The organism is Oceanihabitans sp. IOP_32, assembly GCF_009498295.1.
In the GTDB taxonomy this organism is placed as follows: domain Bacteria; phylum Bacteroidota; class Bacteroidia; order Flavobacteriales; family Flavobacteriaceae; genus Wocania; species Wocania indica.
Window position 1 is genome coordinate 2,510,181 of sequence record NZ_CP040813.1, and the last position, 57,671, is coordinate 2,567,851.

The window sequence follows — 57,671 nt, forward strand, 5'->3', positions numbered from 1 at the left end:
GGCAAGCTCTAGAATTTAAAACTTTTGATAAGGATATTTTCGCTGTTGAAGTATTGGAAGTTGAAGAAGAGCTTGAAGAAGAAATCCCACTTTTAAGCATTACGCCACCACCACCGCCTGCTCCGCCACCAACAGTAGTACAAGAAACAATTACTATTGTTGAAGATATTGAAGAGATAGAAGAAACTATAATTGAAAGTACAGAAGCCAACCAAAGTGAAGCGCTAGAAGAGCGCATTGTTGAGGTTAGCGATGTCGCTGTAGAAGAAGTCGAAGAAGAGGTCGAGGTACCGTTTGCTGCTATTGAAGATGTGCCCATTTATCCTGGGTGTGAGGGTTTGAGCAGAGCTGAAATGAAAGACTGTTTTCAGAAAAAAGTACAAGCTCATGTGGTTAAAAATTTTAAATACCCAGAAGTGGCAGTAGATTTAGGAATTCAAGGTCGTGTCTCTGTGTTATTTGTTATCGACGCAGATGGCTATACAACTCGAATAAGATCAAGAGGACCAGATAAAAGCCTTGAAAAAGAAGCCGAACGTATTATTAGTTTGCTGCCTCAAATGACACCGGGAAAACAACGCGGCAAAGCCGTAAAAGTAAGTTACGCCATCCCTATATTTTTCAAGCTTGAGTAAGCTTTTAAACTAATATTATTTTCTTTAATTCTTAGTATATGGCTAGTGTCTAATTAACTAGTTTCGGTCTGAATTGTCAGATTTCGCACCTCGTAAAACAGTAGTCTAGATTCTGTATTCTAATTAAAAAAGATATGCGATTTGTAACATGTAAGTTCAAGTAAAATACATTTTTAACTTGTGGCCTCTAAAAAAAACAAATTAAATAGTAGATTTTAATGTCATATTAATACGTTCTGCACGATATTTGTTTTCTAATAAAAAAATAGTAATCATGAAAAGACTAACTCTCATACTAAGTTTGTTTTTTATTCATATAACCGATACTTTTTCGCAAGCTGAAAGCCCAGAAAACGAAATTATTGTAAATATTTCAAACTTTAAAAGTAATAAAGGTCAGGCTCTTATTGGGCTGTATAATAAAAAAGAGAACTTTTTAAAAACCCGTTTTAAATCGTTTCAGGTTAAAATTGAAAATAATAGTTGTACAGTTGTTTTTAGTGATATTCCAAATGGTACGTATGCGGTTTCTATGTTTCATGACGAGAATGAGAACGGTAAAATAGATACTAATTTTCTTGGAGTTCCTAAAGAAGATTACGGCTGCTCGAACAATGCCAAGGGTGTTATGGGACCCCCGAAATGGGAGGATGCTAAATTTGAAATTAATAACGAAACCATCACACAAAACATTAGCCTATAAAACCAATAAATATTAAAGCTGTAGTAAATGTAATTTTTAGGAGATCACAATACATCGATTTTTTGATAATTTGTATCATAATTTATGCCTTAGATTATTACAGTGTTTTTAATTCGTGATACTTCAAAATAAGGAGAGCAGTCTTTTTCCTAAAAACACAAATTATTGGTTCTTAATAAAACGCCTAACTGCAACCCATTGCTTCAACATATCTCTGGCGTCTTGTGCAGGGTAACCCAAAACGGTTTGTCCTGCTTTTACATTGTTCATAACCCCAGATCCAGCTCCAACTGTTGCACCAGATTCTATGGTGGTATGGTCTTTAATAGAGGCGCTCCCGCCAATAATCACACCATCGCCTAAAGTTACAGAACCAGCGAGCCCGCTATGTCCTGCCATAACACAAAAACGCCCCATAACGCTATTATGTGCTATTTGTACCAGATTATCAATTTTACAACCATCTCCAATTATGGTAGAGCCATACTTTGCTCTATCTACACACGAGTTTGCACCAATTTCTACGTAATGACCAATAACAACATTGCCTATTTGTGGTATTTTAACCAGACCTTGGCCATCGTCACTTGGTCGGTATCCAAAGCCGTCGGCTCCAATACTTACATTGGTATGAAAAACACAATGACTGCCAATAATAGAGCGTTCTCGAATTACAGTGCCAGACCATAAGGTGGTCTTATCACCAATAATAGTCTCATCAAATACACAAACATTGGGGTATAAAACAACACCGTTTCCTAAAATAACATCTTTACCAACATAGCAATTCGCGCCAATCTTAGAGCCGTTACCAATTTTAGCGGTGTGATGAATAACTGAAGTAGGATGAATCTCGGCTTCAAAATCTGGAGTTGGTGGATTAAATAATTCTAATACTTTGGCCATGGCTAAATCTGCGTTTTTCACTTTTATTAGTGCTCGATTTTCACCGGGTTCAACCGTTAAATTATTATCTATAATAGCTGCACAAGCTTTTGAGGCTGCCCAATATTTTACATATTTATTGCTGCCAATAAATGTAATATGATTGCTGGATGCATTTTGTAATTGCTCGGGGCCTTCGATTGGTTTATTTGTATGGCCAATTAATTCGCCTTTTAAAATGTTGTTAATGTCGCTAATCGTGTAAGTTACCATTTGTTTATTTTTGTTAATCATACCAATTAGTGAATATAAAGCCGTAAAAAAATTAAATTATTTTAGAAAAAATAAAAATTATTAGTAAGACTCCTGTGACCGTAAAATGGCAGTTAAAGACTAAATAATAAAACGATTTAAATGCGATATTATATATAATTAAGTATTAGGTTGTTGTAAATCTAATTGAAATAAAATGAAAACAGCACAAATTAGTCTTCTATTCTATTGTCATCAAAAGCAGAGGGTAATAATTTAGGCATAAACTTTACGACTAACGGTAGTAAAATAGCGCCACCTGGAAGTAAAAATATAGCTAGACTTGGTATGGATTTAAAAATATCGATTAATTGTTCTTGTACTTTTTTTTGTTCTGCTTTACTCAAATCTCTAATCGTAGATTGAGATAATAAGACGACGAGTTCTTTGCTATCTTTTAATTCGTGGTATAAACGTTTACTATTTCTAGTAATAAGTTTAGATACCATTATACTTGAGTTATTATAAAAACTTTTTACAATATTTTTAGAACTTAGTAGAGCGATATTATCTCTATGCAGGGTATAAAACGAATTTACAGAACTAATAGATTGCTTAACTCTATGGGCATCTAGTTTTAAGTCTTTACCCAGTTTAGCAAGAAACAATTGTTCTTCTTTATCGATAGTGCGGTCGCTCCAAGTAGCCATACATGCCAAATCTAAAAGGTACTGTTTTTCTTGGGGTGTATTTAGATAACTTATGGCGTCGGTATAACTAATTTGCGCATAGCTTTGATGTCTTAACGACGACTCAAAAAGTTTTATTAAACTTTCATCATATTGATTTATTTTGGCCTTAGATTTTAAAGTGTCTAACGAAATATATTCTATGGCTGCCTCCAAATTTTTTACATACGTCTTTGAGATGTCATTGTGTTTTAAAAAGTGCTGATAGGCTAAAATATCTACAAATAGTAAGGCGTTTACAATAAAATAATTAAAATTTTTTGTAAAGATATTATCATCTATTTGAATGCGTTTGTGAATAATCTTTTCAAGTTGTTCGCTTGACGAGCTTCCGCTTAAAAACTCTTGAAAAAAAGAGGTTTTGAGGTGATTTATTTTTCCGTAAAAACTTACAACACTATCTATAAAATCTAGTTTTGAGTTTGAGTTGTTGTGGGTGTATAAAAGTGCAAGGCATAAATTGGTTTTACACAACTCTTGTTCGGTTAGGTCTTGATTTATTATGACCCTCTTTACTACGCTTAAATTACTGCCGTAAATAAAGCCGCAAGCGCGTAAATCACTATAAAACAAGACTTCTTTTTCTTTTAAAAAAAAATCGTTTTTAGCAACTTCTTGAAGTAGTTTTTTTATCCAACCTTGTGCTGAGGGATTCATGAATTTTTAGTAGTTTATTTTAACAAAAGTTCATAACTAAAACAACTTAACTTCTTTTGCTTTTTAGTATTCAATAATACCAGCGCAGCTAACTCGAGCACCGGCAGCTCCTGTTGGTTGCGATGTAAAATCATCTTCTCCAGCGTGCACAATTACCGATTTGCCAATTATATTTTTGTTGTCGTCTTCGCATCCAATGCACCATTGGTTGGTTGCAAAAGTAATGCTGCCATTTCCGTTTTCATCAGCTATAAAATTACCAATATCACCTTTGTGGTATCCTGCTTTGTCGCCCCATTTGCCATGTGGTTCTGCTGTTGGATTCCAGTGACCACCTGCCGAGGTGCCATCATCTGATGAGCAATCGGCTTTTTCATGAAGATGTATGGCGTGAGTGCCACCTGGATTTAAACCACTAACAACGGCAGTTAAGGTTACTATACCATCTTCCTCTGAAAACACGGCATTACCAGAAACCTCGGTATTGCTTTTTGCATTTAACGTGATTTTGAGTGTTTTGGGTATCTCTGATGGAGCATTTGTTGAGATTTCAGCGCTTTTTTTATCGTTTTTACACGCTAGTGCGCTTAATGTTAAAGCTAAAATTAGAAAGTTTAAGGTTTTCATCTTCTACAAGATTTTGATTTCTTTCGAAAGTTAAGTTAATAATCAGCTAATTACAAATTTTATAATTCGCACGAATCATATTTTTAATTTACGTAATTTAGCAATATAAAAGTTAGGCATGTCAAGAAAATTAATTAACAAATATAATATTGCGGGTCCCAGATATACAAGTTATCCTACGGTGCCATACTGGGATAGCGCGACCTTTTCGTTAGAGAGATGGAAGTCTTCTCTCGCAGCATCCTTTAAAGAAAGTAATGTAAACGAAGGTTTAAGCCTCTACATTCATTTACCTTTTTGCGAAAGTCTCTGTACGTTTTGCGGATGCAATAAGCGTATCACCAAACAACATAGTGTGGAATCGCCATACATAAAAGCTGTTTTAAAAGAATGGCAATTGTATTTAGAGTTGTTTGATGAAAAACCTGTCATAAAAGAAATGCATCTTGGTGGGGGTACACCAACTTTTTTTAGTCCAGAACATCTAAAACTCTTAATTAATGGAATTTTAAAAGATTCTGAAATAGCCAAAAATCATGAGTTTAGTTTCGAGGGACATCCAAACAACACAACCAGAGCACATTTACAAGCGCTTTACGATGTTGGTTTTAGACGTGTAAGTTACGGGGTACAAGATTATAATGAAACGGTACAAAAGGCTATAAACCGAATTCAACCTTTTGAAAACGTTAAGCAAGCTACAGATTTAGCAAGAGAAATTGGATATACATCGGTTGGGCATGATATTATTTTTGGTCTTCCACATCAAACGGTAGCACACGTAAAAGAAACCATATTAAAAACTAAGGCTTTGCTTCCAGACCGTTTAGCGTTTTACAGTTATGCGCATGTGCCATGGATTAAAGGAAGTGGGCAACGTGGTTATAACGAATCTGATTTACCATCGCCAGAATTAAAGCGCGAGCAATACGAACTTGGTAAAGCGCTACTTGCAGAAGTGGGTTACCATGAAATTGGTATGGATCACTTTGCTTTGGCCACAGATAGCCTTTATAAATCGATGGTAAGTGGTAATTTGCACAGAAATTTTATGGGTTATACAGCCTCTAAAACGCAAGCCATGGTTGGTTTAGGGGTGTCGTCTATTAGTGATAGTTGGTACGGTTTTGCTCAAAATGTAAAGCACCTTGAAACCTATTACGATTTATTAGATGAAAATAAAATACCTGTTTATAGGGGCCATATTTTAAATGAAGAAGATTTGATTATTAGAAAACATATTCTTAATTTAATGTGCCAGTTTAAAACCGAGTGGTCTCAAAACCATTTGTATTTTGAAGAATTGCCTAAAGCGCTTTCGCAATTGAGTGAAATGGAAGAAGACGGCTTACTTGTTATAAAACCCAATAGTATCGAGATTACAGAAAAGGGACAACCATTTGTAAGGAATGTTTGTATGGCGTTCGATTTACTTTTACAGCGGAAAAAACCCGATGTGCAGTTGTTTTCGATGACGGTTTAACCGAAATAATACATACTTATGAAACATCTGTAAATAACACATGATACCCGAGGAAATGATGAGATGGATGTCGCATGTTATCGATGAAAAAACAATAAATATAAACACATGAAAAAAATTGTTGTACCCATTGATTTTTCTGAACACTCCGAGTTCGCTTTACTTGCTGCAGCCCAATTGGCAAAGAAATTTAATGCAGAGTTGTTGGTGCTGCATATGTTAGAATTATCTGATAATTTGTTAAGTGAAAGCGATGAATTGAAAGGCGAAAAAGCAGTATTCTTTTTTAAATTAGCAGAGCAAAAGTTCTTGAGTTTTCTTGACAAAGATTATTTACAAGGAATAAAGATCACCCCAATAGTTAAGCGTTTTAAAGTGTTTAGTGAGGTAAACGATGTGGCAACAAACCATGACGCAGACCTTATTGTTATGGGCTCTCATGGTGCAAGTGGTTTAAAGGAAATGTTTGTAGGCTCAAACACAGAACGTGTGGTTAGGTATGCAGAAATACCTGTATTGGTGATTAAAAATAAGTTGGAAAACGTAGATTTTAAAAATGTGGTATTTGCATGCGATTTTTCCGAAGAATCCATAATAGCATACCTAAAGGCGTCTCGATTATTTGAAAAAATGGGTGCTAAAATGAATTTGGTTTATGTGAACTTACCTTATGATGCATTCAAAAGCTCTTTAGAAATAGAACGTATTGTAATAAACTTTTTTACTAAAGCAGACGGGAATCTCGAGCGTATGAAAGATGTGAATTACGTATCGGACTACAGTGTTGAAGAAGGTATTTTTAATTTTGCTACAAAACAAAATGCAGATTTAATAGCAATGCCAACACATGGAAAAAAAGGACTCACACATTTTTTTCAAGGTAGTGTTGGAGAAGACGTGGCGAACCATTCTACCTTGCCAGTTATTACGTTTAAGATTTAGTTCTTCTTTATTTAAAAACACTTAGTTTTTATTGGATTAGAACACTTTACATTTAAACAACCTCAAGTACTACTCTAAAGTGTGGTGTGTTAACTCTATTAAACATCAACATAAAGTTTTAAGTTAATGACACTCTATTGCACTCGATACCGTCTCGGTAATTGGAGCAGGCGAGAGGTATGGAATGCCCAATCCTAAGCCTCTAAGAATAAACAACAAACCAATTATAATTACAAAAACGGGAATGGCTTTTTGTATGCGTTGTTTAATGTTGGTATTTAAAAATTTTCCGAGGTAGATGGCTGAGGTCATTAGCGGAATAGTACCGACACCAAAAAGCATCATATACAAACTAGCTTGAAAAGCATTTGCAGTTGTTATGGAAGCAAAAACGGCCATGTAAACCAATCCGCATGGTAAAAAACCATTTAAAAAACCTATGGTTAAAAAGGTGTCGGCTGTTTTCTTTTTAAACGCCTGACCTAAAGCAGATTTTACTCTGGAGATTATTTTATAAATAGGTTTAGAGAAATTATACTTATTAAACGTCTGTACCGGAATTAATACCACTACAATCATTAAAGCCCCAACTACAATCGATAATTGCTGCTGTAAGCCAAAAATGTAAAGGCTTTTACCTACCAATCCAAAAACCAAGCCCATTAAACTATAAGCTAGTAATCTCCCCAAGTGGTACAGGGTAATTTGCACGACTTTTTTGGTAGAATTACTTCTATCTACAGGCAACATAAACGCAATAGGCCCACACATGCCAATGCAGTGAAAACTTCCTAAAAGACCCAATATAAGTGCAGACCAAAGCATGGTTACAGAAATTTAATAAGTAATTTCTTTTTTGTAGAGATAGGGCTTACCATGGTGAAGCCAATCTACTATAATATTCCATCGACCAGCTAGCAAACGTGTATGGGGTATAAGTAATTTATGGTTTGTTAATAAAATAGGGTTTTCGAAGTCGAATTTTCTGTTAGAGGGTCTATAGAGACGTACTTTACCAGTTATACTCTTAGGGTCATGCGTTTCTGGAAAAGTTATTATGATACCTTCAGTAGTTTTTGTCCAACTAATTTTTTTGGACAAGGCATTAGCATTTTTTTGTTTTTCAATATCGTTTTGAACCTGTAGTTCTTGACTGTAATAATTGTCTTCAACTAAATCATGGCTGTATCTTTCATCAACATGCATGGTAATAACCATATATAAAATGAAGCTTATAAACCCAATAAAGGCAATCACTATTCCGGTTCCCCAATTAATTTTCATAATATGTTATGCCTACTAAAATAGGACTTTTTTAATTCAATATACATTATTTCTAGCCATAAAGCTTTTAATTATAACTTCTTGGTGCTAAAAAATTTACAGTGGTGGTCTCAATTAATTGATCTCCGCTGTAAACATCGACGGTTAATTTGTTTTTATCGCCTTTTAATTCAGTCTTATTAATTTCTATAAACAAGGTGCCTTCTGCCAATCCTTGCTCAGGAACCTCTAGTTTTTCAGATGCAGAAACCAGTTTAATTTCACCAGTATGCTTTCTCAGTTTAAAGTTTATATCCTGAATGTTTTTCGTGGTTTTGTTTACCAATTTATAAGTAAAAACATTACTTATAATAGCTCCTTCTTTATGCTCGTATAGTTGCCCTGGTAAACGCAAAATTCTAGCTTCAACATCATTTCGTAATAATAGCAGACCTATCAAAATACCTATTAAGATGGTTAAAACGGCTATGTAGCCTTTCATTCTAGGAGTGAGTTTAAATTTTTCTTTGCGCTCTATTTCATCTTCGCTCGCATATCGAATTAAACCTTTGGGTAGATTGATGCTTTCCATAATATGGTCGCACTCGTCAATACAGGCGGTACAGTTTATACATTCTAGCTGGGTGCCGTTTCGTATATCAATATTGGTCGGGCAAACATGTACACATTGAAAACAATCTATACAGTCGCCATGTCCTAGAGCTTGACGATCTTCATTTTTCCTGAATTTTTTTCTTCCATTTTCACCCTCGCCACGTTTATGATCATAAGCTACAATAATGGATTTGTTATCAAGTAGTACACCTTGTAATCGTCCATAAGGACAAGCGATAATACAAACTTGTTCTCTAAACCAGGCAAACACAAAGTAAAATACAGCTGTAAAAATAATAAGCGGTAAAAAGGTGCCAATATGCTCTAAAGGGCCTTCACTTATGTATTTTAATAGATTGTCGCTTCCAATTAAATAGGCTAAAAAAACGTTAGCAATAAAGAAGGAAATGATTAAAAATATAAACCATTTAAACAGACGTTTTTTTATTTTTTCGGCATCCCATTTTTGTTTGTCTAATTTTCGCTGTTTATTTCGGTCGCCATCAATCCAATATTCAATTCGACGAAACACCATTTCCATAAATATGGTTTGGGGACATATCCAGCCACAAAACACACGACCAAAGGCAACCGTAAATAAAGCTATAAAAACAACACCTATAATCATGGAGATTACAAATAAGTAAAAATCTTGAGGCCAAAACGGAAAACCAAATATATTGTAGCGACGTTCTAAAATATTAAACATTAAAAATTGGTTACCATTTATTTTAATAAAAGGTGCCGCAAATAAAAAAGCGAGTAAAATATAACTAACTATTTTACGTTTTTCGTAATATCTTCCACTTGGTTTTTTTGGATATACCCACGCCCGTTTACCCTCTTCGTTAAGTGTACCAATACTATCTCTAAATGATTCGTTTTGTGGAGTTTCCAATTTTTATACGTATTTTGAAATTTCTTGAAATTTTACAATTAAAGGTTACTCGGTTTCAGCAACCCAAATATCGCCTTCTGGAGCTTTCGGTTCTGCTGGTGTTGTCCCTTGAAATTGTAAAACATAACTAGATACTTGAGCCATTTCTATTGGTTTTAAACTTTGTTTCCAAGAAATCATGCCTTTTCCAGCACGACCTCCCTCAGAGACTACTTTAAAAACGTTTTTAATTCCACCACCTAAAATCCAGTGGGAATCGGTTAGGTTTGGACCAATACCACCACCGCCATCAGCTTTATGACAAGCTATACAATTAACTTCGTAGATGGTTTTACCGGCTGCCAAATCTGCGGGATCTGTGAGTAATTCGACCGTATTGATGTCCACTAAATTTTTTGCTGTTTTTTTATAATTTTCAATGGCGATTTTAGCTTCGGCATATTCGATTTCTAACTCGTCGTACTGATTTTTACCATCAAAAATGTGGTATCTGGCCAAATATACAGCTGCAAATAGTATTGAAATATAAAAACTGTAAAGCCACCAAGGTGGTAGGTTATTGTCCAATTCTTTTATCCCATCGTAATTATGGTCTAAAATTATTTCATGTTCTTCTTGTATAGGTCTTGAGCCTAGCAGCTTTTTATAGGTGTTTTTTAACCAATTAAATTGTGGTACTTGATTTCTTTTTGCATCATACCGTGCTTTAGATTCTTCGTCTAAACTTTGGTATAAAATGTTTTTAACAGACGCCACAATAGATTCAATAGCGATTAGTATGAAGAGTACCAAAAACAAAAACAATAGAACTAAAGGCTCTTCTACAAACGCGGGTTTGTCTCCAAAATCGCTATAATATTCTACAATTCCGAAGATTATAAAAAATACAATGGGTACTCTTACCCATGATGGTATAAAATTTCTCATAGTTCAGTTTGGTTTTTATTATCTAAAGGAATATTGCTTACTGTATCTATATACTCTTTTTTTGATGTAAAAACCCACCAAAATAAGACTACAAAAAAGATAAAGAATATCAGTAAGGAAATGATGGGATATATTTCTATACCCGCTACGTTCTCTATATGATTTTTTATATATTTTAACATGATTATTAGTTTAGAGCAGTTTCTATATTTTCTACTTTAATATCGGTGCCTAGGCGTTGTAAATAGGCTATAAGAGCTACAATTTCACGATTTCTCATTTCGATAAATTCTGGACCGCTAGCAGCTTTGTCGGCTTCATAATTTTGGGCAAAATCTGGGTCGCTATACAGGTTGTTTTCTATTTGTGTACCTTGTTCTAACATCGATTGTTGCGCATTTGCTATGTCCTCTTCAGTATAAGGCACACCTAAAGTCGCCATCGCTCTCATTTTAGTTTCTGTTAACGATTTGTCTAACGCATCTCTAACCAACCATTGGTATGCCGGCATAATAGAACCCGAAGAAGTGCTTTGTGGGTCGTACATATGGTTTAGGTGCCAATTATCTGAGTATTTACCACCAATACGTTGTAAATCTGGTCCGGTACGCTTACTTCCCCAAAGGAAAGGGTGATCGTAAACGTATTCACCAGCTTTAGAAAATTCTCCGTAACGTTCTACTTCACTTCTAAATGGTCGAATCATTTGCGAGTGGCAGCCCACACAGCCTTCACGAATATATATATCGCGTCCTTCTAATTCTAATGGTGTATATGGTTTTACGCTGCTAATGGTTGGCACGTTCGATTCTACCATTAAAGTAGGAATAATTTGTACAATACCGCCAATTAAAATAGCTATAGTGGCTAGTATGGTTAACTGAATCGGTCGGCGTTCTAGCCAAGAGTGCCAGCCCTCGTTAGCCGTGCGACGCTTCGAAACATTTTGTAAGGCTGGAGCTTCTGCCAATTCGTCTTCTACTTTAGAACCGTATTTAACAGTTACTACGACGTTGTATATAAGTACTAACATACCTACTAAGTACAAGGTTCCGCCAATAGCCCGCATCCAATACATAGGCATAATTTCTGTAACTGTTTCTAGAAAATTACCATAGGTTAAGGTGCCGTCGGGGTTAAACTGTTTCCACATACTGGCTTGTGTAAAGCCTGCAACATATAGTGGTAAAGCGTACATGATAATGCCTAACGTGCCAATCCAGAAGTGTAAATTTGCTAAGCCAACAGAATATAATTTTGTTTTAAATAGCCTTGGAACTAGGTAATAAACCATTCCAAAAGTTAAAAAGCCATTCCATGCTAAAGCGCCAACGTGCACGTGGGCAATAATCCAATCGGTATAATGCCCAATAGCATTTACAGTTTTTAGGGATAAAAGTGGTCCTTCGAAAGTAGACATACCATAACCTGTAATAGCTACTACCATAAATTTTAAAACGGGGTCGGTTCGCACTTTGTCCCAAGCACCACGTAATGTTAACAATCCGTTTATCATCCCACCCCAAGAAGGCATTAATAACATCACTGAAAATGCTACTCCTAAGTTTTGAGCCCATTCTGGTAAAGCGGTATACAAAAGGTGATGCGGTCCGGCCCAGATGTATATAAAAATTAAAGACCAAAAGTGAATAATAGACAATCGATATGAATACACAGGTCTGTTCGCTGCCTTAGGAACAAAATAATACATCAATCCTAAAAACGGTGTGGTTAAGAAAAAAGCAACCGCATTATGCCCGTACCACCACTGTACCAAAGCATCTTGAGCTCCCGCATAAACCGAGTAACTTTTAAACGCACTCACAGGGACTTCTAGACTATTAAAGATATGAAGTACAGCAACCGTTACAAACGTAGCGATGTAAAACCAGAGTGCTACATATAAATGGCGTTGTCTTCTTTTAAGAATGGTTCCAATAAGGTTCCAGCCAAAAACCACCCAAACTATGGCGATGGCGATATCGAATGGCCACTCTAATTCGGCATATTCTTTCGATGAGGTATAGCCTAAGGGCAATGTAATAGCTGCGCCTAAAATAATGAGTTGCCAGCCCCAAAAATTAATTTTACTTAAGACATCACTAAACATTCTGGCCTTAAGTAAACGCTGTGAGGAATAATACACACCTGCAAAAATGGCATTACCCACAAAGGCAAAAATTACGGCATTAGTATGTAAAGGTCTTAAGCGACCAAAACTTAACCATGAAATGCCATCGGTTAGGTTAGGAAATAAAAATAAGAATGCCAGTAGCAATCCTACTAACATACCTACCACACCCCAGAGAATGGTAGCGTAAAGGAAATTTTTAACGATTTTGTTATCGTATTTAAACTGTTGTACTTCCATAATATTTAATTAGTATTTTTAGTTTTGGTTGTGTTTTTTGGTTTTTCTTTAACAAGTTCGTCTTCAAAGAGCATTCTTACAGAAGGGGTGTAGCTGTCATCAAATTGTCCTTTTCTAACTGCATAAATAAAAGCCACAAAAAAAACAATAGCCACTGCAATACTAATACTAAGTAGTATATAAATTACACTCATATTTCGATTAAGTTAAAATTCTATATTTTAATAATAATTCGGTATCTAAATACGATTTGAAAGATACGAATTTTGGCGTTCCCCTACCCAAAAAAAATGGGTGGGTCAGGCTTTTCAATTCAATCTTTTTCTCCTGCCTCAAAAAAGGATTTCCTTTACAATCCTTAACGCGCTTCTCGGTTAAATTCATAATTTCTTTTAAATATTATTAATGCTTATAATTTTAAAAATTATTTTAATTTTCGTCCCAAAAAATTGGTGCAAATGGTGGTAAAAGCCACAATGCTTATAGAACTTAAAGGCATTAAAATAGCTGCTACCACAGGCTCTAATTGTCCGGTAACCGCAAAATAAAGACCAATAATGTTATAAAAAAACGATAGTGCAAAACTCCATTTAATAATTTTAATACCCGATTTACATAATTTTATGTAATTAAATAATTGACTAAATTTTGAGGCGTCTAAAATCGCATCACATGCTGGCGAAAATACATTTACGTTTTCAGAAATCGCAATACCTACATCACTTTGTGCTAAAGCGCCAGCATCATTTAACCCGTCGCCAATCATTAAAACCTTGGCTCCCTCACTCTGGTGATGTTTTATGTACTCTAATTTGTCTTCAGGTTTCTGGTTAAATAGCATTTTGGTTTTTGTAGGCAATAGTTTGGTTAAATTTTCTTTTTCACCGGCATTGTCACCAGAAAGTATAACTAAATCGTAATCTTTTTTCAAGTCATTAAACAATTGAGATAAGCCTTTCCTATAAGCGTTGTGGAAAGTAAATTTTCCTTTATAAGTATTATTGGTGCTAATATGTACTGTTGTATTTAATGTTGTGGTATCGCCTTTATAGCCCACAAAAGGAGCAGAGCCCACTTTTATGTGTTCCTCATTAAATTGAGCTTCAATACCTTGGCCCAAATGCTCTTCAAAAGTATCAAGGGTTACAATGTTATTTTCACTTAGAATATGGTATAGTGATCTGCTTAAGGGGTGGTTAGAGCCTCTTAATGTACTTTTTAGAAGCGATTCCTCTAGCTCAGACAGCGTGGCGCCATCATAATTTATAGAGGTTTCTTTATTGGCTGTAATGGTTCCAGTTTTATCAAAAATTATGGTGTTTATTTTTGCTAGTTGCTCGATAACCGATGCATTTTTTAAATAGAATTTCTTATGACCTAAAATACGCAAAACATTTCCTAAAGTAAATGGTGCAGAAAGTGCGATGGCACAAGGGCAGGCGATTATTAAGACCGATGTAAAAACGTTTAGGGCTAGGGTAGAATCAACAACTAGCCAATACGCAGTAGCAACAATGGCGATAGATAAAAGGACCATAGTAAAACGTTTGCTTATGCGGTTTGTAATGTTTGTAAAGCCCAGTGTTTTATCGGTTTTAAAAACATCATTACTCCAAAGTTGTGTGAGGTAACTTTGCTCAACAGATTTTAAAACATCAACTTCAATAACGCCATGGAGTTGTTTGCCTCCCGCAAAAAGTTTGTCGCCAGATTGTTTAGAAACCATTTTAGATTCGCCTGTAACAAAACTGTAGTCAATTCGTGCACTGCCCTTTATTAAAATACAATCTACAGGAATGAGTTCTTCATTTCTAATAAGTAATCGGTCGCCTTTTTTAATGTCGTAAACCTGTATAGATTCCTCGTTACCTTCGGGGGTTATTTTTGTTATTCCAATGGGAAAATACGATTTATAGTCCCGTTCGAAAGATAAGAATGAATAGGTTTTTTGTTGAAAAAACTTACCCAGTAGTAAAAAGAAAATAAGTCCGGTTAAGCTGTCGAAAAAGCCAGATCCAATATCGAATACAATTTCTATGGTACTTCTTAAAAATAAAACAACCACACCCAGAGCAATAGGAACATCGATATTTAAAATTCCAGAGCGAAGACCTTTGTAAGCAGAAATAAAATAATCTTGCGACGAATAGAAAACAACAGGTAAGGAAAACGCAAACATAATCCATCTAAAAAAATGTTTGTATTTTTCTATCCAGAACTCCCCAACTTCAAAGTATTCTGGGAAGGATAAAAACATCACATTCCCGAAGGCAAAACCTGCAATACCTAGTTTGTAAATTAAAGATCTGTCAATTTTTTTTTCACCAACACTATAATCCTCCAAACTAATGTAGGGTTCGTAGCCAATACTACTTAATAGGGTAACCAGTTTTTTTACGCTAAGATTTTCAGAATTAAAGGTGATTCTAACGGTTTTTTTACCAAAATTCACAATAGATGAACTAACCGCGGGATGGAGTTTGTTTAGGTTTTCCAAAATCCATATACAAGAACTGCAATGAATATTGGGGATGTAAAGACTGATAATTTGTGTGTTATCCACATTAAATTCCAGTAGCTGCTCTACAATTTTGGCATTCTCTAAGAAATTGTATTTACCCTCAATTTCTTTAGGTGTTGTGCCCGGCGATTGCTGTAAATCGTAGTAACAAGTTAAATCGTTCGTAGAAAATATCTCGTACACTGTTTTACAACCGTGGCAACAAAATGATTTATCATCAAAAATGATTTTCGAAGAAGTTGCATCCAATCCACAATGAAAACATGTGTCTTTATTCATTAAAATTTAGCTTGTTAATAGCGATTGTAAAGTTGTGAAGTTTGCACGACTATTAATATGATATTTGTCATGTTTTTGTTATTTTTACCCTGTTAAAAATTTAATATGTCTAGTTGCGAACATTGTATTATAAAACAGTTTAATTCTCTTAAAGCTCTGTCTAAGCAGGAGTTATCTCGTGTTTCTAGTTGTAAAACCTCGCGTGTGGTTAAAAAAGGCGGAGTGATATTTGAAGAGGGAGATGTTATAAATGGTGTGTATTGTATAAAAGATGGTGTTTGTAAATTGTCTAAATTAAGTCCTAATGGAAAGGATCAAATTGTTAAATTGGTGGTTAAAGGGCAGTTGTTGGGGCAGCGTTCTTTAGTTTCTAATGAAAGTTCAAATTTAAAGGCTGTAGCTTTAAATGATATGGATGTTTGTTTTATACCGAAAAGTGAAATAATTAGAGATTTAAAAAATAACTCTAAATTTTCTTTTGAGGTCTTAAAAGAAATGGCACACGATTTAAAAGAGTCTGATGATATCATTGTAAATATGGCGCAGAAATCTGTTCGCGAACGACTCGCGGGAACTTTAATTTATATTTATGAGAGTTTTGGAATCAATTCAGATGGCACGCTAAGCATTGTGCTTTCTAGAGAAGATTTTGCTAATATAGTAGGAACCGCTACCGAGTCTGCTATTCGGGTTATTTCTCAGTTTAAAAAAGAGGGATTAATTGCTGCGATAGGAAAAAGAATAAAAATTGAGGATATTGAAGGGCTTAAGCGGGTAAATTAACAATGTATTGTTGTGGTGTTTAAAATTGACTTCATTAAAAAGTGGCGTAAAGTTTAGCGTTGTAGTGCCCAAAAGGATTTTAGGCAAAAAACAGAACAAATATTCAGGTATTCTAGCCACGCTAGACAACTTGTTTTTCAATGGCTAAAAAATGGGTGACCGTATCGTTGTACATGGGGATAATTGTGACTTCGCACTTGTATGGCGTGTTGTCTTTTCGGTAATTTGTGATAACTTCTGTAAATGGCTTCAAGTGGTTTAGTTTTTTCTTAATCTTTCTCTTTGTTTTTATAGAAGTGTCAATACCTTGAAGGAATTTCGGATTTTTGTCAATCGCGAATTTTTTGGAGTAGCCTGTCATTTTAGTGAAACCACTATTCACCCAAATTATATTTTGCTCGGCATCGGTTATTATTAAGGCTTCAAAATCCCGGTTATTAAAAATGGTGTCAATTTCGTTTTTCCACTGTACTTTTCTAGCGAATGTTCGCACCGTTTCAATATCATTTTCTATTTCTAGGTTTGCTAGCGTTTTACAATAATTTTGACTAAACATATCCCAACTTAACAGTGGTGTAGTTTTAGTTCCAGATAGTTTTACGTCGTGTATTATTTTGTGGTCTGGTTTAGGGGGTAGATAAGACAAGAAAATGTCTAAACACATCATGCGCGAGAGATTGTATTTCATAGGTTTTTTTATGGTGTTGTTCTTATTAAAAAAAACAAGTCTGAACTGTTCTTATTCAAGCAGACTAGTAATACTGTAATTTTTTATTCTGTAAAGTAATAAAAAACTATTTTGAACATATAATTTTTAACAAATAAAAAAAGTAGCGTATAAAACAGCTTTCATATTAAAACAAAATCCTATTAATTTTAAAATATTCCTTTTCTTTGCAAATCAATATAATATCTATGAGTCAAGAAATTTCAAAACGTTATGCACAGCGTGGCGTGTCGGCATCAAAAGAAGATGTACACAGTGCAATAAAAAACATTGATAAGGGATTGTTTCCTAAGGCGTTCTGTAAAATAGTACCTGATTATTTAACTAACGATGAAGATTATTGTTTAATCATGCACGCCGATGGTGCAGGAACAAAATCGTCTTTAGCCTATATGTATTGGAAGGAAACTGGAGATCTTTCGGTTTGGAAAGGCATCGCGCAAGATGCTTTAATCATGAATATAGACGACTTGTTATGTGTTGGTGCGACCGATAATATTCTATTGTCATCAACTATTGGAAGAAATAAAAATGTAATCCCTGGCGAGGTGCTTTCTGCAATAATTAACGGTACTGAAGAGTTGCTTGAAGATTTAAAAACATTTGGTGTAACAATACACTCAACTGGTGGAGAAACCGCAGATGTTGGAGATTTGGTGCGCACAATTATTGTAGATTCTACGGTAACTGTACGTATGAAACGTAGTGATGTTATCGATAATGCGAATATTAAAGTGGGCGATGTTATTGTTGGTTTAGAGAGTTTTGGGCAGGCCACTTACGAGAAATCTTATAATGGTGGTATGGGAAGTAATGGTTTAACATCGGCACGGCACGATGTGTTTAGTAACTATTTGGCCGAAAAATACCCAGAAAGTTTTGATCCTTCGGTTCCAAAAGATTTGGTCTATTCAGGACAAGTAAAATTAACCGATAAGATTGAAAACACACCCTTAGATGCTGGTAAATTGGTGTTATCGCCAACTCGTACTTATGCCCCTATTATAAAAGCTATTTTGGCTAAATACAATGCCGATACTTTGCATGGTATGGTGCATTGTTCTGGAGGAGCACAGACTAAAATCTTACATTTTGTAGATGAATTTCATATCGTTAAAGACAATATGTTTCCTATTTCTCCATTGTTTAAATTAATTCAAGAACAATCAAAAACCGATTGGAAAGAAATGTATCAGGTTTTTAATTGCGGGCATCGTATGGAACTTTATGTCGATCCTAAAATTGCTGACGATATTATAGCAATATCGAAAACATTTAATGTCGATGCTAAAATAATAGGTCGAGTAGAGCCCTCGAAAACTAAAAAACTTACAATACAATCGGAGTTTGGTGAGTTTATCTACTAAATACTTAGCTTTTCTAATGAACTGGAATGGTTTTTGATGAAATGCTCGAATAATTTATTCAATATAGTAATGAAAAAAACGCTTATTGCCTTAATTTTTTTGTGTGTCCAATTTGCTTTTGCTCAACCCGACTCATTGTTTATTAAGTTTATAACACCTAAAAAAAAGGTGGACTATATTGGGCCGGAGTGGGTTCAAAAAAATAAAGCAACATTCGATTTAAGTGAAGTTGCTTTTGTAAACTGGAGCGCGGGTGGTAGTAACTCCATCTCGGGTTTAGTAGGATTTACCTCTGAAGCAAATTATAAAGACAAATACATTTTTTGGAATAATAATGTAACTGCGCGTATTGGAATAAATAAGCAAGAAGATAGAGAATTGCGAAAAACAGACGATCTTTTCGAAATGAACTCTAATATAGGTTACAAGCCACATAGTGCTTCTAATTGGTTTTACTCGGCTCGTCTTAACTTTAAAACGCAAATGGCGAATGGTTATAGATATCCAGATACCGACAAACCCATTTCGAGGTTTATGGCGCCAGGATACTTGTTTTTTGGTGGTGGTATGGAATATGGTAAAAATATAGAATCCTTATCTTTTTATTTCTCACCAATAACGTTAAAAGCGACTTTTGTTTTAGATGAAGATCTGGCCAACGCTGGATCTTTTGGGGTAACACCTGCTGTTTTAGATGATGCCGGTAATGTTATAGTTAAGGGAGAGCGGGTAAGAAATGAGGTTGGTATTCTTCTTACCAATTATTACAAAATGAAGGTGGCTGAAAATATTGAAATGATTCATAACTTGAGTTTGTATTCCGATTATATAAATAGTTTTGGAAATATAGATATAGATTGGAAAATAGATTTCGATTTTAAAGTAAATAGTTTTATTCGAGCTACCTTAGGGTCACACTTAAAGTACGACGACGATATAAAAACCACTGTACCATCGGCTATTGAAGGCGAGGTTGAAGAAGCTGGGGCAAAAGTACAGTGGAAACAGTTTTTAGGCGTTGGTTTTGCCATAGATTTTTAGCACATCGCAACATAGATTATTTTAAAAACTTGTTAACTTTTTAATGTTAATAAATTAATAAGTAATTGATTATGAATATTTTAACGTGTTAATCGTGTAAACTTCATGATTTATGTCATGTTTCAAGTTGAATATATTTTGTTTCTTTACGGTTTATTTGAAAAATCCGTAGTAGAACTAAAAAACATATCAACTCATGAAAGCAAACCTCACAGAAAAGGCGCCTCAAACCTACTCGCAAGACGAAGTTTTTGAAGCATCACTTAAGTACTTTAATAACGACGATTTGGCTGCACGAGTGTGGCTTAATAAGTACGCTCTAAAAGACTCAGACGGGAACATATACGAGCTTACCCCTAATGATATGCACCGTAGAATCGCCAAAGAAATTGCTAGGGTTGAAGCGAAGTATAAAAACCCTTTAAGCGAAGATGAGATTTTTAACTTAATTAAAGATTTTAAGTATATCGTACCACAAGGTAGCCCTATGGCAGGCATTGGTAATCCCTATCAAATTGCTTCCCTTTCAAACTGTTTTGTAATTGGAAATTCTGGCGATTCAGATTCTTACGGGGGTATCATGAAAATTGATCAAGAACAAGTGCAACTCATGAAGCGTCGTGGTGGTGTTGGTCACGATTTATCGCACATTCGGCCAAAAGGTTCTGCAGTTAAAAACTCGGCCTTAACCTCTACTGGTATTGTACCGTTTATGGAACGTTACTCAAATTCTACTCGAGAAGTGGCACAAGATGGTAGGAGAGGTGCGCTTATGTTATCAGTATCCATTAATCATCCAGATGCCGAAAATTTTATCGATGCTAAGCTGGAGCAAGGCAAGGTTACAGGCGCTAACGTGTCGGTTAGAATCGACGACGATTTCATGAAAGCCGTTAAAAACGAAACCGATTATATTCAAAAATATCCTATATTTTCAGAAAACCCTAAAGTTACAAAAACGGTTGAAGCGACTACCCTTTGGAAAAAAATAGTGCATAACGCTTGGAAATCTGCCGAGCCAGGTATTCTATTTTGGGATACTATTATTAACGAATCTGTTCCAGATTGTTATGCCGATTTGGGTTATAAAACCGTATCTACCAATCCTTGTGGCGAAATTCCCTTATGTCCTTACGATTCTTGTCGCTTATTAGCTATTAACCTATTTTCTTATGTAGATCATCCATTTACAAATAAAGCTTCTTTTAATTTCGAGTTGTTTAAAAAGCATGTGGCTTGTGCGCAGCGTATTATGGACGATATTATCGATTTAGAGCTTGAAAAAATAGATAATATTTTACGAAAAATTGATGCCGATCCAGAATTAGAGGATGTTAAAGCTATCGAGCGTAACCTTTGGGTTAATATAAGAAATAAAGCGGAAGAAGGTCGAAGAACCGGCGTGGGCATCACTGCAGAAGGTGATATGTTGGCCGCTTTAGGCATCCAGTACGGAAGTGATAAAGGAAACACATTTTCTTTAGAGGTGCATAAAACCATTGCTATCGAGGCTTACCGTGCATCGGTACATTTAGCAAAAGACCGTGGCGCATTTGCCATTTTCGATGCTCAACGTGAAAAAAATAACCCGTTTATTCAGCGTTTAAAAGAAGCAGACAGTGAGTTGTACTATGAAATGTTAGAATATGGCAGACGAAATATCGCTTTGTTAACCATAGCGCCAACAGGAACAACTAGTTTAATGACGCAAACAACCTCTGGGATAGAGCCTGTTTTTATGCCGGTTTATAAACGCAGAAGAAAAGTGAATCCAAACGATAAAGAGGTGCGTGTAGATTTTGTTGATGAGGTAGGCGATTCTTGGGAAGAATACGTGGTATTTCATCACCGATTTAAACAATGGATGGAAGTAAATGGCTTCGATATTTCTAAAAACTACGCTCAAAGTGAACTAGACGAGTTGATAAAAAAATCTCCGTATTATAAAGCGACGTCAAACGATGTAGATTGGTTAAGTAAAGTGCGTATGCAAGGGGCTATTCAAAAATGGGTCGATCACTCTATTAGTGTAACTATTAATTTACCAAATGATGTGAGTGAAGAATTGGTTGGCGAACTGTACTTAAAAGCCTGGGAAGAGGGTTGTAAAGGTGTTACGGTTTATCGTGACGGATCGCGCGCTGGGGTTTTAATTTCTAATGAAGAAAAGAAGGAGGAAGCCGACGATAAGTTAACAGCATTCCCAATTAAACGACCACAAATATTAGAGGCCGATGTTGTACGCTTTCAAAATAATAAGGAAAAATGGATTGCCTTTATTGGATTAATTGATGGTAAACCTTACGAAGTGTTTACGGGTCTTATTGATGATGAAGATGGTATATTGATACCTCGCTGGGTTAACGAAGGTCTGATAATAAAAAATAGAAATGAAGATGGTAGTTCGCGTTACGATTTTCAGTACAAAAATAAAAGAGGTTATAAAACCACTATTGAAGGTTTATCGCATAAATTTAATCCAGAATTCTGGAACTATGCTAAACTAATTTCTAGCACATTGCGTCATGGCATGCCAATTGATAAAATTGTAGATTTAATAAATAGCTTACAATTGGATACCGAGTCTATAAACACCTGGAAAAACGGGGTGGTACGTGCGTTAAAGCGTTATGTAGAAGATGGTACACAGGCTAAAGGACAGCGCTGTGATAATTGTAAATCTGAGCATTTAATTTACCAAGAAGGTTGTTTAACTTGTAAGGATTGTGGTTCTTCAAAATGTGGCTAAACCATAAATTATAGAGGTTAAAAAGGGAGGTCGTTAGATCTCCTTTTTTTATGCATTTTAAAGAAATCATACAAACCCCGTAGGTTTATTAAACAAAGGTTTAAATGTGTATGTTGGGTTTACTACTTCAATGAAGCTTTTTTTTACAACTAGAAAAATAGTAATCATGAACACCAATTTAATTTTGAAATGTCGTATGGTTAATTTGAATTTTTTTCTATTCAGATGAGAAAGAACATCAAAGCATAGCCAAAGTTATGGTTTTATTTTGTACCACAATATGGGTTAAAAGGAACTGCGAAGCACATCATGAACACCTATTTATAAAATAGAAAAATGGGAGTAAACGAATTATATGCGACATGACAGAGTCCATTTGGTATGATATGTGGTAGATTTAAAATTTCAATTTAAAATGCATGCCAATGATGTGTCAATAACTATTAAAAACACAAGTATTTACCTTTTAAAGCATTTAACAAGGCATCTGGAGTAAAATTATTTATATAATTATTAGATAAGCGTATGGTGGTGTGCCAAAAATTCATAAATTATTGTATTTTTGGCTATCAATAAAAAGTTAAATGTTAGACAAATTACAAATCATAAAACAACGTTTTGACGAGGTTAGCGACTTAATTATTCAACCGGATATAATTACCGACCAAAAGCGTTATGTACAATTAAATAAAGAGTATAAAGATCTTAAAATTTTAAGCGATAAGCGCGACGAATATATTGAGCTTACCAATAATATAGATGAAGCTGAAGCTATTATTTCAGATGGAAGCGATGCCGAAATGGTTGAGATGGCTAAAATGCAATACGATGAAGCCAAAGAAAGAATCCCTGAATTAGAAGAGGAAATTAAATTTCTATTAATACCAAAAGACCCGGAAGATTCTAAAAATGCCGTAGTCGAATTACGGGCAGGAGCTGGTGGTGACGAAGCTAGTATTTTTGCAGGTGATTTATTTAGAATGTACAGCAAGTATTGTGAAGGCAAAGGTTGGAAAGTCGATGTTGTAGATTTTAGTGAAGGTACAAACGGTGGTTTTAAAGAAATTCAATTTGAAGTTACTGGTGAAGATGTTTACGGCACCTTAAAGTTTGAGGCAGGAGTGCATCGTGTACAACGTGTACCACAAACCGAAACCCAAGGTCGTGTGCACACTAGTGCTGCCACTTGTATGGTTTTTCCAGAGGCCGAAGAGTTTGATGTAGAAATAGACCCAAAAGATGTTAGAATAGATTTTTTCTGTTCGTCGGGTCCAGGAGGCCAGTCGGTAAACACCACTTATTCTGCAGTGCGATTAACGCACGAGCCCACTGGATTGGTCGCACAGTGTCAAGACCAAAAATCGCAGCATAAGAATAAAGAAAAAGCGTTTAAAGTACTGCGTTCGCGTTTGTATGAAATGGAGTTGGCCAAAAAGAATGCTGAAGATGCCGAAAAGCGGGGAAGCATGGTAACCTCTGGTGATAGAAGTGCAAAAATTAGAACCTATAACTACTCGCAAGGTCGTGTTACAGATCATAGAATTGGTTTAACCCTCTACGATTTAAGTAATATCATGAATGGTGATATTCAAAAAATAATAGACGAATTAATGTTAGCCGAAAACACTGAGAAGTTAAAGGCAAACGATGATTTAATTTAAATCTCATCGTGGTTTTTTGCGAATAGGCCATAAGCAGTTTCGTTTTAAAGAGTTATAAAATTAGTGATTAATAGTGTTTTGTTTTGTAATTAAAAACGAGAGCAATCACACAATAGTTTCCTCGCTGTGAGGATATAGAAGAACATGACAACAACCCAACTTGTTCAGCAAATAAGACAAAAGAAATCCTTTTTATGCATCGGATTAGATGTCGATGTAAATAAAATTCCAGAATTTCTCTTAAAGGAGGAAGATCCCATATTTTCTTTCAATAAAGCGATAATTGATGCCACACATCATTTATGTGTGGCCTACAAGCCCAATACGGCATTTTATGAAGCCTACGGATTAAAGGGTTGGAAATCTTTAGAAAAAACCATTAATTATTTAAACGAAAAGCATCCAGAAATTTTCACCATAGCTGATGCTAAACGTGGTGATATTGGGAATACAAGTAGTATGTATGCCAAAGCGTTTTTTGAAGATTTGGCTTTCGATTCGGTAACCGTTGCTCCCTATATGGGAAAAGATTCGGTAGAACCGTTTTTAGCTTTTAAAGACAAGCATACCATTCTTTTAGCTTTAACGTCTAATCAAGGGGCTTTCGATTTTCAAACCAAAACTGTTAATGGTAAAGAATTATACAAGCAGGTTTTAGAAACTTCAAAAACTTGGGCGCATGCCGAAAACTTAATGTATGTTGTTGGTGCTACAAAAGCTGAGTTTTTAGCCGATATCAGAAAAATTATACCAGACAGTTTTTTGTTAGTCCCTGGTGTTGGCGCGCAAGGCGGCAATTTACAAGACGTTTGTAAATACGGTATGAATGCAAAAGTAGGCTTGCTTATAAATTCGTCTCGAGGTATTATTTACGCTTCAAACGACGAGCGTTTTGCCGAGTCTGCAGCTATAAAAGCCGCGGCGCTTCAAAAGGAAATGGAAGTGCTTTTAAAGGTTTAAATATTGTTAATTAGTTGTCATGGCCCAGAAGCATGACGTATTCTTTGCAATGACATTACGTGATCAAATAGGTAGACCGCTGCATTTAAAATCCGTTCCCCAACGAATCATCTCTTTAGTGCCCAGTCAAACCGAGTTGTTAGTCGATTTAGGTTTAGAATCCTACTTAGTTGGTGTGACCAAGTTTTGTATTCATCCCAGTCATTTAAGAAAAGAGAAAGTGGTGGTTGGTGGTACAAAGCAGATTAATATTGAGAAAATAAAAACTTTGCGCCCCGATATTATTCTTTGTAATAAAGAAGAAAACACCAAAGATATTGTAACGGCTTGTGCAGAAATTTGCAATATTCATGTGTCCGATATTTTTAATATTCAACATAATTTAGAAATGATACATCAATACGGTATCATTTTCAATAAAGCAAAAGAGGCTTCAGAAATTACAGATCTTATTAAAAAAGAATGGGCTTGTTTTGATGTGTTCATACAAAACAAACCCCTTTTAAATGCCGTTTATTTTATTTGGAAAAATCCTTGGATGATTGCTGCCAATAACACTTACATTAACTATATGTTGGCTTTAAATCGATTTAAAAATAGTTATGAAGATAAAAATCGTTATCCAGAGATCACACTTCGCCAAACAAAACGCAATAATGCGATCGATGTGGTCATGCTATCTAGTGAGCCTTTTCCTTTTAAAGAATCCCATATAAGCGAAGTGAAAGACTTTTACCCAAACGCTCAAATTATTATTGCCGATGGCGAAATGTTTTCTTGGTATGGCTCTAGACTTAAAGAAGCTTTTAAGTATTTTAAAAACTTGCGTTTAAATCTCGAGGGGCATCTAAATTTGTAGCATCTTCTGCAAAATTTACAATTTTAGTTTCTATGTCTTTAAAGTCCAGTAGCTCGCTCAAGCTCGACCTTATTTTTCCTACTCTGCAAAAATGTTTGTTCATAACCTTATGTGTTTAAATGATAACTAGCTGTTGTTTACTATAAATTACGTGTAAACCAGTTTTTTAGATGTGTGTTATAAGTTAAATAATTATTAAAACAATAGGAGTCTAGTTTGGTTTTTCGAAGCTTTTTTGGTAGGGAAAAGTGTATGAAATTATGTGTTATTAATTTGTTTTTTAATGGAGAGATTGCGTCGTCATGCTTACTTGTCGTCAGAGCAGCTTGTCCTTCAGAGTATTCGGAATATATTCGGAGTGGAAGACTCTCATGATTGTACTTGTCGTTTTAATGTAAAGATTGCTTTGTCATGCTTCCTCGCCATGACGGATTTTTACGGTGGGATGTTATTCATAGTAGCCTGTCATTCAGAGCGCAGCGAAGAATCTTATGATTTTATCTGCGGTTTTAAATGAAAGATTGCTTCGTCATGCTTCCTCGCAATGACGATTTATTGTTGGAATTGAGTTTTATCCGTAATGCCATTCAAAACTGCCATCCAGAACCATCGTTAGAACTGTCGTTCAGAGCTTTTTCAATAGAAAAAAAGCGTAGGAATCTGTTTGTTGTTTACTCGTAGTTTTAATTAAAAGATTGCTTCGTCATGCTTCCTCGCCATGACGGATTTTTACGGTGTGATGTTATTCATAGTAGCCTGTCATTCAGAGCATTCCGAATATATTCGGAGTCGAAGAATCTTATGTTTTATAAACTTATTTAAAACTGTTGAAAAAGATTCTTCAGTCGTGCCTCCTTCTGAATGACAGTCGCATTGTTCATTCAGAGGTGCGCAGTCTGTCATTCAAGCTTAGGGAAGAATCTCATGATTGTACTTGTCTTTTCAATCAAAAGATTGCTTCGTCATGCTTCCTCGCAATGACTTATTGTTACGGTGTAGTGTTGTTCATAGCAGCCTTTTATTTAGAGCGAAGTCTGTCATTCAGAGCACAGCGAAGAATCTCATGATTTCACTTGTCGTTTTAACGGAAAGATTGCTTCGTCATGCTTCCTCGCCATGACGGATTTTTACGGTGTGATGTTGTTTATAGCAGCCTGTCATTCAGAGCATTCCGAATATATTTCGGAGTCGAAGAATCTTATGTTTTATAAACTTATTTAAAATTGTTGAAAAAGATTCTTCAGTCGTGCCTCCTTCTGAATGACAGTCGCATTGTTCATTCAGAGGTGCGCAGCCTGTCAATCAAGCTTAGGGAAGACTCTCATGATTTTACCTGTCGTTTTAATGGAAAGATTGCTTCGTCATACTTCCTCGCCATGACGTATTGTTACGGTGTAGTGTTGTTCATAGCAGCCTTTTATTTAGAGCGAAGTCTGTCATTCAGAGCACAGCGAAGAATCTCATGATTTCACTTGTCGTTTTAACGGAAAGATTGCTTCGTCATGCTTCCTCGCCATGACGGATTTTTACGGTTGGATGTTATTCATAGCAACCTGTCATTCAGAGCATTCCGAATATATTCGGAGTCGAAGAATCTTATGTTTTATAAACTTATTTAAAACTGTTGAAAAAGATTCTTCAGTCGTGCCTCCTTTTGAATGACAGTCGCATTGTTCATTCAGAGGTGCGCAGCCTGTCAATCAAGCTTAGGGAAGACTCTCATGATTTTACCTGTCGTTTTAATGGAAAGATTGCTTCGTCATACTTCCTCACCATGACGGTTTTTACGGTGTAGTGTTGTTCATAGCAGCCTTTTATTTAGAGCGAAGTCTGTCATTCAGAGCACAGCGAAGAATCTTATGTTTTTACTTGTCGTTTTAATTGAAAAGATTGCTTCGTCATGCTTCCTCGCCATGACGGATTTTTACGGTGTGATGTTGTTTATAACAGCTTGTCATTCAGAGCACAGCGAAGAATCTTATGTTTTTACTTTTCGTTCTAAAGGAAAGATTGCTTCGTCATGCTTCCTCGCCATGACGGATTTTTACGGTGTGATGTTATTCATAGCAACCTGTCATTCAGAGCATTCCGAATATATTCGGAGTCGAAGAATCTCATGATTTATAAACTTATTTAAAACTGTTAAAAAAGATTCTTCAGTCGTGCCTCCTTCTGAATGACAGTCGCATTGTTCATTCAGAGGTGCGCAGCCTGTCAATCAAGCTTAGGGAAGACTCTCATGATTTTACCTGTCGTTTTAATGGAAAGATTGCTTCGTCATACTTCCTCGCCATGACGGATTTTTACGGTGTGATGTTGTTTATAACAGCTTGTCATTCAGAGCACAGCGAAGAATCTTATGTTTTTACTTTTCGTTCTAAAGGAAAGATTGCTTCGTCATGCTTCCTCGCCATGACGGATTTTTACGGTGTGATGTTATTCATAGCAACCTGTCATTCAGAGCATTCCGAATATATTCGGAGTCGAAGAATCTTATGTTTTATAAACTTATTTAAAATTGTTGAAAAAGATTCTTCAGTCGTGCCTCCTTCTGAATGACAGTCGCATTGTTCATTCAGAGGTGCGCAGCCTGTCATTCAGAGTATTCCGAATATATTCGGAGTCGAAGAATCTTATGTTTTATAAACTTATTTAAAACTGTTGAAAAAGATTCTTCAGTCGTGCCTCCTTCTGAATGACAGTCGCATTGTTCATTCAGAGGTGCGCAGCCTGTCAATCAAGCTTAGGGAAGACTCTCATGATTTTACCTGTCGTTTTAATGGAAAGATTGCTTCGTCATACTTCCTCGCCATGACGGATTTTTACGGTGTGATGTTGTTTATAGCAGACTGTCATTCAGAGTATTCCGAATATATTTCGGAGTCGAAGAATCTTATGTTTTATAAACTTATTTAAAACTGTTGAAAAAGATTCTTCAGTCGTGCCTCCTTTTGAATGACAGTCGCATTGTTCATTCAGAGGTGCGCAGCCTGTCATTCAGAGCACAGCGAAGAATCTCATGATTTTACTTGTCGTTTTAATGGAAAGATTGCTTCGTCATGCTTCCTCGCCATGACGGATTTTTACGGTGTGATGTTGTTTATAGCAGCCTGTCATTCAGAGCGCAGCGAAGAATCTTATGATTTTATCTGCGGTTTTAAATGAAAGATTGCTTCGTCATGCTTCCTCGCCATGACGACCTAATTCCTCTTAATTAACGTAAATTAAAAACCAATACTTTTATGAGTCCTGTAAAGCAAAAACAGACCTCAATAAGCTAGTTGTTCTTGCGGAAAGGTTGTTGCGAATGTCTTTCTCTTCAACAGCAATCATAGTATACACCCCCTGCAAAGCTTCCTGAGTAACATAATCGGTTAAATCTGGGTTTACAGTATTTGTAAAGGGTAGGTTGTTATATCTATTTATTAAATTACTCCAAATTTTATCGGCTCCAACTTTCGCAAACGAGTTTTTAATAATGGGATTAAATTTATGATATAAAGCCGTTTGCGTTTTGCTAGTTAAATATGTTGTTGCAGCATCATCGTTTCCTAGTAAAATAGCTTTAGCATCGGTAAATGTAATATCTTTTACCGCACTTACAAAAATGGGTGTGGCTTCTTTAACAGCGTCTTCCGCAGCTCTATTAATGGCTTTTAGGCCTTCATCTGCCAGACTGCTTAAGCCTATGCCTCTAAGCGCGCCATCAACTTTTTGCAATTCTTGTGGCAATAAAATCTTTACCAATTCATTTTTATAAAAACCATCGGTTTGCGTGAGTTTTGTAACTTGTTTTTCAATTCCAAAATTTAAAGCTTGCTGTAATCCTGCAGCTATTTGTGAGTTCCCCATATTGCTGTTTTGGGGCAATTGGTTGGCTATTTCTTGCAATTCTGCGCAGGCTGTAAAATTGAATATCAAGAAGACTGCAAAAATCTTACGAATCATAATTTAGGTTTTAAAATCTGAAACAAAGATAATTTTTTATAGATAGAATGGTCTTAAATGACTTGTTTTTATATGTTTATTACACTTTAAAACAGACTATCATACACTATAAATTGAGTGCACACAAAAAATATTTTTGTGCCGTGCAACAAATTTAATGGCAATAATAGCTCTAGATTCTCTTTTGCTTTTAGATAATTCAAAATAAATACTGCAATTTTTTGAATATTCCGTAAATTTGAGAGTAAAAATTTAAGAACTCTTTTAGAATGAAACAAGTAACACCTTATAAACCAAAGCATAACGTACGAATTGTAACCGCAGCTTCCCTTTTTGATGGTCATGATGCTTCCATTAATATTATGCGGCGTATTATTCAAGCTACAGGAGTCGAGGTGATTCATCTGGGACATGACAGAAGTGTAGAAGAAGTTGTAAATACGGCCATTCAAGAAGATGTGAATGCCATTTGTTTAACCTCTTATCAAGGCGGGCATAACGAATATTTTAAGTACATGTACGACTTGTTGGAAGAACGTGGTGCCGGACACATCAAGATTTTTGGTGGTGGTGGAGGCGTTATTCTTCCTACAGAAATTAAAGATTTGATGGATTATGGTATTGCACGTATTTATGCGCCAGATGATGGACGAGAAATGGGTTTACAGGGCATGATTAACGATTTGGTCGCACAATCTGATAAGCCAAACCCTCCTTTAATTCTGCCTAAAGGAAAAGAGGTCTTGCAAAGCTTAAAAGATAAAGATGTTAATACTATTGCGCGACTTATTTCTTTTGCTGAAAATCAACACGACAAATTTGAAGCTTTATTTCTGCAATCGAGTGAGCGTTCCTTGCCTGCAGGGAGCTTGGGTGGGGCTCCTGTTCTTGGTATTACCGGAACAGGTGGTTCAGGAAAATCGTCTTTAGTCGACGAATTGGTGCGTCGATTTTTAATGGATTTTCCAGAAAAAACTATAGGTTTAATTTCTGTCGATCCCTCGAAGCGTAAAACAGGGGGTGCCCTTTTAGGCGACAGAATACGAATGAATGCCATAAACTCCCCACGTGTTTATATGCGTAGTTTAGCGACACGACAATCTAATTTAGCTTTGTCAAAACACATAAACGAAGCGGTTGAGGTTTTGAAAGCGGCCGAATTTGATTTGATTATTTTAGAAACCTCTGGTATTGGACAATCAGACACCGAAATTATAGAACACTCTGATGTGTCGCTATATGTGATGACACCAGAATTTGGTGCAGCTACCCAGTTAGAAAAAATCGACATGCTCGATTTTGCCGATTTAGTGGCTGTTAATAAATTCGATAAACGCGGTGCGTTGGATGCCTTACGCGATGTTAAAAAACAATATATGCGCAATAATAATCTTTGGGATACTCCTCAAGACGATTTGCCTGTTTTTGGTACCATTGCCTCACAGTTTAACGACCCTGGAATGAATTCGCTTTATCGAGCGGTTATGGATACATTGGTTGAAAAAGCCGATGCCGATTTAAAATCGACCTTCGAGATTTCGAAAGAAATGAGTGAGAAGATTTTTGTGATTCCCCCATCCAGAACTCGTTATTTGTCTGAAATCGCAGAGAGTAATCGTAGCTATGACAACACGGCCAATACACAAGTTGAAGTGGCACAGAAGCTCTATGGCATATACAAAACGATTGCATCTGTATCTAATCTAAAGGATAATGGCACTAAGAAACCCCTTTTGGATAAGTATGGTTTACTAAGTGATGAAATTCTTCAACATGTGCAGAACGACCACAGCAATGCTCTTCCTTCATCTGAAGATACAAACAGTGCGGTGTCTCAAACACAATTAATAAACCTTCTAATTAAGGAATTCGACCGTGTAAAACTAAATCTCGATCCCTATAATTGGGGAATTATTTTGGGATGGCATGAGAAAGTAGCGCGGTATAAGAATCCGGTATATGCCTTTAAGGTTCGAGATAAAGAAATTAAAATAGAAACTCATACCGAGTCGCTGTCTCATTTACAAATACCAAAGGTTGCTCTGCCAAAATACCAAGCATGGGGCGATATTTTAAAATGGTGTTTACAAGAAAATGTACCTGGGGAGTTTCCATTTACCTCAGGCTTATACCCATTTAAAAGAACAGGTGAAGATCCCGCGCGAATGTTTGCTGGCGAAGGTGGGCCCGAGCGCACCAATAGGCGTTTTCATTACGTAAGTGCTGGCTTGCCGGCAAAACGTTTGTCGACCGCTTTTGATAGTGTCACGCTTTACGGAAACGATCCGGATTTAAGACCAGATATTTACGGTAAAATAGGAAATGCTGGCGTTTCTATATGCTGTTTAGACGATGCTAAAAAACTCTATTCTGGTTTCGATTTAGCTCATGTTATGACTTCGGTAAGTATGACCATTAATGGTCCCGCACCTATGTTACTTGGTTTTTTTATGAATGCCGCCATCGATCAGCAGTGTGAGATTTATATCAAAGAAAAGGGTTTAGAAAAAGAAGTCGAAAATAAAATTGCAGCCATTTATAAAGGTAAAGAACGGCCAAAATACAATGGTGAGTTACCAGAAGGAAATAATGGTTTAGGTTTAATGTTGTTGGGCGTTACAGGAGATAAGGTCTTGCCAGCAAACGTTTATGCAGAAATAAAAAAGAAAACCATCGCGCAAGTTCGCGGTACGGTACAAGCCGATATTTTAAAAGAAGATCAGGCGCAAAACACCTGTATATTTTCAACAGAATTTGCACTGCGTTTAATGGGCGATGTTCAAGAGTATTTTATTGAAAATAGGGTGCGTAATTTCTATTCGGTTTCCATATCGGGCTACCATATTGCCGAGGCTGGAGCCAATCCAATTACCCAATTAGCCCTTACCTTATCGAATGGTTTCACTTACGTGGAATATTATTTAAGCCGTGGTATGGACATTAATAAGTTTGGTCCTAATTTATCGTTTTTCTTTTCAAACGGAATCGATCCCGAGTACGCTGTAATTGGTCGTGTAGCGCGTAAAATCTGGGCTAAGGCCATGAAGCATAAATACGGTGCCAATGCGAGAGCACAAATGTTAAAGTATCATATTCAAACCTCGGGGCGCAGTTTGCACGCTCAGGAAATCGATTTTAATGATATTCGCACCACACTTCAAGCCTTGTACGCCATTTACGATAATTGCAACTCCTTACACACCAATGCCTACGATGAAGCGATTACCACACCAACCGAAGAGTCTGTGCGACGCGCCATGGCCATTCAGCTAATAATTAACAAAGAATTGGGTTTAAATAAAAATGAAAACCCCATTCAAGGCTCGTTCATTATTGAAGAACTTACCGATTTAGTTGAAGAAGCGGTCTTATTAGAATTTGATAGAATTACAGAAAGAGGTGGGGTGCTTGGAGCTATGGAAACCATGTACCAACGCAGCAAGATACAAGAAGAAAGCTTGTATTATGAAACCTTGAAGCATAACGGAGAATTTCCAATTATAGGGGTGAATACTTTTTTAAGTTCAAAAGGATCGCCAACAGTTATTCCTAAAGAGGTAATTCGAGCCACAGAAGAGGAGAAGCAATTTCAAATAAAAACATTAAAAAACCTCCATGAGGCTCAGGATACAAAAGCATTATTAAAAGATTTACAACAGAAAGCCATTAATAACGAAAATATTTTTGAAGCCTTAATGGAGGTTTGCAAAGTATGTTCGTTGGGGCAAATCACTTCGGCTTTATTTGAGGTCGGCGGACAGTATCGCCGCAACATGTAAGCAGAGAACCACATTTTATTTTTCGTAAAATGTGTGTGAATCGCTTATGCTGAGCGCAGCCGAAGTATCTCAGAGCACCACATTTTACTTTTGGTAAAATGTGTGTGAATCGCTTATGCTGAGCGCAGCCGAAGTATCTCAGAGCACCACATTTTACTTTTCGTAAAATGTGTGTGAATCGCTTATGCTGAGCGCAGCCAAAGTATCTCAGAGAACCACATTTTATTTTTCGTAAAATGTGTGTGAATCGCTTATGCTGAGCGCAGCCGAAGTATCTCAGAGAACCACATTTTATTTTTCGTAAAATGTGTGTGAATCGCTTATGCTGAGCGCAGTCGAAGTATCTCAGAGAACCACATTTTACTTTTGGTAAAATGTGTGTGAATCGCTTATGCTGAGCGCAGTCGAAGTATCTCAGAGAACCACATTTTACTTTTGGTAAAATGAGTGTGAATCGCTTATGCTGAGCGCAGCCGAAGTATCTCAGAGCACCACATTTTATTTTTGGTAAAATGAGTGTGAATCGCTTATGCTGAGCGTAGCCGAAGTATCTCAGAGAATCAAGGTCGTTTAATTATTTTAAACAACCTTGACTACTGGTTAAATCCTATTTTCTATATAAAACCACCACCAGATTTTTCATTGGCATCACGTTGTTTTCTTGATTTAGCACGGTATTTCCCGCCACCAAAGCGGTAAGACAAACTTAGCTGCACGGTATGGCTTTCCCAGTTAAACTCACCAACTTGAACAAAAGGTTTAGTGCTATCAAAAGCAAATTTCATGGTATTTAAAACATCATTAAAATTTAAACTAAACGTACCTTTTCCTTCTGCAAAGCTCAATCGAGACCCTAGATTTACAAAATACATAGGTTCTATATCAAATTGTAAGGTTTTGTTTTTTCCTCTGTAAAATCCAAAGGCTGTAAAGCTTAAGGTTTTATTCACTTTAAAATTATTGAATATTCTAAAATTCCAAGCTACATTGTCAACTTCTTCAATGTTAGTCACAATATCGTTAATAGTGGCTGTTTCTATGGGTGCTGTTAACTGTTCTGCAATCCCTTTTTGTGTTTGCGAATACAAATCGAAGCTTCCATTAATACTCCACCATGACGTTGGTCTGTAATTGGTAGATAATTCTATACCGTAAGCGGCGGTATCGTCAAAATTATCGTGTGTTAAAATGATACGACCCGAATTTACGTCGGTTCGGTCTATAAATAGAGCTCTATTAATTTCATCAGAAATCAGTCTGTAAAACACACCGCCAGTAACTGTTCCCTTTCTGTTGTTTAAAGTTCTTGTATAATTGGCTTCAATAGAATTTGTAAACTGTGGGCGTAGATTAATGTTTCCGAAAGAGGAAATTAAAGGCGTGCTCCATTCCTTAATAGGATTTACTTGTCCGATTCCTGGGCGATCCACTCTTCGACTATAACTAAATTGGTAGGCATTTTTTTCAGAAGGGGTATAAGTTATAAAGGCAGAAGGGTACAACTCGAAATAATTGTTTTTAAAGGCTTCTGTACTTGCTGCCTCAGAAGATAGCGCTAAGGCATCTTCTTCTACCTGTTCGGCACGAACACCAATTTGGTAGGTCCATTTTTCAAGTTTTTTACTAAATGTGGCATAGGCAGAAAAGATATCTCTGCTATAATCAAAATCGTTATCGGGCGTTGGTCTTAATACCCCTTGGTTGTTAAAGGTTTCGCCTGTTGAGGCGTAAGCAATATCCGAATTAAACAATCGGGCTTCTAGCCCAGATTCTAGTTTTGTGGTTTCGCTTAAAGGGTTAACATAATCTAAATTTACAGTGGTGCTTTGCCTGTCGGTAGTATTAAAATCTTGATAGTTTTTGTTTGAACCTAATAAGAATTTAAAATCTGCTGGAGTATCATCTTCGAAGGTATTGTAATCTACTTCCAAATCGATATGATGGCCTTCTTCAGAAAAATCGTGAACATAATTAAAGTTGTATTGCGACGACTTATTATCGCTTTCTGAAATAAAAATTTGGCTCTGATTAAAAGACGGATCATTGTAAAAGAGTACTTCGGCAGAGCCTTCATTACTACTTTCAGAGGTGTTTTGGGAGGTGAAAATCGATATGGTGTTCTTATCGTCTAAATAAAAATCTAAACCCACTTTATACAAATGCGATTGCCGTTTATCTAGAAATTGAAAGAATTGGTCCGAGTTGTTATTCGGTCTATTAATATTGCCCAGATTTATGTTTTTAGAAATATTATTGCTGTAATTCCCGTATAAATTGAGCTTGCCATTTCGATAGTTCATATTTAATGCACTGTTAAATTTAGCTTCCTTTTCATGAGATAATCCTAAGCTTACATTCCCATTAAATCCTATCATGGTGTTTTTGTGCAGTACAATATTTATAATGCCACTCATGCCTTCAGGGTTATATTTTGCCGATGGGTTTGTAATGAGTTCTACAGATTTTATGGCCGTAGAAGGAATTTGTTTAAGGAGTTGTGCTGTGGGAATGTTTGATAATTTACCATCAACCATAACCCTAACGTTTTGGTTGCCTCGCAAACTAATATCTCCAGTTTGTGCGTCGACACTCACCGATGGAATCCCCACCATAAGATCTGATGCGCTGCCTGTTGCCGCCAAATCTTTACCAATAGTAATGACTTTTCGATCTACTTTTTGTTGTATGGTAGAGTTTTCGGCAATAATGGTGACCTCGTCTAGGCCTTCGGCTTCTTCTTCCAGAAAAATATTGCCAAGATTCACTTTGTTATTAGCCTTGTTCAGAGTTACATTTTTAGTGATGGTTTTGTAGCCTATATATTGAATGCTAATTTTAACTTCGCCTTCTTCTATATTTTCAATTTTAAATGAGCCGTCTTCTAAAGTCATTCCTCCAGTTAAAATGTCATCATTATTATTTTTAATAACTATATTTACGTAAGGTAAGGGTTGTTTTAATTTATCGTCTAATACTTTTCCTGAAATTTCTCCTGTTTTAGTAATAGGCGCGTCAGGATGTGATGGGTTTGCTTGTGCGCTTATCGAAACTAAAAATAAGAGCACTAAAAATAAATTTTTCATAAGATTGCGTTTTTGTGATTGATTGAAAGTATGCCTTGTTTGGTAATTGCAAGGCATATAAACAAGACGTAGGTATTTTAATTGTGTTACCAGATTTAAACTATATTAACATATATTTAACAGATGAATAAGAAAACGTTGGTGCTTGGAGCCTCCTTAAAACCAGATAGATACTCAAATCTTGCTATTAAAAAATTGGTAGCAAACCACCATGAGGTTGTAGCTTTTGGTATAAAAAGCGGTGTAGTGGCAGGAACTAATATCGATACGCAACTAAAACCCTATAAAAATATAAACACAGTAACTTTATATCTAAACCCAGAGCGGCAGGTCGAATATTACGATTATATCCTGTCTTTAAAGCCAGAACGCGTTATTTTTAATCCCGGTACTGAGAATCCGGAATTTTATAAAATTCTAAAAACCAATAATATTTATTTTGAAGTCGCTTGCACTTTAGTTTTGCTTTCTACTAATCAATATTAAACCTAGGTAGGTAATTATTCCATTTAAGGGTAAAATTTCCCAATGAAACTTATAAGCGCCTAAAATGCTTTCTGGTAAAGAGGTTATAAGTAGGCTAATTATAATAGATAATAGTGCGACGATCCAGGCGTATTTGTCTTTAATTTCACGTTTGCTTAAAATGCCAAAAGCAAATAAACCCAATAGCGGTCCGTATGTGTATGTGGCAAATTTAAAAAGGTTGCTAACGACATTACCTTCCAGATTATTAAAGACTATAACGACGATTATGAGTAACAGAGAAACACCAATATGTACTTTTTTACGCAAGGGTTTTTGTGCTGCTTCTGGTCTCTTTTCTATGTTTAAAAAATCTACAGAAAAAGAGGTGGTTAGCGAAGTTAAAGCACTGTCTGCACTGCTGTAGGCTGCCGCGATTAAGCCAATAAGAAAGGTGATGGATAGGGCAGCACCTAAACCTTGATTCATAGCAATTTCAGGAAACAATAAATCGGTTCTTGTAATATCGTTTACAACGGGTATTTGTAAATTAAAGGTATCGGCATAAATAAATAATAAAGCTCCTAGAGATAAAAAGGCAAAATTTACCACAATAATTAAAGTAGCCATGGTAAACATATTTTTTTGAGCGTCTTTTTTGTTCTTACAGGTTAGGTTTTTTTGCATCATATCTTGGTCTAAACCAGTCATAGCAATGGCAATAAAAATACCGCCAATAAAGTATTTCCAGAAATAGGTTGTAGCATTGGGGTCATCAAAAAAGAACATTTGGCTTTTTGCAGAAAACGACTCCGATTTAAGCATGCTAATTACTGTGAAATCTAACTTTTCATTAATTAAATAAATACCAACACCAACCGAGACCAACATGGCTAAAGTTTGTAAAGTATCGGTCCAAATAATGGTTTTTATGCCCCCTCTGTTTGTGTATAGCCAAATTAATAGAATTGAAATTACAACGGTAATCCAAAATGGCACTCCCAGTTTTTCAAACACAATATATTGCATCGCTAAGGCGACTAAATATAAACGAAAAGAGGCTCCAGTAACCCTAGAAAGTAAGAAAAAGAAAGCCCCAGTTTTATAACTTACTACCCCAAAACGCTGTTCTAGATATTGGTAAATTGAAGTGACGTTAAGTTTATAATACAAGGGTAGCAGTATGAATATGATGAATAAATACCCCACAAAAAAACCTAAAACACCTTGCATATAGGCAAATTGTTCACCGCCAACCATGCCGGGTACCGATATGAAGGTAACTCCCGATAGCGAAGCACCAATCATTCCAAAGGCAACCAAATACCAAGGCGATTGTTTTTTGGCTTTAAAAAAAACCTCATTACTATCTTCTTTTCCTGTTAAATAAGATATTAATATAAGAAGGCCAAAATAGGAGCCAATTAAAAGTAGTGTTTGTGTTGCAGACATAAAACTGGTTTTTTCGATGTACAAATTACGTAAAAGTCGAGAAGAATTTTACACAAGTTGAGAATAAATAGTAAATTCGCGATTATGGAATTTTCTTCGAAACTATTAGAACGAGCGGTTAACGAAATGTCTCAATTACCAGGAATAGGTAAGCGTACGGCATTGCGTTTGGTGTTGCACTTATTAAGGCAACCTAAAGAACAGACCACAGGACTATCTGAGGCCTTATTAAATATGCGTAATGAGGTGAAATTTTGTAAATCTTGTCATAATATTAGCGATGTTAGCCTTTGTGAAATTTGTGCAAGTGCGAGTCGAAATAAAAGTATAATCTGCGTTGTAGAAGATGTTAGAGACGTTATGGCTATTGAAAACACAAGCTCTTTTAAAGGCTTGTACCATGTTTTAGGCGGAAAAATATCGCCAATGGATGGTGTTGGGCCCCACGATTTAAATATAGAGACTCTAGTAGCCAAAGTAAAACAAGGCGATGTAAAAGAGCTTATTTTTGCATTAAGCTCTACCATGGAGGGCGATACCACTAATTTTTATATTTATAAACAAATTCAAGATTATAAGGTGGTTACCTCTACGATTGCAAGAGGGATTTCGGTGGGAGACGAATTGGAATATGCCGATGAAATTACACTAGGAAGAAGCATTGTAAATAGAATACCATTTGAGTCGGCTTTAAAACTATAAGAAATAACCTTAAAACGGCTTTAAATTTTATGGTATGTTTTTAAAATATAAGTCGCGAGACTGGATTTCTAGAATAATTAAATTCGGGAAAAAGAAAAAAACAGATAGCAACAGTATTACATGATGTTGAGTGTAATTAAAATTAAGTGCTCATCAATACCTTATGTTTACGCCGTATTTTTAAGAGCCGATAAGTTAAATATCTGGAGAGGTTTATAGTAATAATCATTTTTATAATAGTTTTATTGCTAATAATTTAATAGAATTAATGTTTTTGGTTAATTTTGTGAACACAATATAAAAACAAATATTAGATTTAATATATGGCGAAATTTGAGCTTAAATTACCGAAAATGGGAGAAAGTGTTGCCGAGGCAACCATTACCGCTTGGTTAAAAGAAGTTGGAGACACAATAGAATTAGATGAAGCAGTCTTAGAAATTGCTACCGATAAAGTAGATAGCGAAGTGCCAAGTGAAGTGGATGGAGTTTTAGTTGAAAAGCGTTTTAATGTAGATGATGTTGTTCAGGTAGGAGACGTGATTGCTGTTATAGAGACCGAAGCAGACAATAATGCGGCGATTGAAACTGCTATCGATAAATCTGAAAAACCAGTATCTAACGAGGTAAATCAAATAACAGAGACCATTGCTGTAGCCAAAGAAACAGTAGCGCCAATAAGCTCAAATAAAGATCGTTTTTACTCACCGTTAGTCAAAAATATAGCTAAGCAAGAAGGCATTTCTCAAAATGAACTGGATGCTATTCAAGGATCTGGAAAGGATGGACGCGTTACCAAAAGCGATATATTAGAGTATATTGAAAACAGAGGTACCCCTAAAACAGAGGCTCAAGAAGTTGTAGCGCCAAAGCCGAGCGCAAAAGTTGAGGTGCCTGCAAAACCGTCGCCAACACCTGTTATAGCTAGTGGTGAAGACGAGATAATCGAAATGACAAGAATGGGCAAGCTCATTGCCCATCATATGGTAGAATCTGTACAAACATCGGCACATGTGCAAAGTTTTATAGAGGCCGATGTAACCAAGATTTGGAACTGGAGAAAGAAAGCAAAAGATGGTTTTATGAAGCGCGAAGGTGTGAATTTAACCTTCACTCCAATTTTTATGGAGGCTATTGCTAAAGCACTGCGTGATTTCCCGATGATGAATATCTCTGTTCAAGGCAACAGCATCATAAAAAAGAAAAATATTAATTTGGGTATGGCTGCGGCTTTACCCGATGGTAATTTAATTGTACCTGTAATAAAAAATGCCGATCAGCTTAACTTGGTAGGTATGGCAAAACAGGTTAACGATTTGGCTAATCGAGCGCGTTTAAATCAATTAAAGCCAGACGATATTCAAGGCGGAACTTACACCGTTACTAATGTGGGTACTTTTGGTAGCATTATGGGTACCCCAATTATAAACCAGCCTCAAGTCGGTATTTTAGCCCTCGGTGCCATACGTAAAGTGCCTGCGGTTATCGAAACTCCAGAAGGCGATTTTATTGGTATTCGTTACAAAATGTTCTTGTCTCATTCTTACGATCATCGTGTTGTTAATGGAGCTCTCGGCGGACAATTTGTGAAAGCCGTAAAGGATTATTTAGAAGCTTGGGACAGCAATCGTGAGATTTAGCGTATATAATATGCGAACCGAAGTATCTTTTTAAACGGATTAAGCGTTTTTTTTCCGCTTTCGCGGAAATGTATATAAGTTAAAACCAACCTGTAAAATGGTTGGTTTTTTTTGTTTTTTACCCATAGGTAATTTAGTATCTTTACGTTTTATAAAACAAACTTAATGCAACTAAACCTAACGAAACCCATCTGTTTTTTCGATTTAGAAACTACAGGTACAAATATTACCAAAGATCGTATTGTAGAAATCGCTATATTAAAGGTGCATCCCAACGGAAAAGAAGAGTGTAAAACTTGGTTGGTAAATCCAGAAATGCCTATTCCGAAAGAGGTTACCGAAATTCATGGAATTTCTGATGCCGATGTTGCCGATAAACCTGTTTTTAAATCCATTGCAAAGGAGGTTTACAATTTGATAAAAGATTCCGATTTAGGTGGATTTAATTCCAATAGATTTGATATTCCCCTCCTAGCCGAAGAGATGCTTCGTGCCGAGGTGGACTTCGATATGAAAAACCGCTTATCAATTGATGTGCAAACCATATTTCACAAAATGGAACAACGCACTTTAAGTGCAGCATATAAGTTTTATTGCGATAAAAATTTAGAAGGGGCACACAGTGCCGAAGCCGACACAAATGCAACTTACGAAGTGTTAAAAGCACAAATCGCTAGATATGATGCCTTAGAAAACGACTCCAAATTTTTGGCAGAATTTAGTACACAAAAAAGGTTTGCAGATTTTGCAGGATTTCTTATCTATAACAAAGCGGGTGAGGAGTGTTTTGCTTTCGGAAAACACAAAGGTAAATTGGTAACCGATGTTTTAGAAAAAGAACCTGGGTATTTTGGCTGGTTATTAAATGCCGATTTCCCACTTTACACTAAAAAAGTGCTGACCGCAATAAAATTAAAAAGTTTTAATAATAAATTAGGGTAGTGCGTTTTTAGCTTGAGTTATTGTATCATGTTTTTTAAAACAAAGAATGCCAGTTAATAAGGAATAATAATTAAAAACTATTTAAAGTGAAACTTATTTGCATTGGAAGAAATTACGCCGCACACATTGCAGAACTAGAAAATGACAAACCAAGCGATCCTGTAATTTTTTTAAAGCCCGATACGGCGGTATTACCTAAAAATCGCCCCTTTTTTATTCCAGATTTTTCCAACGATGTGCATCATGAAGTCGAAATTTTGGTTAAAATAAATAGGGTGGGTAAATATATCGATAAAAAGTTTGCTCATAAATACTATGAAGAAATTGGATTGGGAATAGATTTTACAGCTCGCGATTTACAAAATCAGTTAAAAACAAAAGGATTGCCCTGGGAGAAAGCAAAAGCCTTTGATGGTGCAGCGGTTATTGGAGATTGGATTGCAGTAAACACTATTAAAAACGTAGATAATATTAATTTTTCGTTACAAAAAAACGATATTGTTGTACAACAATCGAATACGAGCCTTATGCTATGGAAAATCGATGAGTTAATAGCTTATGTATCAAAATATTTTACACTAAAAATTGGGGATATTATATTTACTGGCACGCCGTCTGGTGTTGGTAAAGTGGAAGTTAACGACAAGCTAAAAGGATTTATAGAACAAAACGAAATGTTTTCAATTACGGTAAAATAAATGGAACAACATTATAAATTATTTAAGATACGTGAATTAGCTGACAATGATGAGGACTTTATTAAAGCCTTAGCCTCGACTTTTTTAGAAGAGGTTTCGGTCGATATAGAGCGTTTGCAAAAAGCAGTAGTTCATAAAGATTATCTGCAAACCTACCAAATCGCTCATAAAATGAAACCTACAATCGATTTGTTTCAATTGGGCGTGCTTGATACTTTAATAGAGATTCAGGACTGGGGAAAATTGGTAAAAACAGATCTAGATATTGCACCTCAATTACAGGTTGTAGTTACGGCAATTAATAAGGCTTTAAGCGAAATAAAATCTGATTTTAGTTTATAATGCAGGCAGAAATTATTACCATTGGAGATGAGTTACTTATTGGTCAAGTTATCGATACTAATTCTGCATATATCTCGAAGAAGCTTAACAATATTGGTGTTTCTGTTTGTCAGATCACCTCTATTCGAGACGATAAGATTCATATCCTTAAAGCTTTAAAAGAAGCAGAAGATAAAGCAAATGTGGTTATAATAACTGGTGGTTTAGGGCCAACCAAAGACGATATCACGAAAAAAACACTAGCCTCATATTTTAATGATACTTTAGTTAGAGATGCGTCTGTCTTAAAAAACATCGAACATCTCTGGGAAAAACATATCAAACAACCATTAAAACAAGTTAATATAGATCAAGCTTTGGTACCCTCTAAAGCCACAGTTTTAATGAATGTATTTGGCAGCGCTCCAGGCATGTGGCTTTGTAAAGGCGATAAGGTTTTTATAGCGCTACCAGGAGTTCCTTTCGAGATGCGCGCTTTAATGGAACAAGCGGTTATTCCCAAATTAAAACAAACATTTAGTTGTCCTCATATTTTACATAAAACCCTTGTTGTTTATGGTGTGGGCGAGAGTTCGCTCGCCGAAAGATTAGAAGCTTGGGAAGACGCCTTACCAAAACACATTAAATTGGCCTACTTACCAAATCTTGGTAAAGTTAGGTTGCGATTAACAGCCACAGGATTTAATAAGCAACAGATTGAAAAGGAGGTACAGCAACAAATAGATAAAGTATTACCCTTAATTCAAGACGAGTTTTGCGGTTTTGAAGACCACGACTCGTCTTTAGAGGTGGTTATCGCAAAGCAATTGGTGAAATTTAATAAAACCCTGGCAGTCGCCGAAAGTTGTACTGGCGGAAAACTGGCTGCACAACTTACAGCAAATGCTGGTGCCTCTCAATATTTTAAAGGAGGCTTGGTAACCTATGCCACACAATCTAAGGTAGATGTTTTAGGCGTATCAAAAGCTATAATCGATACCTACTCTGTGGTTAGTGCTCAGGTTGCCGAAGCTATGGCTCAAAACGCATTGCGACTTTTTAACTCAGATTACGCTATAGCAACTACAGGAAACGCTGGGCCAGAAAAAGGCGATTCAAACGCCGATGTTGGCACCGTTTTTATTGCTATTGCTACAAAAGAAAATGTTTTTTCGGCCGAATTTAACATGGGAAATCATCGAGAAAAGGTAATAAATAAGGCAGTCAATAAGGCTTTTGAAATGCTTCAAAAAGAAATTTTAAAAAATAGATAAAAATAAGATTGTCATAAAATAAATAATTCATATATTTGCACCTCGATTTTAAGCAACAAAAATTTAAAGTTATATATAATGTCAAGAGTTTGTGAACTTACAGGAAAGAAGGCAATGGTTGGAAACAACGTGTCTCATGCATTGAATAGAACTAAACGCAAATTTAATGCGAATTTAGTTAAGAAACGTTTTTACATTCCAGAAGATGAGAGCTGGATAACTTTAAAGGTTTCAACATCTGCTTTAAAAACTATTAACAAGATTGGTATTTCTGCAGCTTTAAAAGAAGCGAAATCTAAAGGGTTTTATAAATAATAGCTGTAAAATAAGATGAGGTTTCCGCTTTCGCGGAAGCTACAAAAAAAACATTACAACATGGCAAAGAAAGGCAATAGAGTACAGGTGATATTAGAATGTACAGAGCACAAAGAGTCTGGTCAACCAGGAACTTCGCGTTACATTACTACAAAAAACAAAAAAAATACGCCAGATAGAATGGAGATTAAGAAATTTAATCCAATTCTTAAGCGTATGACAGTTCATAAAGAAATTAAGTAATCTAAAATTTTTTCAAATTTTAGACAGTAAAAATTAGAAGTTTAATTGCTTCAAATAGCACATAAATCATGGCAAAGAAATCAGTAGCATCGTTACAAACAGGATCAAAAAGATTAACTAAGGCTATAAAAATGGTGAAATCACCTAAAACTGGCGCTTATATGTTTGTAGAGTCTATTATGGCTCCAGAATTAGTAAATGACTTTATTAATAAAAAGTAATACTAATTTTCAAAAATATTTAAAACTGCTTTCATTTAGGTGTAAGCAGTTTTTTTATGCTTAAATTTTAGTAAATTTACCAGTGTAATTTCGTAAGCCTAAATGCGCTTTAGACGAAATACAAAATAGGTTGACTTATAAAATGAGACCTTTATAAAATAAAAACGATATGAGCTTTTTTAAGAAAATATTTTCAAAAGAGAAAAAGGAAACACTAAATAAAGGTTTAGAAAAATCTAAATCTAGCTTTTTGGGTAAATTAAGTAAAGCCGTAGCAGGAAAATCTAAGGTAGATGATGATGTCTTAGATAATCTTGAAGAGGTTTTAGTGTCTAGTGATGTTGGAGTAAATACCACTTTAAAGGTTATAGAACGTATTGAGGAACGCGTTGCCAAAGATAAATATTTAGGAACAGATGAGCTCAATGAAATTCTGCGCGAAGAAATTGCTGGTTTGTTAAGTGAAACTAATATTGGAGAAGAGTCTGAATTTACGATACCTCAAAATAAAAAACCATATGTGTTAATGGTGGTTGGTGTTAATGGTGTGGGCAAAACAACAACCATTGGAAAACTGGCTTATCAATTTAAAAAACAAGGATTAAAAGTGGTATTAGGGGCAGCAGATACTTTTAGGGCTGCTGCTATCGATCAATTACAAGTTTGGGCCGACCGGGTAGATGTGCCTATGGTACGACAGGATATGGGCAGCGATCCAGCATCTGTAGCGTTCGATGCCTTAAAATCTGGTGTTAGCCAAGATGCCGACGTTATTATTATCGATACCGCTGGACGTTTACATAACAAAATCAATTTAATGAATGAGCTTACAAAGGTAAAGCGTGTAATGCAAAAAGTAGTCGATGATGCCCCACACGATGTGCTTTTAGTTTTAGATGGCTCTACGGGTCAGAATGCCTTCGAGCAAGCCAAACAATTTACCGCTGCAACCGAGGTGACCTCGCTCGCTGTGACCAAATTAGACGGTACTGCTAAAGGTGGTGTGGTTATAGGTATTTCAGATCAGTTTAAAATTCCAGTTAAATATATTGGTGTTGGTGAGGGTATTGAAGATTTACAAGTTTTTAATAAATATGAATTTGTCGATTCTTTCTTTAAATAAATCGTTTTTTTTAAGTGGTTATAAAACAGGCTTCGTCTGGAAAATAAAATTAGGCATGTCTGAAAAAATGATAATACCAATTTAATTTTGAAATGTCGTATGGTTAATTTGGTATAATTTAACGAAAATATTTTAATCCTGTATATAGGATTGTGTACTAGAATTTAAGAAAATAAAAGAGGTCTGTTTTTATAGCAGACCTCTTTTTATGAATTAAGTATTTTAAATATAGGCTATTCTCCTAAAAATGGATAGCGATAATCGACAGGTGTAACAAAGGTTTCCTTTATTAATCTAGGCGAAACCCAACGCAATAAGTTTTGGGCGCTACCGGCTTTATCGTTGGTACCCGAAGCTCGAGCACCACCAAAAGGTTGTTGTCCAACAACGGCACCAGTGGGCTTATCGTTAATATAAAAATTGCCCGCGGCATTTTGTAAAGCGTCTGTAGCCTCTGTAATAGCATATCTATCGGTGGCAAGAATTGCCCCTGTTAAACCGTATTCGCTTGTTTCGTCGACTAATTTTAAAGTTTCAGTGTATTTATGCTCATCATAAACATAAATAGTTATAACGGGCCCAAATAATTCTGTACACATCGTCGAATATTTTGGGTTTGTAGTTACAATTACGGTTGGCTCAATAAAATAACCTATCGATTTGTCGTAGTTACCACCAACAATAACTTCCGCGTCAGCGTCGCTTTTAGCCGCATCAATATAAGAAGCGAGTTTGTCAAAAGACGCTTCATTAATTACGGCCGTAATAAAATTACTCATGTCTTCTGGAGAGCCCATTTTAAAGGACTTTACATCTTCAACGACAAATTTTTTGACCTCTTCCCAAATATTAGAAGGAATATAAGCTCTTGATGCGGCACTACATTTTTGTCCTTGAAACTCGAATGCTCCTCTAGAAATGGCAGTGGCCACTTGTTTTGGAACGGCAGATTTATGCGCTACAATAAAGTCTTTCCCGCCTGTTTCCCCAACTATTCTAGGGTAGGTTTTATAGTTTTCTATATTATTTGCAATTTGTTTCCACAAGTTTTGAAAAACTGGAGTTGACCCCGTGTAGTGTAATCCAGAAAAGTGCGGACTAGCCATAACCGTATCTGTAATCATTCTTGGATCTCCAAAAACCACATTAATTACACCAGCAGGCACACCAGCTTCTTTAAATACATCCATTATAACTTTAGCCGAATATATTTGGTTGTTACTTGGTTTCCAAACCACAACATTGCCCATTAGGGCCATACAGGCTGGTAGGTTTCCTGCAATGGCAGTAAAGTTAAACGGGGTAACGGCATAGGTGAAACCTTCTAGCGGACGGTACTCAACACGGTTCCATGCATCGCTTGTGCTTTCTGGCTGATCGTAATAAATATCCGTCATAAACTGTACATTAAATCGCAAGAAGTCTATGAGTTCGCAGGCCGCATCAATCTCAGCCTGATGTATGTTTTTAGATTGTGCAATCATTGTCGCTGCATTTATTTTTGCACGGTAAGGTCCGGCAATAAGCTCAGCAGCTTTTAGAAATATTCCAGCGCGTTGTTCCCATGGCATTTGCACCCAATTTTTTCTAGCTTCAAGTGCTGTAGAAATGGCTTCTTCAACGTGTTTTTTTTCGGCTAAATGGTAGGTGCCCACACTGTGTTTATGATCGTGCGGTGGCGACATGGTTCTGGTGTTGCCAGTTGTAACGTCCTTACCATTAATATACATTGGTACATCAATTTGGCTGTTAAACATGCTTTTGTAAGCTTTAAGAACAGCATCACGTTCTGGAGAACCCGGAGCATAGCCCTTAACAGGTTCGTTTATAGCAACTGGTACGTTAAAAAATCCTTTTCCCATTGTTTTTATTTTATATTAAATTGTAAAAAAGTTTGATTTGTAAACTTACGAATTTTAAAAGCATTTGAAAATAGCTTTAGGTATTATCTTGTAAATTATATTTGGATAATTTTGTAAGTTGTTAACCAATTTTAAAGTTTATGTGTACAGTTACCGTCATTCCTATGGGTGCTAATGATTTTGTGCTCACCACAAATCGAGATGAAGCTCCCAATAGACCTACTTTAAAACCGGCATTTTACACTTTAAACCACACCAAGTTATGGTTTCCGAAGGATGAGTTATCTGGAGGCACTTGGATTGGGGTAAGCGATAAAAAAAGGGTTGTTTGTTTACTTAATGGCGGATTTGTTGGTCATGAACGAAAATCGAATTATCGATTAAGCAGAGGTGTCGTTGTAAAAGATATTTTAATTTCTAAAAATGTTATAGAAACCGTTTTAAACTATAATTTTTTGGGTATTGAACCATTTACGGTTATTCTCTTAGATTGGAGTATGGGTTTAAAATTGTATGAATTAGTCTGGGATGGGCTAAATACTCATTTCAAACCCTTAGATTTTGAGCCTAAAATTTGGTCCTCTTCTTCATTGTACTCAAAAACTATGAAAAGTGAACGCGAGCAGTGGTTTGAAGCTTATAAAAAGGATACAGATTTAAACCCAGAATCTCTGTTAAGATTTCATAAAACGGCAGGACAGAACAATGGGCAATTTGGAGTGATTATGGATCGAGGTCATGTTAAAACAACTAGCATTACTCAAGTGGCCAAATCTGGTATTAATTTAAATTTGCACCACATAAATCTTTTAGACCGTACTGAAATAGCACAAGTCTTTGTTATGCCCTAATATTTTTTTTTGGCTAGGTTGTTACTAAAATTCCATTAATAATCAAGGCGTATAATCAAAAAGGTATTTTAGAAAAGCAATGAGTAGGTATCACTAATTTTTAAATAAATGCTTTCGTGATATTGGTAAAATAAAGTACGACGGCAATCTGGATACCTAGTTTAATCCCAATCTTATGCCCTTAGGGTTTATCCTATTTTTAAGTTTTTAGTTTACAGCAAAAGGCGCATTTAATCCAAATGTTGGAATAAAAACCTTAAACTTTTTGCCGGTAGTAAAATTCACCATGTTATAGTGACCCTGCATCGCCCCGAAGGGTGCATTTAACAGGCATCCTGAAGTGTAGGTGTGAGATTCTCCAGGGCTTAAAATAGGCGTTTTTCCAACAACACCTTCTCCAGATACGGTTTCAAGAGTGTTTAAGGCGTCTATAATTTCCCAATAACGGGAATTAAGCTGCACGGTATCTTTGCTTTTGTTTTCTATAGTTACCGTGTAAGCGAAGGCAAACTGTATAATGTAATTTCTGTAAAAAGAACCTTCGAAGTTGGTTTTTACCGAAATTTTTATGCCGCTTGTAACTTGTTGAACCATCCTAGTTGTTGATATACAATATGTTTGTGTTGCTAATGTAATAAAAATAATGTATTGCATTATAAAATTTAACACTTGTATTTAAACATGGCCTTATATACTATTTATAACATAAAAAAACGGTTTATAATTGGTGTAGATTTGTAAACTGGTTAATTACTTTAAAGCATTAATTTGAGATATTAACCGAAGAACCTTCACCTAAACCTATAATGTTATCGTATCGGCCACCTAAATCCCTGTAATATACAAGAGCCTTATAATTGTTTTCGGTTTGATAAAAGTTTCCACTAATCGCGCCTTCGTCTAATACCCCTTTATTTGTAATGACATATTTGTAGTTGTAAAAGCCTTGTTTTAATAATAAGGCATGTTTAAAAACATGGTCTTTGGCATCAAAAGTCATTTTGGTATCCTCGTTAATGGTGTAATTGTTAAAATTGCCGTATATATGAATGGTTTTGTCTAGTAATTTTGGGCTAGGCGCTAATGAAAAATGAACCCAAACATAATCGGCCTCAATATTTGGGTTGTCGGCATTTATACTTGTTATCAAAAAATTCCCATTAATATCTGGATTGTAGGTGTAGGGTTTCGAAGCCCTTTCGGTATTTGTAAACAAGTAATTATGATATAAATCTTGTAAATCGATATGACGAACACTTATGTTGGCCGCTCTTATATCTTTATTGTCGAAGTATAAATATTCGTTACCTCCCCAAAAACTAGATTCGGTATCGTATTTGTAAATTAGCTTATTACCTATGGTGTATTGAGGTTTTAAACCTGAAATCGCAGTGTTTAAATTATTGTTTTGAATGATTAAGGTTTTTACACGTTGTTTAGGATTGTTTAGTTGTAAATCGTTTGATGAGATTTCAAGCTCTACACGTTGTTTTTGGTCTATAAACTCAAGGTCTCTTGAGCGTTTTATATTTACAGCAACTTTAGTTTTATTCTCGTAAACCATAAATTTTCTCGAAAAAACCAGTTGGTCGTCATCATTAAAAATACTCAATAAATAGTTTCCTGATACTTTTAAGCGCTTTGTTTGTGCATTGGGTATTGTGAGTTTGTAGTGTGAGTATATTTGATAAGTGTTTAGTGAATTCTCATAGCTTCTAATACGTTGATTGTCGAAGCCGTCAATATATTCTGATTTGACTAAAATTGAAGGCGACCAATCAAAATTAAAATGGTCAATTTTATAATAGTAATCCGCTTCATTACCGTTTAAGGCATCAAACGATAGGCTTAATGTTTCACCTAATTTTATAATGGGTAATTGACTTTCTTGGGTGTTGCTTTTAAACGTTATTGTTTTAATGTAATCTGGTGGGCTTACTTCCTGAGTTTGCGAGAAAATTAATAGCGGTAGAAATATTAAAACGATTAGATTTTTACACTTTAATGACATTTTTTTAATATTTTTGTATAAAGATAATCAAATATAATACCTAAGTGTTTTTATTTTATTTAGAATAAGTATAAATAATAAGCTTGAGGTACTTAGAAAGGATTCTCCACTATTAAAATCGTATTTTTACACTGATTTTTTTAGATAACTAATTTTAAAAATAAATATGTCAAACGGCATTCGGATTAAAAAAGGTCTGGACATAAAACTTAAAGGTAAAGCTGAAAAAACCGTCGAAGAGGCGATTAAAAGCAATTACTTTGTCATAAGACCAGAAGATTTTCACAACATTACACCAAAACTTATCGTAAAAGAAGGCACTTCAGTAAAAGCTGGAGACACGGTATTTTACGACAAATCTCAAGAGCTTATTACTTTTTCTTCTCCGGTATCGGGAAAGGTGGTTGAAGTGATGCGTGGGCCAAAAAGACGCATTGATGCTATTAAAATTCAAGCAGATAAAGAGCAGGTGTACCAAGACCATGGAGTATTTAATTTAGAGACTGCGACTGCTCAAACGCTTAAAACGCATTTATTAGCATCGGGTTGTTGGCCATTTATAAAGCAGCGACCTTACGATGTTATTGCAAATCCAGAGAAAACACCAAAATCTATTTTTGTTTCTGCTTATGCAAGCGCTCCTTTGGCAGCCGATTTAGACTTTACCTTACAAGGTAAAGAGGCAGAGTTACAGGCCGCGATTACTGCACTTTCTAAACTTACCGAAGGCCAAGTGCATGTATCGGTTGGAGCGGGATCTAACTCGCCACTAGCGGGTGTTACTGGTGCGACTATTCACAAAGTTTCTGGGCCTCATCCTGCTGGTAATGTAGGGACGCAAATCAATAAAATAGACCCAATTAATAAAGGAGACATTGTTTGGACGGTTAATGCGCAGGACTTAGTCATTATCGGAGAGCTGTTATTAACAGGTAAGTTTAATGCCGAACGTGTTGTGGCATTAGTTGGCTCGTTAATTGAAAAACCGCGATATTTCGTTTGTAAAATAGGTTGTGAAATTGCAACTATGATATACGATAAGGGAATCTCTAAAGATGCCAATGCACGTATTATTTCGGGCAATGTCTTAAGCGGAAAACAAATTCAACCAGATGGGGTTCTAGATTATTACAGTAATGTTATTTCAGTTATTCCCGAAGGTGATGATTATGAGTTTTTTGGTTGGAATAAGCCAGTTTTTAATAAAGTATCTACTTCTAGAGCTTTAACATTTTCTTGGTTAAGTCCTAAGAAAAAATACGACTTAAATACAAACACCAATGGAGAGCATCGGGCATTTGTGATTACAGGGACTTACGAAAAGGTTTTTCCTTTAGATATATATCCGTTACAAATTTTAAAAGCTTGTATGTATGAAGATCTAGATGAGATGGAAGCTCTGGGAATGTACGAGGTAGCGCCAGAAGATTTTGCGCTTACAGAATTTGTTTGTGTGTCTAAACAACCACATCAAAAAATTATAAGAGCGGGATTAGATTTGATGCTGAAAGAAATTGGATAATGATAAGTTTTCATCCTATTTACATGGGATTGATGATATAAAAAATAGTCATACCAATTAGTAGAAGTCAAAAACAGAAAAGTTATTCATTTTTCTAACAAAATGAAAAATATATAAGATGAGCTTAAAAAGTAAACTACACAATTTTAAAGAAAAGAATAAAAACAAAAAATGGATACCAGCATTTAATGCCTTCCATACGTTTTTATATTTGCCAAACGAGACAACACAAGGTGGTACTCATATTAAAGTGGCCGATGATTTAAAGCGCACCATGAATACGGTAATCATGGCTCTAGTACCTTGTTTGATTTTCGGTATGTTTAATGCAGGTTATCAGCATTATTTAGCCTTAGGTGAAATTGAACAAGCCAAAGGGTTTCTTGGCGCATCGTTTTGGACTATAGATAATCTTGTAGTTGGAATATGGCAAGTATTGCCATTGGTAATTGTGTCTTACGGTGTAGGTTTATTAGTAGAATTTATATTCGCCATAATAAAAGGACACGAGGTAGAAGAAGGCTATCTAGTAACCGGTATGCTCGTGCCACTAATTGTCCCAGTAGATATTCCTTTATGGATGCTGGCGGTAGCGGTTGTATTTGGTGTAGTTATTGGTAAAGAAGTGTTTGGCGGTACAGGAATGAATATACTTAATCCAGCCCTAACCATTCGAGCATTTTTGTTTTTTGCATATCCGACGTGGATGTCTGGAGATAAGGTGTGGGTGCATGGTGCTGTTGAGCGTGCTGGAACGCCCGACGCCATTTCTGGAGAAACCATATTAGGGTCTTATGCTCAAAATAATGGATCTTTGGGTTACGATAATTGGGATATGTTTTGGGGAATTATACCTGGGTCGGTTGGCGAAACCTCGAAGTTCCTAATTATTATAGGCGCCTTATTTTTAATTTTCACAAAAATTGGTAGTTGGAGAATTATACTCTCAACCTTAATAGGGGCATTGAGCATGGGGCTAATCTTTAACGGCGTTGTTAATGCTGGTTGGATTGGAGAATCGAGCAAGTTTTACGGATTAATGAATGTACCATTTTGGGAACACTTAATTATTGGAAGTATTTTATTTGGTGCCGTTTATATGGCCACAGATCCAGTAACGGCATCGCAAACTAATAAAGGCAAATGGATTTACGGATTCTTAATAGGATTTATCTCTATCATGATTCGTGTATTTAACCCAGCTTATCCAGAAGGGGTGTTTTTAGCAATACTATTAATGAATGTTTTCGCACCAACCATAGATCACTATGTGATAAAAGGAAATGTGAAACGCAGATTAAAACGAGTTCAAGTTAAAACAGCGTAATTATGGCAATTAACACAGAAAAAAATTCATATACTATACTTTTTGCCGTTGTAATGGTAATGGTCGTAGGTTCTCTATTAGCGTTTACCGCGTCGTCTTTAAAACCCAAAATTAAAGAGAATGAACGTATGGAAAAGCAGCAAAACATCTTGTATGCTATGGGAATAAACGGAAATGAAGGCAAAGGAGATATTGTTTTTATTTCAACCGACAAAGTCTCTGATGCTTTCGAAACCTATGTTTCAGAACAGTTAGTTTTAGAGTATAAGGACGGAGAAATTATAAATCAACTTACAAGTGAAGAATTTATGACCTCCGACGATGAGGGTAAAGGTATAGCGCCTTATCTAATCGATGTTAAAAAACAACAAACTCGGGCAAAACAAGGTAAATCTAGATTTCTACCGTTATTTGTGGGCAATCAAGATGGCGAAACGGTTTATGTGGCACCAATTCGAGGCAAAGGACTTTGGGACGCTATTTGGGGGTATATCGCTCTGGATGAAAATATGGTAATTAAAGGCACATTTTTCGATCATGCAGCAGAGACTCCTGGTTTAGGTTCTAATATTAAACAGCGTTATTTTATGGATGATTTTAAAGGAGAAAAGTTGTTGGATGAAGACGGTGTATTTAAAGGTGTAGCTGTAAAAAAAGGTAATAACGACCCGAGTAACGAAACCAAAGACGATCATGCTGTAGATGCCTTAGCGGGCGCAACTATTACTGGAGATGGTGTATCTGCAATGATTAAGAAAGATTTGAAATTGTATAAGCCATTTTTTCAGAATTTAAAATCAAAAACAAATTAGTATGGGACTTCTATCAAGAAAAGACGCTAAATTAATTACAGATCCCTTAGCGGATAATAACCCAATTACCATTCAAGTACTGGGCATCTGTTCGGCTTTAGCAATTACAGCAGATTTAAAAGCATCTATGGTAATGGGTGTTGCTGTATTGTTTGTTATGGGTGTTGGAAATGTGGTTATTTCCTTAATGCGAAATATGATACCTTCAAAAATTAGAATTATTGTACAACTAATAGTTGTGGCATCGCTTGTAATTATTGTAGATCAAGTTTTAAAAGCCTATGCTTTTGAATTGAGTAAAACACTCTCGGTATTTATAGGGCTTATCATTACAAACTGTATCATTATGGGGCGTTTTGAGGCGTTTGCTTTGGCTAATGGCCCATACCGATCGTTTTTAGATGGTATTGGCAATGCTTTAGGTTACGCCGTAATTTTAGTGATTGTTGGATTTTTTAGAGAGCTTTTAGGTGCTGGAACACTGCTTGGAATCCCAGTATTAGGAGACCCTATCGAAAAAACAGGGGTATTCTCAATAGGTTATGAAAATAATGGCTTTATGTTAATGCCTCCAATGGCACTTATAATTGTAGGCCTTATTATTTGGGTACAACGCAGTAAAAATAAAAATTTAATAGAAGATTAAAACGACATGCTGTCCAGTATGTTTTTCAAGATTTTCTAGAACTAACAAAAAGGTAATAAGAGCCTGATGTAAATTCAGGATTCAAAACACAAAAAAATGATAGAACATATAGAATTATTTTTTAAATCCATTTTTATAGATAATATGGTGTTTGCTGTTTTTTTAGGCATGTGTTCCTATTTAGCAGTATCTAAAAAGGTGGCTACAGCTGTAGGCCTAGGCGCCGCAGTTATATTTGTATTGGCTATAACGGTACCCTTAAACTGGTTGTTAGATCAATATTTATTGCAACCAGGAGCTTTAACTTGGCTCGGTCCCGAATATGCAGATTACGACTTAGGCTTTTTGTCTTTCATTATGTTTATCGCAACTATTGCTACTATGGTACAATTGGTAGAAATAGTAGTAGAAAAATTTTCGCCTGCATTATATAATTCTTTAGGGATTTTCTTACCGCTAATTGCCGTAAACTGTGCCATATTAGGCGGGTCATTATTTATGCAATCGAGAGAAATTGAAACTTTAGGGCTAGCTGTTAACTATGGAATTTCTTCTGGAATTGGTTGGTTTTTGGCTATTTTGGCCATTGCCGCGATACGTGAAAAAATTCGATACAGTAACGTACCAGCACCTTTAAGAGGTTTAGGAATTACGTTTATTATTACGGGTTTAATGGGGATTGGCTTTTTAAGTTTTGGTGGTATGTTAACTGGGGGAGACGAAGAGAGCGCACCCGCTGCAGAGCCTACAACGGTAATATTAGAACAAGAAGAGAAAACAGAAGAAGCTAAAGAATTAGCAGAAAACACTACTAAAACAATAAATTAATATGATGTTAGCAGCAGGAACAACAGGGATAGTAATAGTAACCGTTGTGGCGTTTTTAATAATTACGCTAGTTTTAGTGAGTTTATTGCTTTTTGTAAAACAAAAATTAGCGCCATCCGGACCTGTAACGATTCGAATTAATGGAGAACGCGAAATAGAAGTCGCCTCGGGAGGGACCTTGCTCTCTACACTTGGAAATCAAAAAATATTCTTGCCCTCGGCTTGTGGTGGGGGTGGAACTTGTATTCAGTGCGAATGTCGCGTACTTTCAGGTGGAGGAGAAGCCTTACCTACAGAAACTCCTCATTTTACGAGAAAAGAATTAAAGGAAGGGGCACGTCTGTCTTGCCAAGTTAAAGTAAAGCAGGACATGGACATTAGTATCCCTGAAGAAGTTTTTGGTATAAAAAAATGGGAAGCCACAGTTGTGCGTAACTATAATGTAGCTTCTTTTATTAAGGAGTTTGTGGTAGAAATTCCTGAAGATATGGGGTACAAGGCTGGAGGCTATATTCAAATCGAAATACCCGAGTGCGAGGTGAAATATTCTGATATCGATATTACAGCGCATCCTGAAGAGCATGATACTCCAGATAAATTTCAAGAAGAATGGGATAAGTTCAATTTATGGCCTCTAGTCATGAAAAACACCGAAACGGTAGAAAGGGCTTATTCTATGGCATCTTATCCTGCAGAAGGTCGTGAAATAATGCTTAACGTTCGTATTGCTACACCGCCATGGGATCGTACAAAAAATGGATGGATGGATGTTAATCCGGGTATTGCATCGTCTTATATATTTAATCAAAAACCTGGCGATAAGGTTACTATTTCTGGGCCTTACGGAGAGTTTTTTATCAATGAGTCCGATTCCGAAATGCTTTACGTAGGTGGTGGTGCAGGTATGGCACCTATGCGATCGCATTTGTACCACCTATTTAGAACCTTGCAAACAAAACGGAAAGTTTCGTTTTGGTACGGTGGCCGTTCTAAGCGTGAGTTATTTTATATTGAACATTTTAGAGCCTTAGAAAGAGATTTTCCTAACTTTAAATTCCATATTGCGTTGTCTGAACCTTTAGAAGAAGATAACTGGAAAGTTAAAGATAGCATGGAGGCAGAAGGCGATGGGTTTGTTGGATTTATTCATAATTGTGTTATTGATCATTATTTGAATCATCATGAAAATCCGGAAGATATCGAGCTGTACTTTTGTGGACCACCTCTAATGAATAAAGCAGTACAGAAAATGGGTGAAGATTTTGGAATACCTGATGAACACATTCGATTTGATGATTTTGGAGGTTAAAAAATTAGAACTTCTATTAAATTTTTAAACTCATTTCAATACCAACAGAGCCAATTCTTTTTCGAGTTGGCTTTGTCGATTATGCGCTCTACCTTATTATCGAAAATTTTGTTTTTATAGGTATAATACCAAATTAGCCATGTCATGCCGCATATAATTTGTTTCTTTTTCGCCCATATTTCGGTATAAAATAAAACCATAACTCAGGCTATGCTTTGATTTTCTATCTCATCTGAACAAAAAATAATTCAAATTAATAATACGACATTTCAAAACTAAATTGGTATAAACCCAATTGTGATCCTTCTAAATTGACATTTTAGTACATTTGATAACTAAAAAA

48 protein-coding genes (1 of these 48 only partly in view) are annotated in these 57,671 nt (G+C 35.8%); 30 read left to right on the plus strand and 18 right to left on the minus strand.

Going from position 1 to position 57,671, the window contains the following annotated elements; all coding sequences use genetic code 11:
- Both FEZ18_RS10505 and FEZ18_RS10510 read left to right on the plus strand, forming a co-directional pair.
- Positions 1–635, plus strand: the 3' portion of a protein-coding gene (locus FEZ18_RS10505) for an energy transducer TonB (protein ID WP_153268271.1). The gene continues 91 nt to the left of window position 1, outside the view; the window shows 635 of its 726 coding nt (coding positions 92–726); its start codon lies beyond the left edge, outside the window; it ends in the stop codon at positions 633–635.
- 274 nt (positions 636–909) lie between these two features.
- Positions 910–1,338 carry a DUF2141 domain-containing protein gene (locus tag FEZ18_RS10510; protein WP_153268272.1) on the plus strand — a complete coding sequence of 143 codons (429 nt, stop codon included), beginning with the start codon at positions 910–912 and terminating at the stop codon, positions 1,336–1,338.
- Positions 1,339–1,500: 162 nt separating this feature from the next.
- Here the strand turns inward: FEZ18_RS10510 and lpxD are convergent, their stop codons facing one another.
- The 3 genes from lpxD to FEZ18_RS10525 form a co-directional block, all read right to left on the minus strand.
- On the minus strand, positions 1,501–2,496 hold the full coding sequence (gene lpxD / locus FEZ18_RS10515; RefSeq protein WP_153268273.1) for a UDP-3-O-(3-hydroxymyristoyl)glucosamine N-acyltransferase: 996 nt from the start codon (positions 2,494–2,496) through the stop codon (positions 1,501–1,503).
- A gap of 212 nt (positions 2,497–2,708) precedes the next feature.
- Positions 2,709–3,881: an LETM1-related biofilm-associated protein gene (locus FEZ18_RS10520; RefSeq protein ID WP_153268274.1), complete on the minus strand. Its 1,173-nt coding sequence runs from the start codon at positions 3,879–3,881 to the stop codon at positions 2,709–2,711.
- 63 nt (positions 3,882–3,944) lie between these two features.
- A complete protein-coding gene (locus FEZ18_RS10525; RefSeq protein ID WP_153268275.1) occupies positions 3,945–4,508 on the minus strand; it encodes a superoxide dismutase family protein in 564 nt (187 codons plus the stop codon).
- 118 nt (positions 4,509–4,626) lie between these two features.
- On the opposite strand from FEZ18_RS10525, the gene hemN reads away from it, so the two are divergent.
- The gene (hemN, locus tag FEZ18_RS10530) at positions 4,627–5,991 is read left to right on the plus strand and encodes an oxygen-independent coproporphyrinogen III oxidase (RefSeq protein ID WP_153268276.1); all 1,365 of its coding nucleotides are present in this window, start codon (positions 4,627–4,629) and stop codon (positions 5,989–5,991) included.
- Between the two features lie 108 nt (positions 5,992–6,099).
- Entirely contained in the window at positions 6,100–6,933 is an 834-nt protein-coding gene (locus FEZ18_RS10535; protein WP_153268277.1) for a universal stress protein, read from the plus strand.
- A 123-nt stretch (positions 6,934–7,056) separates the two neighbouring features.
- On the opposite strand, the gene FEZ18_RS10540 is transcribed toward FEZ18_RS10535, so the two are convergent.
- From FEZ18_RS10540 to FEZ18_RS10575, 8 genes are all read right to left on the minus strand, one after another.
- Positions 7,057–7,758, minus strand: a complete 702-nt coding sequence (locus FEZ18_RS10540) for a sulfite exporter TauE/SafE family protein (RefSeq protein ID WP_153268278.1) — start codon at positions 7,756–7,758, stop codon at positions 7,057–7,059.
- Positions 7,759–7,770: 12 nt separating this feature from the next.
- Entirely contained in the window at positions 7,771–8,217 is a 447-nt protein-coding gene (locus tag FEZ18_RS10545) for a FixH family protein (protein WP_153268279.1), read from the minus strand.
- Positions 8,218–8,284: 67 nt separating this feature from the next.
- Positions 8,285–9,709, minus strand: a complete 1,425-nt coding sequence (ccoG, locus tag FEZ18_RS10550; protein WP_153268280.1) for a cytochrome c oxidase accessory protein CcoG — start codon at positions 9,707–9,709, stop codon at positions 8,285–8,287.
- Between the two features lie 45 nt (positions 9,710–9,754).
- A complete protein-coding gene (locus FEZ18_RS10555; protein WP_153268281.1) occupies positions 9,755–10,636 on the minus strand; it encodes a cbb3-type cytochrome c oxidase N-terminal domain-containing protein in 882 nt (293 codons plus the stop codon).
- A complete protein-coding gene (locus FEZ18_RS10560; protein WP_153268282.1) occupies positions 10,633–10,818 on the minus strand; it encodes a CcoQ/FixQ family Cbb3-type cytochrome c oxidase assembly chaperone in 186 nt (61 codons plus the stop codon). Before FEZ18_RS10560 ends, FEZ18_RS10555 begins: the two co-directional genes overlap by 4 nt.
- Positions 10,819–10,823: 5 nt before the next feature.
- A complete protein-coding gene (gene ccoN / locus FEZ18_RS10565; protein WP_153268283.1) occupies positions 10,824–13,007 on the minus strand; it encodes a cytochrome-c oxidase, cbb3-type subunit I in 2,184 nt (727 codons plus the stop codon).
- Positions 13,008–13,012: 5 nt separating this feature from the next.
- A complete protein-coding gene (gene ccoS / locus FEZ18_RS10570; protein ID WP_153268284.1) occupies positions 13,013–13,201 on the minus strand; it encodes a cbb3-type cytochrome oxidase assembly protein CcoS in 189 nt (62 codons plus the stop codon).
- 230 nt (positions 13,202–13,431) lie between these two features.
- Entirely contained in the window at positions 13,432–15,807 is a 2,376-nt protein-coding gene (locus FEZ18_RS10575) for a heavy metal translocating P-type ATPase (RefSeq protein WP_153268285.1), read from the minus strand.
- A 105-nt stretch (positions 15,808–15,912) separates the two neighbouring features.
- Here FEZ18_RS10575 and FEZ18_RS10580 point away from each other — a divergent pair, with 105 nt between their 5' ends.
- Positions 15,913–16,590 carry a Crp/Fnr family transcriptional regulator gene (locus tag FEZ18_RS10580; protein WP_153268286.1) on the plus strand — a complete coding sequence of 226 codons (678 nt, stop codon included), beginning with the start codon at positions 15,913–15,915 and terminating at the stop codon, positions 16,588–16,590.
- Positions 16,591–16,711: 121 nt separating this feature from the next.
- Here the strand turns inward: FEZ18_RS10580 and FEZ18_RS10585 are convergent, their stop codons facing one another.
- A complete protein-coding gene (locus tag FEZ18_RS10585; RefSeq protein WP_153268287.1) occupies positions 16,712–17,278 on the minus strand; it encodes a PAS domain-containing protein in 567 nt (188 codons plus the stop codon).
- 227 nt (positions 17,279–17,505) lie between these two features.
- On the opposite strand from FEZ18_RS10585, the gene FEZ18_RS10590 reads away from it, so the two are divergent.
- The 6 genes from FEZ18_RS10590 (at position 17,506) to FEZ18_RS10615 (ending at position 25,954) form a co-directional block, all read left to right on the plus strand.
- Positions 17,506–18,684: an AIR synthase related protein gene (locus FEZ18_RS10590; RefSeq protein ID WP_153268288.1), complete on the plus strand. Its 1,179-nt coding sequence runs from the start codon at positions 17,506–17,508 to the stop codon at positions 18,682–18,684.
- 69 nt (positions 18,685–18,753) lie between these two features.
- Positions 18,754–19,725, plus strand: coding sequence for a DUF3078 domain-containing protein (locus FEZ18_RS10595; protein WP_153268289.1), 972 nt, complete (start codon positions 18,754–18,756; stop codon positions 19,723–19,725).
- Between the two features lie 196 nt (positions 19,726–19,921).
- Positions 19,922–22,474 (plus strand): adenosylcobalamin-dependent ribonucleoside-diphosphate reductase, encoded by a 2,553-nt coding sequence (locus tag FEZ18_RS10600; protein ID WP_153268290.1) that lies wholly within the window; start codon positions 19,922–19,924, stop codon positions 22,472–22,474.
- Positions 22,475–23,058: 584 nt separating this feature from the next.
- Positions 23,059–24,135, plus strand: a complete 1,077-nt coding sequence (gene prfA, locus FEZ18_RS10605; RefSeq protein WP_153268291.1) for a peptide chain release factor 1 — start codon at positions 23,059–23,061, stop codon at positions 24,133–24,135.
- A 144-nt stretch (positions 24,136–24,279) separates the two neighbouring features.
- A complete protein-coding gene (gene pyrF, locus FEZ18_RS10610) occupies positions 24,280–25,095 on the plus strand; it encodes an orotidine-5'-phosphate decarboxylase (RefSeq protein WP_153268292.1) in 816 nt (271 codons plus the stop codon).
- 49 nt (positions 25,096–25,144) lie between these two features.
- Positions 25,145–25,954 (plus strand): ABC transporter substrate-binding protein, encoded by an 810-nt coding sequence (locus FEZ18_RS10615; RefSeq protein ID WP_153268293.1) that lies wholly within the window; start codon positions 25,145–25,147, stop codon positions 25,952–25,954.
- Between the two features lie 3,240 nt (positions 25,955–29,194).
- On the opposite strand, the gene FEZ18_RS10620 is transcribed toward FEZ18_RS10615, so the two are convergent.
- Positions 29,195–29,902 carry a DUF4197 domain-containing protein gene (locus FEZ18_RS10620; protein WP_153268294.1) on the minus strand — a complete coding sequence of 236 codons (708 nt, stop codon included), beginning with the start codon at positions 29,900–29,902 and terminating at the stop codon, positions 29,195–29,197.
- Positions 29,903–30,171: 269 nt separating this feature from the next.
- On the opposite strand from FEZ18_RS10620, the gene FEZ18_RS10625 reads away from it, so the two are divergent.
- Positions 30,172–33,681, plus strand: coding sequence for a methylmalonyl-CoA mutase family protein (locus FEZ18_RS10625; protein WP_153268295.1), 3,510 nt, complete (start codon positions 30,172–30,174; stop codon positions 33,679–33,681).
- A gap of 614 nt (positions 33,682–34,295) precedes the next feature.
- Here the strand turns inward: FEZ18_RS10625 and FEZ18_RS10630 are convergent.
- The gene (locus FEZ18_RS10630) at positions 34,296–36,764 is read right to left on the minus strand and encodes a TonB-dependent receptor domain-containing protein (RefSeq protein WP_153268296.1); all 2,469 of its coding nucleotides are present in this window, start codon (positions 36,762–36,764) and stop codon (positions 34,296–34,298) included.
- A gap of 123 nt (positions 36,765–36,887) precedes the next feature.
- Here FEZ18_RS10630 and FEZ18_RS10635 point away from each other — a divergent pair, with 123 nt between their 5' ends.
- The gene (locus FEZ18_RS10635; RefSeq protein ID WP_153268297.1) at positions 36,888–37,250 is read left to right on the plus strand and encodes a CoA-binding protein; all 363 of its coding nucleotides are present in this window, start codon (positions 36,888–36,890) and stop codon (positions 37,248–37,250) included.
- Here FEZ18_RS10635 and FEZ18_RS10640 read toward each other — a convergent pair.
- Positions 37,221–38,681 carry a sodium:solute symporter gene (locus tag FEZ18_RS10640; RefSeq protein WP_153268298.1) on the minus strand — a complete coding sequence of 487 codons (1,461 nt, stop codon included), beginning with the start codon at positions 38,679–38,681 and terminating at the stop codon, positions 37,221–37,223. The genes FEZ18_RS10635 and FEZ18_RS10640 overlap by 30 nt on opposite strands.
- Positions 38,682–38,765: 84 nt before the next feature.
- Here FEZ18_RS10640 and recR point away from each other — a divergent pair, with 84 nt between their 5' ends.
- The 10 genes from recR (at position 38,766) to ftsY (ending at position 46,160) form a co-directional block, all read left to right on the plus strand.
- The gene (gene recR / locus FEZ18_RS10645) at positions 38,766–39,383 is read left to right on the plus strand and encodes a recombination mediator RecR (protein ID WP_153268299.1); all 618 of its coding nucleotides are present in this window, start codon (positions 38,766–38,768) and stop codon (positions 39,381–39,383) included.
- Between the two features lie 323 nt (positions 39,384–39,706).
- Positions 39,707–41,023 (plus strand): dihydrolipoamide acetyltransferase family protein, encoded by a 1,317-nt coding sequence (locus FEZ18_RS10650; RefSeq protein ID WP_153268300.1) that lies wholly within the window; start codon positions 39,707–39,709, stop codon positions 41,021–41,023.
- Between the two features lie 165 nt (positions 41,024–41,188).
- Entirely contained in the window at positions 41,189–41,965 is a 777-nt protein-coding gene (locus FEZ18_RS10655; protein ID WP_153268301.1) for a 3'-5' exonuclease, read from the plus strand.
- Between the two features lie 86 nt (positions 41,966–42,051).
- On the plus strand, positions 42,052–42,663 hold the full coding sequence (locus tag FEZ18_RS10660; RefSeq protein WP_153268302.1) for a fumarylacetoacetate hydrolase family protein: 612 nt from the start codon (positions 42,052–42,054) through the stop codon (positions 42,661–42,663).
- Positions 42,664–43,005: an Hpt domain-containing protein gene (locus FEZ18_RS10665; RefSeq protein ID WP_153268303.1), complete on the plus strand. Its 342-nt coding sequence runs from the start codon at positions 42,664–42,666 to the stop codon at positions 43,003–43,005. It begins immediately after the preceding gene.
- The gene (locus tag FEZ18_RS10670; RefSeq protein WP_153268304.1) at positions 43,005–44,258 is read left to right on the plus strand and encodes a competence/damage-inducible protein A; all 1,254 of its coding nucleotides are present in this window, start codon (positions 43,005–43,007) and stop codon (positions 44,256–44,258) included. The genes FEZ18_RS10665 and FEZ18_RS10670 overlap by 1 nt, the downstream gene beginning before the upstream one ends.
- Positions 44,259–44,336: 78 nt before the next feature.
- Positions 44,337–44,573: a 50S ribosomal protein L28 gene (gene rpmB / locus FEZ18_RS10675; protein WP_153268305.1), complete on the plus strand. Its 237-nt coding sequence runs from the start codon at positions 44,337–44,339 to the stop codon at positions 44,571–44,573.
- Between the two features lie 60 nt (positions 44,574–44,633).
- A complete protein-coding gene (gene rpmG, locus FEZ18_RS10680; RefSeq protein WP_072351243.1) occupies positions 44,634–44,816 on the plus strand; it encodes a 50S ribosomal protein L33 in 183 nt (60 codons plus the stop codon).
- Positions 44,817–44,884: 68 nt separating this feature from the next.
- Positions 44,885–45,037 carry a DUF4295 domain-containing protein gene (locus tag FEZ18_RS10685; protein WP_153268306.1) on the plus strand — a complete coding sequence of 51 codons (153 nt, stop codon included), beginning with the start codon at positions 44,885–44,887 and terminating at the stop codon, positions 45,035–45,037.
- A 169-nt stretch (positions 45,038–45,206) separates the two neighbouring features.
- Positions 45,207–46,160 (plus strand): signal recognition particle-docking protein FtsY, encoded by a 954-nt coding sequence (ftsY, locus tag FEZ18_RS10690; protein ID WP_153268307.1) that lies wholly within the window; start codon positions 45,207–45,209, stop codon positions 46,158–46,160.
- A gap of 233 nt (positions 46,161–46,393) precedes the next feature.
- Here the strand turns inward: ftsY and pruA are convergent, their stop codons facing one another.
- The gene (gene pruA / locus FEZ18_RS10695; protein WP_153268308.1) at positions 46,394–48,022 is read right to left on the minus strand and encodes an L-glutamate gamma-semialdehyde dehydrogenase; all 1,629 of its coding nucleotides are present in this window, start codon (positions 48,020–48,022) and stop codon (positions 46,394–46,396) included.
- A 140-nt stretch (positions 48,023–48,162) separates the two neighbouring features.
- On the opposite strand from pruA, the gene FEZ18_RS10700 reads away from it, so the two are divergent.
- Entirely contained in the window at positions 48,163–48,873 is a 711-nt protein-coding gene (locus tag FEZ18_RS10700; RefSeq protein ID WP_153268309.1) for an NRDE family protein, read from the plus strand.
- Between the two features lie 207 nt (positions 48,874–49,080).
- Here FEZ18_RS10700 and apaG read toward each other — a convergent pair whose 3' ends face one another.
- Complete coding sequence (apaG, locus tag FEZ18_RS10705) at positions 49,081–49,467, minus strand: Co2+/Mg2+ efflux protein ApaG (protein WP_153269103.1); 387 nt, start codon at positions 49,465–49,467, stop codon at positions 49,081–49,083.
- Between the two features lie 169 nt (positions 49,468–49,636).
- A complete protein-coding gene (locus FEZ18_RS10710) occupies positions 49,637–50,884 on the minus strand; it encodes a DUF5103 domain-containing protein (RefSeq protein WP_153268310.1) in 1,248 nt (415 codons plus the stop codon).
- 166 nt (positions 50,885–51,050) lie between these two features.
- Here FEZ18_RS10710 and FEZ18_RS10715 point away from each other — a divergent pair, with 166 nt between their 5' ends.
- The 6 genes from FEZ18_RS10715 (at position 51,051) to nqrF (ending at position 57,328) form a co-directional block, all read left to right on the plus strand.
- On the plus strand, positions 51,051–52,406 hold the full coding sequence (locus FEZ18_RS10715) for a Na(+)-translocating NADH-quinone reductase subunit A (RefSeq protein ID WP_153268311.1): 1,356 nt from the start codon (positions 51,051–51,053) through the stop codon (positions 52,404–52,406).
- Positions 52,407–52,524: 118 nt separating this feature from the next.
- Positions 52,525–53,733 (plus strand): NADH:ubiquinone reductase (Na(+)-transporting) subunit B, encoded by a 1,209-nt coding sequence (locus tag FEZ18_RS10720; protein WP_153268312.1) that lies wholly within the window; start codon positions 52,525–52,527, stop codon positions 53,731–53,733.
- Between the two features lie 2 nt (positions 53,734–53,735).
- A complete protein-coding gene (locus FEZ18_RS10725) occupies positions 53,736–54,545 on the plus strand; it encodes a Na(+)-translocating NADH-quinone reductase subunit C (protein ID WP_153268313.1) in 810 nt (269 codons plus the stop codon).
- 1 nt (position 54,546) lies between these two features.
- Complete coding sequence (locus FEZ18_RS10730; protein WP_153268314.1) at positions 54,547–55,191, plus strand: NADH:ubiquinone reductase (Na(+)-transporting) subunit D; 645 nt, start codon at positions 54,547–54,549, stop codon at positions 55,189–55,191.
- A 96-nt stretch (positions 55,192–55,287) separates the two neighbouring features.
- On the plus strand, positions 55,288–56,019 hold the full coding sequence (gene nqrE, locus FEZ18_RS10735; RefSeq protein ID WP_153268315.1) for an NADH:ubiquinone reductase (Na(+)-transporting) subunit E: 732 nt from the start codon (positions 55,288–55,290) through the stop codon (positions 56,017–56,019).
- A gap of 1 nt (position 56,020) precedes the next feature.
- A complete protein-coding gene (gene nqrF, locus FEZ18_RS10740; RefSeq protein WP_153268316.1) occupies positions 56,021–57,328 on the plus strand; it encodes an NADH:ubiquinone reductase (Na(+)-transporting) subunit F in 1,308 nt (435 codons plus the stop codon).
- Positions 57,329–57,671: the final 343 nt, after the last annotated feature.

Coding starts and splice junctions, on each gene's coding strand:
- FEZ18_RS10510 (WP_153268272.1), top strand. CDS start 910: ATGAAAAGACTAACTCTCATACTAAGTTTGTTTTTTATTCATATAACC.
- lpxD (WP_153268273.1), bottom strand. CDS start 2,496: ATGGTAACTTACACGATTAGCGACATTAACAACATTTTAAAAGGCGAA.
- FEZ18_RS10520 (WP_153268274.1), bottom strand. CDS start 3,881: ATGAATCCCTCAGCACAAGGTTGGATAAAAAAACTACTTCAAGAAGTT.
- FEZ18_RS10525 (WP_153268275.1), bottom strand. CDS start 4,508: ATGAAAACCTTAAACTTTCTAATTTTAGCTTTAACATTAAGCGCACTA.
- hemN (WP_153268276.1), top strand. CDS start 4,627: ATGTCAAGAAAATTAATTAACAAATATAATATTGCGGGTCCCAGATAT.
- FEZ18_RS10535 (WP_153268277.1), top strand. CDS start 6,100: ATGAAAAAAATTGTTGTACCCATTGATTTTTCTGAACACTCCGAGTTC.
- FEZ18_RS10540 (WP_153268278.1), bottom strand. CDS start 7,758: ATGCTTTGGTCTGCACTTATATTGGGTCTTTTAGGAAGTTTTCACTGC.
- FEZ18_RS10545 (WP_153268279.1), bottom strand. CDS start 8,217: ATGAAAATTAATTGGGGAACCGGAATAGTGATTGCCTTTATTGGGTTT.
- FEZ18_RS10555 (WP_153268281.1), bottom strand. CDS start 10,636: ATGAGAAATTTTATACCATCATGGGTAAGAGTACCCATTGTATTTTTT.
- FEZ18_RS10560 (WP_153268282.1), bottom strand. CDS start 10,818: ATGTTAAAATATATAAAAAATCATATAGAGAACGTAGCGGGTATAGAA.
- ccoN (WP_153268283.1), bottom strand. CDS start 13,007: ATGGAAGTACAACAGTTTAAATACGATAACAAAATCGTTAAAAATTTC.
- ccoS (WP_153268284.1), bottom strand. CDS start 13,201: ATGAGTGTAATTTATATACTACTTAGTATTAGTATTGCAGTGGCTATT.
- FEZ18_RS10575 (WP_153268285.1), bottom strand. CDS start 15,807: ATGAATAAAGACACATGTTTTCATTGTGGATTGGATGCAACTTCTTCG.
- FEZ18_RS10580 (WP_153268286.1), top strand. CDS start 15,913: ATGTCTAGTTGCGAACATTGTATTATAAAACAGTTTAATTCTCTTAAA.
- FEZ18_RS10585 (WP_153268287.1), bottom strand. CDS start 17,278: ATGAAATACAATCTCTCGCGCATGATGTGTTTAGACATTTTCTTGTCT.
- FEZ18_RS10590 (WP_153268288.1), top strand. CDS start 17,506: ATGAGTCAAGAAATTTCAAAACGTTATGCACAGCGTGGCGTGTCGGCA.
- FEZ18_RS10595 (WP_153268289.1), top strand. CDS start 18,754: ATGAAAAAAACGCTTATTGCCTTAATTTTTTTGTGTGTCCAATTTGCT.
- FEZ18_RS10600 (WP_153268290.1), top strand. CDS start 19,922: ATGAAAGCAAACCTCACAGAAAAGGCGCCTCAAACCTACTCGCAAGAC.
- prfA (WP_153268291.1), top strand. CDS start 23,059: ATGTTAGACAAATTACAAATCATAAAACAACGTTTTGACGAGGTTAGC.
- pyrF (WP_153268292.1), top strand. CDS start 24,280: ATGACAACAACCCAACTTGTTCAGCAAATAAGACAAAAGAAATCCTTT.
- FEZ18_RS10615 (WP_153268293.1), top strand. CDS start 25,145: ATGACATTACGTGATCAAATAGGTAGACCGCTGCATTTAAAATCCGTT.
- FEZ18_RS10620 (WP_153268294.1), bottom strand. CDS start 29,902: ATGATTCGTAAGATTTTTGCAGTCTTCTTGATATTCAATTTTACAGCC.
- FEZ18_RS10625 (WP_153268295.1), top strand. CDS start 30,172: ATGAAACAAGTAACACCTTATAAACCAAAGCATAACGTACGAATTGTA.
- FEZ18_RS10630 (WP_153268296.1), bottom strand. CDS start 36,764: ATGAAAAATTTATTTTTAGTGCTCTTATTTTTAGTTTCGATAAGCGCA.
- FEZ18_RS10635 (WP_153268297.1), top strand. CDS start 36,888: ATGAATAAGAAAACGTTGGTGCTTGGAGCCTCCTTAAAACCAGATAGA.
- FEZ18_RS10640 (WP_153268298.1), bottom strand. CDS start 38,681: ATGTCTGCAACACAAACACTACTTTTAATTGGCTCCTATTTTGGCCTT.
- recR (WP_153268299.1), top strand. CDS start 38,766: ATGGAATTTTCTTCGAAACTATTAGAACGAGCGGTTAACGAAATGTCT.
- FEZ18_RS10650 (WP_153268300.1), top strand. CDS start 39,707: ATGGCGAAATTTGAGCTTAAATTACCGAAAATGGGAGAAAGTGTTGCC.
- FEZ18_RS10655 (WP_153268301.1), top strand. CDS start 41,189: ATGCAACTAAACCTAACGAAACCCATCTGTTTTTTCGATTTAGAAACT.
- FEZ18_RS10665 (WP_153268303.1), top strand. CDS start 42,664: ATGGAACAACATTATAAATTATTTAAGATACGTGAATTAGCTGACAAT.
- FEZ18_RS10670 (WP_153268304.1), top strand. CDS start 43,005: ATGCAGGCAGAAATTATTACCATTGGAGATGAGTTACTTATTGGTCAA.
- rpmB (WP_153268305.1), top strand. CDS start 44,337: ATGTCAAGAGTTTGTGAACTTACAGGAAAGAAGGCAATGGTTGGAAAC.
- rpmG (WP_072351243.1), top strand. CDS start 44,634: ATGGCAAAGAAAGGCAATAGAGTACAGGTGATATTAGAATGTACAGAG.
- FEZ18_RS10685 (WP_153268306.1), top strand. CDS start 44,885: ATGGCAAAGAAATCAGTAGCATCGTTACAAACAGGATCAAAAAGATTA.
- ftsY (WP_153268307.1), top strand. CDS start 45,207: ATGAGCTTTTTTAAGAAAATATTTTCAAAAGAGAAAAAGGAAACACTA.
- pruA (WP_153268308.1), bottom strand. CDS start 48,022: ATGGGAAAAGGATTTTTTAACGTACCAGTTGCTATAAACGAACCTGTT.
- FEZ18_RS10700 (WP_153268309.1), top strand. CDS start 48,163: ATGTGTACAGTTACCGTCATTCCTATGGGTGCTAATGATTTTGTGCTC.
- apaG (WP_153269103.1), bottom strand. CDS start 49,467: ATGGTTCAACAAGTTACAAGCGGCATAAAAATTTCGGTAAAAACCAAC.
- FEZ18_RS10710 (WP_153268310.1), bottom strand. CDS start 50,884: ATGTCATTAAAGTGTAAAAATCTAATCGTTTTAATATTTCTACCGCTA.
- FEZ18_RS10715 (WP_153268311.1), top strand. CDS start 51,051: ATGTCAAACGGCATTCGGATTAAAAAAGGTCTGGACATAAAACTTAAA.
- FEZ18_RS10720 (WP_153268312.1), top strand. CDS start 52,525: ATGAGCTTAAAAAGTAAACTACACAATTTTAAAGAAAAGAATAAAAAC.
- FEZ18_RS10725 (WP_153268313.1), top strand. CDS start 53,736: ATGGCAATTAACACAGAAAAAAATTCATATACTATACTTTTTGCCGTT.
- FEZ18_RS10730 (WP_153268314.1), top strand. CDS start 54,547: ATGGGACTTCTATCAAGAAAAGACGCTAAATTAATTACAGATCCCTTA.
- nqrE (WP_153268315.1), top strand. CDS start 55,288: ATGATAGAACATATAGAATTATTTTTTAAATCCATTTTTATAGATAAT.
- nqrF (WP_153268316.1), top strand. CDS start 56,021: ATGATGTTAGCAGCAGGAACAACAGGGATAGTAATAGTAACCGTTGTG.